The organism is Fodinibius salicampi (assembly GCF_039545095.1).
GTDB lineage: Bacteria > Bacteroidota > Rhodothermia > Balneolales > Balneolaceae > Fodinibius > Fodinibius salicampi.
The window spans coordinates 1-57,671 of the sequence record NZ_BAABRS010000005.1; the positions used below are offsets into that span (position 1 = coordinate 1).

At 44.5% G+C, this 57,671-nt stretch carries 55 protein-coding genes, 1 tRNA gene and 1 riboswitch (1 of these 57 running past the window's edge); of the genes, 18 read left to right on the forward strand and 38 right to left on the reverse strand.

Annotation, left to right across the window (positions count from 1 at the left end; genetic code table 11):
- The coding region (locus ABEB05_RS15320) for a hypothetical protein (protein ID WP_265791750.1) at nt 1–457 on the forward strand (457 nt) is incomplete at its 5' end.
- A 39-nt stretch (nt 458–496) separates the two neighbouring features.
- On the opposite strand, the gene tsaE is transcribed toward ABEB05_RS15320, so the two are convergent.
- The 3 genes from tsaE to ABEB05_RS15335 are packed head-to-tail and all read right to left on the reverse strand — an operon-like array spanning nt 497 to nt 3,089.
- Complete coding sequence (gene tsaE / locus ABEB05_RS15325) at nt 497–925, reverse strand: tRNA (adenosine(37)-N6)-threonylcarbamoyltransferase complex ATPase subunit type 1 TsaE (protein ID WP_265791748.1); 429 nt, start codon at nt 923–925, stop codon at nt 497–499.
- Nucleotides 926–976: 51 nt separating this feature from the next.
- A complete protein-coding gene (porX, locus tag ABEB05_RS15330; protein WP_265791746.1) occupies nt 977–2,536 on the reverse strand; it encodes a T9SS response regulator signal transducer PorX in 1,560 nt (519 codons plus the stop codon).
- A gap of 19 nt (nt 2,537–2,555) precedes the next feature.
- Nucleotides 2,556–3,089, reverse strand: a complete 534-nt coding sequence (locus ABEB05_RS15335; protein WP_265791744.1) for a ComEA family DNA-binding protein — start codon at nt 3,087–3,089, stop codon at nt 2,556–2,558.
- 123 nt (nt 3,090–3,212) lie between these two features.
- On the opposite strand from ABEB05_RS15335, the gene ABEB05_RS15340 reads away from it, so the two are divergent.
- Nucleotides 3,213–4,004 carry an alpha/beta fold hydrolase gene (locus ABEB05_RS15340; RefSeq protein WP_265791743.1) on the forward strand — a complete coding sequence of 264 codons (792 nt, stop codon included), beginning with the start codon at nt 3,213–3,215 and terminating at the stop codon, nt 4,002–4,004.
- A 109-nt stretch (nt 4,005–4,113) separates the two neighbouring features.
- On the opposite strand, the gene trhO is transcribed toward ABEB05_RS15340, so the two are convergent.
- Nucleotides 4,114–5,079 (reverse strand): oxygen-dependent tRNA uridine(34) hydroxylase TrhO, encoded by a 966-nt coding sequence (gene trhO / locus ABEB05_RS15345; protein WP_265791741.1) that lies wholly within the window; start codon nt 5,077–5,079, stop codon nt 4,114–4,116.
- Nucleotides 5,080–5,223: 144 nt separating this feature from the next.
- On the opposite strand from trhO, the gene ABEB05_RS15350 reads away from it, so the two are divergent.
- Nucleotides 5,224–6,951 (forward strand): T9SS type A sorting domain-containing protein, encoded by a 1,728-nt coding sequence (locus ABEB05_RS15350; RefSeq protein ID WP_265791739.1) that lies wholly within the window; start codon nt 5,224–5,226, stop codon nt 6,949–6,951.
- 26 nt (nt 6,952–6,977) lie between these two features.
- Here ABEB05_RS15350 and hemW read toward each other — a convergent pair whose 3' ends face one another.
- The 16 genes from hemW to ABEB05_RS15430 form a co-directional block, all read right to left on the reverse strand.
- Nucleotides 6,978–8,105 (reverse strand): radical SAM family heme chaperone HemW, encoded by a 1,128-nt coding sequence (gene hemW / locus ABEB05_RS15355; RefSeq protein WP_265791737.1) that lies wholly within the window; start codon nt 8,103–8,105, stop codon nt 6,978–6,980.
- Between the two features lie 70 nt (nt 8,106–8,175).
- On the reverse strand, nt 8,176–8,724 hold the full coding sequence (locus tag ABEB05_RS15360) for a gamma carbonic anhydrase family protein (protein WP_265791734.1): 549 nt from the start codon (nt 8,722–8,724) through the stop codon (nt 8,176–8,178).
- Between the two features lie 62 nt (nt 8,725–8,786).
- Nucleotides 8,787–9,413, reverse strand: coding sequence for a thiamine phosphate synthase (thiE, locus tag ABEB05_RS15365; protein WP_265791733.1), 627 nt, complete (start codon nt 9,411–9,413; stop codon nt 8,787–8,789).
- A gap of 73 nt (nt 9,414–9,486) precedes the next feature.
- Nucleotides 9,487–10,116 carry a thiamine phosphate synthase gene (gene thiE, locus ABEB05_RS15370; RefSeq protein ID WP_265791731.1) on the reverse strand — a complete coding sequence of 210 codons (630 nt, stop codon included), beginning with the start codon at nt 10,114–10,116 and terminating at the stop codon, nt 9,487–9,489.
- The gene (gene thiG / locus ABEB05_RS15375; RefSeq protein WP_265791729.1) at nt 10,106–10,894 is read right to left on the reverse strand and encodes a thiazole synthase; all 789 of its coding nucleotides are present in this window, start codon (nt 10,892–10,894) and stop codon (nt 10,106–10,108) included. The genes thiE (ABEB05_RS15370) and thiG overlap by 11 nt, the downstream gene beginning before the upstream one ends.
- 30 nt (nt 10,895–10,924) lie before the next feature.
- Entirely contained in the window at nt 10,925–11,128 is a 204-nt protein-coding gene (gene thiS, locus ABEB05_RS15380; protein WP_265791727.1) for a sulfur carrier protein ThiS, read from the reverse strand.
- A gap of 27 nt (nt 11,129–11,155) precedes the next feature.
- On the reverse strand, nt 11,156–12,277 hold the full coding sequence (gene thiO / locus ABEB05_RS15385; protein ID WP_265791725.1) for a glycine oxidase ThiO: 1,122 nt from the start codon (nt 12,275–12,277) through the stop codon (nt 11,156–11,158).
- A 21-nt stretch (nt 12,278–12,298) separates the two neighbouring features.
- A complete protein-coding gene (locus tag ABEB05_RS15390; protein ID WP_265791724.1) occupies nt 12,299–13,093 on the reverse strand; it encodes an energy-coupling factor transporter transmembrane component T family protein in 795 nt (264 codons plus the stop codon).
- Nucleotides 13,083–14,597, reverse strand: coding sequence for an ABC transporter ATP-binding protein (locus ABEB05_RS15395; RefSeq protein WP_265791722.1), 1,515 nt, complete (start codon nt 14,595–14,597; stop codon nt 13,083–13,085). The genes ABEB05_RS15390 and ABEB05_RS15395 overlap by 11 nt, the downstream gene beginning before the upstream one ends.
- Before the next feature lie 10 nt (nt 14,598–14,607).
- Nucleotides 14,608–15,180: an ECF transporter S component gene (locus ABEB05_RS15400; protein WP_265791721.1), complete on the reverse strand. Its 573-nt coding sequence runs from the start codon at nt 15,178–15,180 to the stop codon at nt 14,608–14,610.
- Nucleotides 15,181–15,198: 18 nt separating this feature from the next.
- Complete coding sequence (gene tenA / locus ABEB05_RS15405; RefSeq protein WP_265791719.1) at nt 15,199–15,873, reverse strand: thiaminase II; 675 nt, start codon at nt 15,871–15,873, stop codon at nt 15,199–15,201.
- Between the two features lie 27 nt (nt 15,874–15,900).
- On the reverse strand, nt 15,901–16,740 hold the full coding sequence (gene thiD, locus ABEB05_RS15410) for a bifunctional hydroxymethylpyrimidine kinase/phosphomethylpyrimidine kinase (protein ID WP_265791717.1): 840 nt from the start codon (nt 16,738–16,740) through the stop codon (nt 15,901–15,903).
- A gap of 10 nt (nt 16,741–16,750) precedes the next feature.
- On the reverse strand, nt 16,751–17,782 hold the full coding sequence (gene thiL, locus ABEB05_RS15415; RefSeq protein WP_265791715.1) for a thiamine-phosphate kinase: 1,032 nt from the start codon (nt 17,780–17,782) through the stop codon (nt 16,751–16,753).
- A 47-nt stretch (nt 17,783–17,829) separates the two neighbouring features.
- Nucleotides 17,830–17,925, reverse strand: a riboswitch (TPP riboswitch).
- 91 nt (nt 17,926–18,016) lie between these two features.
- Entirely contained in the window at nt 18,017–18,601 is a 585-nt protein-coding gene (locus tag ABEB05_RS15420) for a DsbA family protein (RefSeq protein ID WP_265791713.1), read from the reverse strand.
- A 200-nt stretch (nt 18,602–18,801) separates the two neighbouring features.
- Nucleotides 18,802–20,457, reverse strand: a complete 1,656-nt coding sequence (locus ABEB05_RS15425) for a M20/M25/M40 family metallo-hydrolase (protein ID WP_265791711.1) — start codon at nt 20,455–20,457, stop codon at nt 18,802–18,804.
- A gap of 79 nt (nt 20,458–20,536) precedes the next feature.
- Nucleotides 20,537–22,222 carry a DUF2339 domain-containing protein gene (locus tag ABEB05_RS15430; RefSeq protein WP_265791709.1) on the reverse strand — a complete coding sequence of 562 codons (1,686 nt, stop codon included), beginning with the start codon at nt 22,220–22,222 and terminating at the stop codon, nt 20,537–20,539.
- A 175-nt stretch (nt 22,223–22,397) separates the two neighbouring features.
- Here ABEB05_RS15430 and ABEB05_RS15435 point away from each other — a divergent pair, with 175 nt between their 5' ends.
- From ABEB05_RS15435 to ABEB05_RS15445, 3 genes are read left to right on the forward strand one after another with little or no spacing between them, the layout of a single operon-like run.
- The gene (locus ABEB05_RS15435) at nt 22,398–23,216 is read left to right on the forward strand and encodes an SDR family NAD(P)-dependent oxidoreductase (RefSeq protein WP_265791707.1); all 819 of its coding nucleotides are present in this window, start codon (nt 22,398–22,400) and stop codon (nt 23,214–23,216) included.
- 2 nt (nt 23,217–23,218) lie between these two features.
- A complete protein-coding gene (locus tag ABEB05_RS15440) occupies nt 23,219–24,586 on the forward strand; it encodes an aldehyde dehydrogenase (protein ID WP_265791705.1) in 1,368 nt (455 codons plus the stop codon).
- A complete protein-coding gene (locus ABEB05_RS15445) occupies nt 24,583–25,581 on the forward strand; it encodes a YhdH/YhfP family quinone oxidoreductase (protein WP_265791704.1) in 999 nt (332 codons plus the stop codon). Before ABEB05_RS15440 ends, ABEB05_RS15445 begins: the two co-directional genes overlap by 4 nt.
- 37 nt (nt 25,582–25,618) lie before the next feature.
- Here the strand turns inward: ABEB05_RS15445 and ABEB05_RS15450 are convergent, their stop codons facing one another.
- Together ABEB05_RS15450 and ABEB05_RS15455 are read right to left on the reverse strand one after the other, a co-directional pair.
- On the reverse strand, nt 25,619–26,026 hold the full coding sequence (locus ABEB05_RS15450; RefSeq protein ID WP_265791702.1) for a response regulator: 408 nt from the start codon (nt 26,024–26,026) through the stop codon (nt 25,619–25,621).
- Nucleotides 26,027–26,241: 215 nt separating this feature from the next.
- Nucleotides 26,242–27,258, reverse strand: a complete 1,017-nt coding sequence (locus tag ABEB05_RS15455; RefSeq protein WP_265791700.1) for a DUF2235 domain-containing protein — start codon at nt 27,256–27,258, stop codon at nt 26,242–26,244.
- A gap of 841 nt (nt 27,259–28,099) precedes the next feature.
- Here ABEB05_RS15455 and ABEB05_RS15460 point away from each other — a divergent pair.
- The 3 genes from ABEB05_RS15460 to ABEB05_RS15470 all read left to right on the forward strand — a co-directional run bounded on the left by ABEB05_RS15460 (nt 28,100) and on the right by ABEB05_RS15470 (nt 30,620).
- On the forward strand, nt 28,100–28,507 hold the full coding sequence (locus ABEB05_RS15460) for a hypothetical protein (RefSeq protein WP_265791698.1): 408 nt from the start codon (nt 28,100–28,102) through the stop codon (nt 28,505–28,507).
- On the forward strand, nt 28,507–28,995 hold the full coding sequence (locus ABEB05_RS15465; RefSeq protein WP_265791696.1) for a hypothetical protein: 489 nt from the start codon (nt 28,507–28,509) through the stop codon (nt 28,993–28,995). The genes ABEB05_RS15460 and ABEB05_RS15465 overlap by 1 nt, the downstream gene beginning before the upstream one ends.
- 146 nt (nt 28,996–29,141) lie before the next feature.
- Entirely contained in the window at nt 29,142–30,620 is a 1,479-nt protein-coding gene (locus tag ABEB05_RS15470; RefSeq protein ID WP_265791695.1) for an NUMOD1 domain-containing DNA-binding protein, read from the forward strand.
- A gap of 334 nt (nt 30,621–30,954) precedes the next feature.
- On the opposite strand, the gene ABEB05_RS15475 is transcribed toward ABEB05_RS15470, so the two are convergent.
- Nucleotides 30,955–31,479: a ferritin gene (locus ABEB05_RS15475; protein ID WP_265791693.1), complete on the reverse strand. Its 525-nt coding sequence runs from the start codon at nt 31,477–31,479 to the stop codon at nt 30,955–30,957.
- A gap of 514 nt (nt 31,480–31,993) precedes the next feature.
- Here ABEB05_RS15475 and ABEB05_RS15480 point away from each other — a divergent pair.
- Both ABEB05_RS15480 and ABEB05_RS15485 read left to right on the forward strand, forming a co-directional pair.
- On the forward strand, nt 31,994–33,520 hold the full coding sequence (locus ABEB05_RS15480) for a serine hydrolase domain-containing protein (protein WP_265791691.1): 1,527 nt from the start codon (nt 31,994–31,996) through the stop codon (nt 33,518–33,520).
- Between the two features lie 376 nt (nt 33,521–33,896).
- Nucleotides 33,897–34,484: a hypothetical protein gene (locus ABEB05_RS15485; RefSeq protein WP_265791689.1), complete on the forward strand. Its 588-nt coding sequence runs from the start codon at nt 33,897–33,899 to the stop codon at nt 34,482–34,484.
- Nucleotides 34,485–35,012: 528 nt separating this feature from the next.
- Here the strand turns inward: ABEB05_RS15485 and ABEB05_RS15490 are convergent.
- Nucleotides 35,013–35,085 (reverse strand) — tRNA-Phe (locus tag ABEB05_RS15490).
- 71 nt (nt 35,086–35,156) lie between these two features.
- Nucleotides 35,157–36,881: a single-stranded-DNA-specific exonuclease RecJ gene (gene recJ / locus ABEB05_RS15495; RefSeq protein ID WP_265791688.1), complete on the reverse strand. Its 1,725-nt coding sequence runs from the start codon at nt 36,879–36,881 to the stop codon at nt 35,157–35,159.
- Between the two features lie 390 nt (nt 36,882–37,271).
- Here recJ and ABEB05_RS15500 point away from each other — a divergent pair, with 390 nt between their 5' ends.
- From ABEB05_RS15500 to ABEB05_RS15520, 5 genes are all read left to right on the forward strand, one after another.
- Nucleotides 37,272–38,441, forward strand: coding sequence for a Glu/Leu/Phe/Val dehydrogenase dimerization domain-containing protein (locus ABEB05_RS15500; RefSeq protein WP_265791687.1), 1,170 nt, complete (start codon nt 37,272–37,274; stop codon nt 38,439–38,441).
- A 103-nt stretch (nt 38,442–38,544) separates the two neighbouring features.
- Nucleotides 38,545–39,450, forward strand: a complete 906-nt coding sequence (gene hslO, locus ABEB05_RS15505) for an Hsp33 family molecular chaperone HslO (RefSeq protein WP_265791686.1) — start codon at nt 38,545–38,547, stop codon at nt 39,448–39,450.
- 6 nt (nt 39,451–39,456) lie between these two features.
- The gene (locus ABEB05_RS15510) at nt 39,457–40,710 is read left to right on the forward strand and encodes an NAD(P)/FAD-dependent oxidoreductase (RefSeq protein ID WP_265791685.1); all 1,254 of its coding nucleotides are present in this window, start codon (nt 39,457–39,459) and stop codon (nt 40,708–40,710) included.
- A gap of 105 nt (nt 40,711–40,815) precedes the next feature.
- Nucleotides 40,816–41,640 (forward strand): hypothetical protein, encoded by an 825-nt coding sequence (locus ABEB05_RS15515; protein WP_265791683.1) that lies wholly within the window; start codon nt 40,816–40,818, stop codon nt 41,638–41,640.
- A 142-nt stretch (nt 41,641–41,782) separates the two neighbouring features.
- Nucleotides 41,783–42,922 carry a DmpA family aminopeptidase gene (locus tag ABEB05_RS15520; protein ID WP_265791681.1) on the forward strand — a complete coding sequence of 380 codons (1,140 nt, stop codon included), beginning with the start codon at nt 41,783–41,785 and terminating at the stop codon, nt 42,920–42,922.
- A gap of 14 nt (nt 42,923–42,936) precedes the next feature.
- Here the strand turns inward: ABEB05_RS15520 and ABEB05_RS15525 are convergent, their stop codons facing one another.
- From ABEB05_RS15525 to lpdA, 7 genes are all read right to left on the reverse strand, one after another.
- Nucleotides 42,937–43,395 (reverse strand): HesB/IscA family protein, encoded by a 459-nt coding sequence (locus ABEB05_RS15525; protein ID WP_265791679.1) that lies wholly within the window; start codon nt 43,393–43,395, stop codon nt 42,937–42,939.
- 14 nt (nt 43,396–43,409) lie between these two features.
- Nucleotides 43,410–44,099: an AlbA family DNA-binding domain-containing protein gene (locus tag ABEB05_RS15530; protein ID WP_265791678.1), complete on the reverse strand. Its 690-nt coding sequence runs from the start codon at nt 44,097–44,099 to the stop codon at nt 43,410–43,412.
- 97 nt (nt 44,100–44,196) lie between these two features.
- Nucleotides 44,197–45,207, reverse strand: a complete 1,011-nt coding sequence (locus tag ABEB05_RS15535; protein WP_265791676.1) for an NAD(P)H-dependent glycerol-3-phosphate dehydrogenase — start codon at nt 45,205–45,207, stop codon at nt 44,197–44,199.
- Between the two features lie 13 nt (nt 45,208–45,220).
- The gene (gene plsY / locus ABEB05_RS15540; protein ID WP_265791674.1) at nt 45,221–45,916 is read right to left on the reverse strand and encodes a glycerol-3-phosphate 1-O-acyltransferase PlsY; all 696 of its coding nucleotides are present in this window, start codon (nt 45,914–45,916) and stop codon (nt 45,221–45,223) included.
- Between the two features lie 95 nt (nt 45,917–46,011).
- Complete coding sequence (lipA, locus tag ABEB05_RS15545; protein ID WP_265791672.1) at nt 46,012–46,890, reverse strand: lipoyl synthase; 879 nt, start codon at nt 46,888–46,890, stop codon at nt 46,012–46,014.
- A gap of 17 nt (nt 46,891–46,907) precedes the next feature.
- Entirely contained in the window at nt 46,908–47,672 is a 765-nt protein-coding gene (lipB, locus tag ABEB05_RS15550; RefSeq protein ID WP_265791670.1) for a lipoyl(octanoyl) transferase LipB, read from the reverse strand.
- 149 nt (nt 47,673–47,821) lie between these two features.
- A complete protein-coding gene (lpdA, locus tag ABEB05_RS15555; protein WP_265791668.1) occupies nt 47,822–49,228 on the reverse strand; it encodes a dihydrolipoyl dehydrogenase in 1,407 nt (468 codons plus the stop codon).
- Between the two features lie 315 nt (nt 49,229–49,543).
- Here lpdA and ABEB05_RS15560 point away from each other — a divergent pair, with 315 nt between their 5' ends.
- Nucleotides 49,544–50,335, forward strand: coding sequence for a zinc metalloprotease (locus ABEB05_RS15560; RefSeq protein WP_265791666.1), 792 nt, complete (start codon nt 49,544–49,546; stop codon nt 50,333–50,335).
- Nucleotides 50,336–50,448: 113 nt separating this feature from the next.
- On the opposite strand, the gene ABEB05_RS15565 is transcribed toward ABEB05_RS15560, so the two are convergent.
- The 6 genes from ABEB05_RS15565 to ABEB05_RS15590 form a co-directional block, all read right to left on the reverse strand.
- Complete coding sequence (locus ABEB05_RS15565; RefSeq protein WP_265791665.1) at nt 50,449–50,922, reverse strand: YdeI/OmpD-associated family protein; 474 nt, start codon at nt 50,920–50,922, stop codon at nt 50,449–50,451.
- Nucleotides 50,923–51,169: 247 nt separating this feature from the next.
- The gene (locus tag ABEB05_RS15570; protein WP_265791663.1) at nt 51,170–52,786 is read right to left on the reverse strand and encodes a peptide chain release factor 3; all 1,617 of its coding nucleotides are present in this window, start codon (nt 52,784–52,786) and stop codon (nt 51,170–51,172) included.
- Nucleotides 52,787–52,945: 159 nt separating this feature from the next.
- On the reverse strand, nt 52,946–53,812 hold the full coding sequence (locus ABEB05_RS15575) for a DUF72 domain-containing protein (protein ID WP_265791662.1): 867 nt from the start codon (nt 53,810–53,812) through the stop codon (nt 52,946–52,948).
- An 89-nt stretch (nt 53,813–53,901) separates the two neighbouring features.
- Nucleotides 53,902–55,719: a M61 family metallopeptidase gene (locus tag ABEB05_RS15580; protein WP_265791661.1), complete on the reverse strand. Its 1,818-nt coding sequence runs from the start codon at nt 55,717–55,719 to the stop codon at nt 53,902–53,904.
- Between the two features lie 93 nt (nt 55,720–55,812).
- Nucleotides 55,813–56,223: a hypothetical protein gene (locus ABEB05_RS15585; RefSeq protein ID WP_265791660.1), complete on the reverse strand. Its 411-nt coding sequence runs from the start codon at nt 56,221–56,223 to the stop codon at nt 55,813–55,815.
- Nucleotides 56,224–56,312: 89 nt separating this feature from the next.
- Nucleotides 56,313–57,332, reverse strand: coding sequence for a serine hydrolase domain-containing protein (locus tag ABEB05_RS15590; RefSeq protein ID WP_265791659.1), 1,020 nt, complete (start codon nt 57,330–57,332; stop codon nt 56,313–56,315).
- A gap of 172 nt (nt 57,333–57,504) precedes the next feature.
- Between ABEB05_RS15590 and ABEB05_RS15595 the strand changes: the two genes are divergently transcribed.
- Nucleotides 57,505–57,671, forward strand: partial view of a glycosyltransferase gene (locus ABEB05_RS15595; RefSeq protein ID WP_265791658.1) — the beginning only. 2,146 nt of this gene lie beyond the right edge of the window; 167 of the gene's 2,313 nt are visible here — the first part of the coding sequence; its start codon is at nt 57,505–57,507; its stop codon lies beyond the right edge, outside the window.

The window sequence follows — 57,671 nt, forward strand, 5'->3', positions numbered from 1 at the left end:
CTATTTTGTTACCTATTCTCTTGATTCCAATCCCATCCCGATGGGTGGCTTGGCAGGCACTTTTTCGTACCCCTTTCATATAACAAGAGTCATTTCAACCGTTTTTGTTACAAAAAAGTTGGGGAAATCTGCCGAAAAGGGAAACAAATTATTGGAAACTCAAAAAAGGAAGGAAACCCAACTACAACTTATAGACTTACGTACTTTTGAGAATATGTCCCAGATTCAGTTTGTGGATGGGGATGAGATACTTCATGGCCAGGGCATCCTTTTCAATATCCAGCATGCCGGTGCCCCTAAAATTAACGATGCAGTGCCCGTCCAAGCAGCGCACTACCTCTCCTATCCCATAGTACTCCGGGCTGGGTCCGTAGTACACCAGGTCCCCGAGCTGGATATTATTATCCGCCCGTCGATTAAAGGGATAGATAACCGGAAGCCGGTCGAGTCGATATGAAAGTTTTTTCTTCGTTGCCATGACCCCTAATATACGGGATTACAAACTGTTTTTTCCAATGACAAATTTTCGTGTCTCCCGGTCCGCTATCTCGATGGTAATCCAAAGAGCCTCAGGCGGGATGAGCGATGTAATACGCTCCGGCCATTCGATCACGCAAATTCCTGCTCCATAAAAATACTCCTCCACCCCGATTTCCAGCGCTTCCCGCGGGGACTCCATCCGGTAGCAATCAAAATGGTACAGGGGTAGCGTTCCCTCATATTCATGGATGAGGGTATAGGTGGGCGAAAGCACTTCATCTGGATTGATATTTAGTGCTTCGGCAATACCTTTTACAAAATGAGTTTTTCCGGCGCCAAGGTCGCCTTTCAAACAGAGAATATCTCCAGCTTTTAACTTCTTTCCTATCTTTTTGCCCACTGATATGGTTTCAGCGGGCGACTTGCTGATAAATTCCGATTCCATTCAACGCCTGCTTCTAAAAATAGATTGAATTATTATTCACATTTATCCGGCTCACTGGTCAAACATTGTTTTGGGACGCATGGTTGCAATGGGTAAAATCATTTCTTCCATACTGGCTCCACCGTGCAGGAAGGTATCGCGATAGCGATTCTGATAACGATGGTAATTGGTCGGATAGACAAAATAGTAATCCTCTTTTGCAAGGATATAATTGTTCGAATGACGTGGGCTTGGCAGCTGAAATTCCGCCGGATCTTTGACCAGCAGTGTGGTATCCTCATTGACGGTCAGGTTCCGTCCGTATTTATAACGGAGGCTGGTGGAAGTATCTTTATCGCCATAAACCTTGGTATCGCGCAGCGCCCGCACCGCCCCGTGATCGCTGGTTACCACAATCGTCACCTCTTTGTCGGCCAGCGCCCGAAATATCTCCAGCAGCGAAGAATGTTGGAACCACGTCTGCGTCAAACCGCGAAAAGCAGGTACATCCGGGGCTATCTCTTTGAGCACATCCGAATCGGAGCGGGAATGAACCAACGTATCCACAAAGTTATACACAAAGGTACTCAGGGGCACCTGCAGGTAATTGTGGATATTATCCATCACCTTCCGGCCGTCTTCTTGGTTCAGCACTTTTTCGTACTTCACTGTTTTATCGATTCCCTTTCGGCTGAGCTGCTTCATCAAAAGCTCTTCCTCAAATTGATTGAGCGACCGCTCATCTTCGCCCTGGTGCCACAAGTCAGGATAGATATCCTCAATTTCCAACGGAAATAGTCCTGAAAATATGGCATTCCTCGAGTATGGGGTAGCCGTGGGCAGGATGGAGTAATAAAAATCGGTGTCGATGCTATAATCATCACTCAGCATCTCCTCAAAAAGCAGCCATTGATCGTAACGCATACAATCAATCACCAGGAAAAGCGTATGCTGATCGTTTTTCAAATGAGGCAGCACATATTCATTGACGATATCAGTAGATAGCGCCGGCCGCTCCGGAGTGGATTGGCGCAACCATGACTGATAATTTCTTTCAATAAACCGGCCAAACATTTTGTTTGCCTCCCGGTACTGATCAGCCAATACTTGCCGCAAAGATTCCTCACCTGATTGCAGATCAATATCCCATCGGGTAAGCTGACGGTAAATTTTTATCCATTCACTCCAGTCTGCATCTTCTCGAATACGATCAGAAAGCTTGTTAAAGCTGCGAAGATAGGACTGGGCAAATTTTTCATTACGTATACGGTTCCGCTCCAGGATACGCTTAACCGTCAATAAAATTTGATTGGGATTGACCGGCTTGATGAGATAGTCCGATATCTTGCCCCCGATGGCATCCTCCATGATCGACTCTTCCTCACTCTTGGTAATCATTACGACCGGGAGCCCCGCCTGTATTCGCTTTATTTTATTTAGCGTAGCCAGTCCGTCCATGCCCGGCATCTGCTCATCGAGAAAGATAATGTCAAACGGACGCTCTTTTATGAGACTTACCGCATCTCCCCCGTTCGTGACCGGGGTAACCTCAAAGCCTTTATTTTCTAAAAAAATGATGTGGGGCTTTAGCTGATCGATCTCATCATCCGCCCATAAAATTCGCGTTGTCATACAGGATCCATGTTAATTTCTATGAATCCTTAAGTTTGACAAATGGTTTCAATTTTTCCAGTCGCTTTTCACCAATTCCTTTAATCTCTTTCAACTCTTCAATACGCTTAAAACCCCCGTTCTCTTCCCGGTATATAATGATCCGCTCGGAGTAAGCCGGACCGATACCCGGCAAGGTCTGGAGCGTCTCCTGATCGGCCGTATTAACGTTAATTCGCTCGATTGATCCTTCTCCGATCGCCTGAGTGTCCGACTCTTTATCCTCTTCCTTCGTAGTGATGGTATCAGAAATAACTGCCATAGGAGGAGACTTTTCAGTGGGTGGAAGATAGCGATCCATCCTTTTTTTCTTTTCTGCTTCCAGCTGTGCTGTGCGTTCCCGGAACTGTGCTTCCAATTCGTGGTAGTATTCTCCATCAAAAGGGGTGGAGGGAGATAGTGCTATATTGCTAACCGCCAGCACAACCAGAATAATCATCAACCCCACTATTGACTTCCGTTCGGCCGGCGTTATTTTCAACTTTTCCAGCCAGAAAAATAATCGTCTCTTCATCGTTTTATTACATTTCTTGATGTTGTTTTTTAACCTTCTCTCATAAGTAAGTACTATTTGAGGCCCAATCCTTACAACTTTATTTGTATTACATTCAAAATTATTGGATGTTTGCCTCCTGAAATGCAAGATACACAGACATATCGCTATAAAGAGCTCCCGGTTTCATACAAGACCATAGGGGAAGGGAAACCGCTTATTCTCCTTCACGGATGGGGAAGCAGCGGACAGGTTATGCTGCCCCTGGCCAAACAGCTGGCTTCGCTGCGAAGCTGTTTTGTGCTGGACCTTCCCGGATTTGGTAACACCCCCGAGCCCGACCGTCCCTGGTCGGTAGATGACTATTCCGATCTGATACAGCACTTCATTACAGACCTGCAGCTCGGCAGTGTAGACCTGCTGGTACATTCATTCGGGGGACGTATCGCCCTGAAGCTTTGCGCCAGAACAGAAGGACAGCAACTTATTGACAAGGTCCTCATTACCGGGGGCGCTGGCATGAAGCCCAAGCGAAGTCTGACCTACTACCTGAAAAAATATACCGCTAAAATTCTAAAAGCGCCTTTTGTCCTCCTCCCCTCGGATGCAAGAGAAAAAGCGTTGAATAAACTGCGGGAGACCTCGCTCTGGAAAGCGATGGGCTCCAGTGACTATAGCAAGCTAAGCGGAGTCATGCGGGAGACCTTCGTCAAAACCGTAACCGAGCATCTCGAATCTTCTTTGGAAGACATTCCTCACGAAGTATTATTACTGTGGGGACGCAATGACGAGGCCGCTCCCCTGTACCAGGCTAAACGGATGGAAAAAGGGATTGGAGGGGCTGCCCTTGTAGTTATCGATCGCGCCGGACATTACGCCTTCCTGGATCAACCCGCGCGTTTTGGTTCCATTGCCAAAGCCTTTTTTGAAGAATAAAAAAATCCATTGTACCTAATATGTTGTTTCAAGCGTGGACGCTCAAAACAGCTGGTAAAGGAATAAAAAACTCTAAAGGTCGAGAGAATAGAAATTTTACGGACCTGTACTACTTCTCTTTACCCTCTACTTCCCGCTCCTTGAAATCCTCATTAAAATAATTGTACCACTTGCGGAAGGGACGAAAGGCATTTTCGGGATCAAAGGGACGCTTGTATTCACTTTGACGGCACTCCTCGCTACAGCAGCCTTCCATCTTCCGGGCTCCCTCTTCGGAACACACAAACAGCTTGTTGCACTCCATATTTGCGCAATTGATATAGGTATCAGCCGGTTTGCCCGTAATTTCGCAGCGGGCGATGGGCTCCATATCATCCTCATTAACGGGCACTACCAGGCGATCATCAAAAACAAAACATTTGCCCTTATAGTGTTTTCCACCCTCTTCATTGGCATACCGCAGGATGCCCCCGTGCAGCTGATTCACATCATCCCAGCCTTTCTCCTTCATCAATACCGAAAATTTCTCGCAGCGGATACCACCCGTGCAGTACATCAGTACTTTTTTATCCTTATCGACTTTGCGCTCAAAATCTTCCAGCCATTTCGGAAATTCATAAAAGTTTTCGACCTCCGGCGTAACGGCCCCTTCAAAATGGCCAATTTTTGATTCGTAATCGTTGCGCACATCGATGAGCACATAATCATCTTCAGATTCCATTACTTGCTTCCACTCATGCGGCTCCAGGTACTTTCCTCCTTCGGCCGGATCAACCCCATCTTTATGAATGGCCACCAGTTCATCCCTTGTTTTGCACTTCAGCTTTGCAAAAGGCACATAGTCACTGGTATCGGTCTTAAAGTCGATCCCATCAAAGCCAGGGATACTCGTCAAGTGTTCCTTATACCTGGCAACCTGTTCGGGCGTACCACCGAGCGTGCCATTAATCCCTTCTTCTCCAATATAAATACGGCCCTTCACTCCTAACTCTTTGCAAAAATGCTTGTGTTCCTCACAAAACGTTTCGGGATCTTCAATGCGATTAAATTTATAATACAGTATTACTTCGTACATTGTATCTTTAAGTTTCTATACCATTGACGCACAAAACGTAACTGAATTTCTTGTACCTTTGCGCGTGGATGATTGCTATTAATTTGCAGGGGTCAAAATTAAGGCTATTTTTGGAAGAAATGAACCGCAATAATCTTTTTTTGGATGCGTCAACATATTTACCAGCTATTCATCATTAGTCTGATAGCGTTTCTGAATCCAATTGTACTTCAGGCACAACACGCACAGATTGAAAGAGATTATCAAAAAGGGCAGCTTTCCCTTGATAAAAAAGTCTTATACCAATTTTATGCAATCCGACAACCGGATCAGCTGCCTAAAAATTATGAGAAGGAGAGCTCAGAACCGATTAAGTGTGGAACTCCCGCCCACATGGACCTCCATAAAAACCGCTCACAACTGTCGGCTGGCACCATCGCCCGGATTGAATCAATGACCAGCCAGCCAAGTCAACACAGCACAAAAACCTACACTTCGGCATCGGGACGTTTCCAAATAAACTACACCACCACCGGCGAAAATGCCGTACCAAGTGAGGATGCAAATAATAACGGCACGCCCGACTATGTGGAGTGGACGGCCCAGGCCGCTGATTCCTCCTATCGTCACGAGGTCCAAACCCTTGGCTATTCGGACCCCATCCCTGACACGAACAACCCCTATCAAATTTATTTTGAAAATATCGGGTTTTACGGATATACCGAGATAAGCAATGGGAGCACCTATATTGTTTTGCACAACAATTTCAATGGATTTCCTGAAAATGACGATCCCCACAGCAATCAGCGGGGATCTGTTCGGGTAACTGTGGCCCATGAACTCAAACACGCTATCCAATATGCCGCTACCCAGTGGAACGGAGAGACCGACAAATGGTCCGAGATGGATGCTACGCTGATGGAGGAGGTCGTCTATGACGAAGTAAATGATTACTACCACTATTTACGTGATTCAGAGTCCATTTTCAGTAATCCGGAAAGTTCTTTTTATCCCGGATCCTATTATCACGTCAGCTGGGCGCTCTTTTTTGAGGAGAAATACGGTCCCCAGTTCTGGCCATCGGTATGGCAGATTATTCGAAATAACCCGCAGATTACCATGGTAGATGCCCTTAGTCAACAATTAGGAGGAAAAGAAGCCTTTCGAAAGGCTTATATCGAATCCCAGCTTTGGCATTATGCGTCCGGCAGCAACGCTCTCAACGGCTTTGGATTTGAGGAACGGAATCATTATCCCGATCCGCCCGCAATGTCAGGGAATCAATATTTGTCTGAAGATATCAACATTCCCAAGGCAGGAACATCTCATAAACTCAACAACTTTAGCGGTACCTATTATGCTATTATAGACCGACCATCAAATGGCGGCGGTAATGTAGCTATTGAAGCTAAATTAATCGACCAAAATACAGGCATTGGCCTCTTGGGGCATTTCACAGACGGATCGTCGGATTCCAAAACTGTGACTTCATCTAGCAAGGAAAGGGCTATTATTAATACCGATTGGTCATGGGATAATATCGCATCCGTTTCCCTTATTTTGACGAATTCCGATACCAATAGTTCTTCTGATGCTACGATTGTACAGGTAGGCAGCAGCAATTTCGATCAACTAACCCTTCACCAAAATTATCCGAATCCTTTCCAACGGTCTACAAACATTCGTTTCACACTTGCAGAACCCTCCCAGATAAAACTGGAAATCTATGACAGTATAGGACGCAGAGTACGCACTATCTATGATGACCAAGAGCTCGACGCCGGACTTTATGTAGAAAATTTTGAAACCGGCAGTCTTGCTTCCGGCGTTTATATTTACCGGCTTACAACCGACCAGCAGGTAACGACCAAAAAAATGACGCTGATTAAATAGTCATGGATTAACTATAAGGCATACAATCAGTGCAGCGTTACCAAATCGAGAATAATAGCATCCGCAATCTTTATTCCTTTATCGGTGAGCCGGATATGTTCGTCAAAATGAAGTTTTTGTTCGTTTTCCCGCTCCTTTACATATACCATTTGCTTCTCACTCAGCTGGTAATGGTACCGCTCTTTTAACTCCTTAACAGAAACCCCTCGTCGTGTTCGAAGGCCCATCATCAGCCGCTCTTCAGCCAATTGTTTTGTGGTCAGTTCTTCTGGCTTACTGCTGATATCCTCTCCCCTCAGATAACCACACAAGTTTCTCTCCTCTTCCCAGCGCACGGCCTTTTGATCCCACCAAAACGAATGGGCTGCAGGACCAAGGCCAAGATAATTTTCATGCTCCCAGTAGTTGCTGTTGTGGACTGCCTCGCGGCCCGGCTTGCTGTAGTTGCTTACCTCGTATCGCCGTATCCCCTTTGCCTGTAAACGTTCATTAACCAAATCAAAATGATCGGCAACCTTGTCGTCTTCCGGCGGGGCAATGCGTCCCAATTTAACCTGTTTTCCCAGCCGTGTCCCGGGCTCTATCGTCAATGAGTAGGCTGAAACATGCGGGGGATCAAACCCGAGCAGCAAATCCAAATCCTTGTCAAGGTCTTGAAGATCCTGCTCGGGATTGCCATAAATTAAATCAACGGTATATGATTCAAACTCTGATTGTGACAGCAATTCGAGGCATCGAAGCGCTTCTTCCCGTGAATGGGCGCGATGCATGAATTCCAATAAATCAGGCTGAAAGCTCTGTACTCCCATACTAAGACGCGTTACTCCCAGCTCTTTAAGGGCACGTAAAAACTCGGGAGTGACATCATCCGGATTGACCTCAAAAGTAAGCTCCCGTATATCGAGCTTAAAAGTGCGATCCAATTCATCCAAAATGCGCTCAACCTGTACGGGCTCGAGCAGCGAGGGAGTTCCTCCCCCAAAATAGATGGTATCCACGGTTTCGTCGGCATATTTGCTATCCCGGTAGTTAGTGATTTCCCGGATGAGTCGCCTGATAAATGATTCCCGTTCCGATGTACGCGTTACGAAATAGAAATCACAGTAGGAGCACGCTTGCTTGCAAAAAGGTATGTGGATATAAATTCCGGACATAAGTTGGGTTGAACGTTACAGGTTAAATGTTGAAGGTTTTGCTAAACCCGCAACCTTTAGCCATCAACCTTTAACTCTTAGCATTATAAAACGGATTTTCATCGTAGGTGTCTCTCTGCATGTAGGCACGTGCATATTTCACATAGTTATCGGCATGCTCTTTAATGGATGCGATCTCTTCCGAGGTAAGCTTACGTTTCTTTTGGACGGGAGATCCCATATACATATATCCTGATTCCAGTCGTTTGCCGGGCGGTACCAGGCTTCCGGCCGCTACGATAACATCGGATTCAATGATAACTTCATCCAGGATAGTTGCATGTATGCCAATGAGTACGCGATCACGAATCGTACATCCATGCACCATCGCATTATGTCCGATGGTAACTTCGCTCCCGATTTTAGTAGGTCCGGTTTGATTCATCACGTGAATACAGGTATTATCCTGTATATTGGTTCGATTCCCAATTTCAATCCAATTTACGTCGCCCCGAATCGTGGTATTAAACCAGACGCTGCTTTCGTCGCCCAATGTTACGTCTCCGATGATATCTGCACTTGGAGCAACAAAAACAGATTCGGGATAATCGGGTGTACGGTCAAGAAATTCATAGATCATAGATCAAGGTTTTTTGGTCAGACAGTCTTCGCTATTAAGATAGGCAAAAGGTACGTCCCTTGCTATTCAAACAGGGCTGCCAACGTGCGGGCCGCGAACTGCGGATCATCAGCGGTACAAATAGCCGAGCTTACTGCCAGTATATCAGCACCGGCAACTATAACTTCCGGTGCATTTTGCAAGGTAATCCCGCCAATGGCTACTAATGGACCGGATATCTCCGCTCGCACTTGTCGCAAGGTATCCAGTCCCCGGGGTTCATAATCTTTCTGCTTGGTGGTGGTTTTGAAGATATGGCCGAGTGCCACATAATCAGCATCTGTATTTGACACCTGGCATGCTTCATCCAAATTTGATGCTGTTCCGCCAATCACTGTCTCAGTCCCCAGTACTTTGCGAGTCGCAGAAAGGGGGATATCATCTTGTCCCAGATGAACGCCATCCGCTCCGCCGGCCTTTGCAAGGTCGGGGCGGTCATTCACAATCAAAAGATGCTCTTTTTTACTCTCCAGCTCGGTAATTGCCCTAATCTGCTTCAACGCTTTTGAGTCGGGTGTATTCTTAGCACGATATTGCACCATCTTAACACCGGCCTTGTAAGCCGCATCGGCCAGTGCCACATGAGAATAGCGATCCTGCATCTGGGTATCCGTAATCAGGTAGATACCCTGGTAATCCTGGATATTCATAAACTATATCTTAAAATTTTATATATGTGTGTGCTTTAAACCGTTGTTCGCAGGATGTCTTTTTTTGAAATCATCAAGCAAACTGGCTATTAAAAGCCTCAACCTTCCGGCCTATATCATCGGCCTCCATCAGCGCAGAGATCCCGGCCACCCCATAAGCTCCGGCCTGCAGGCATTCCGCCACCTTTGCAGGCGTTACTCCTCCCACCGCAAATACCGGTACAGAAGTACCCTCACAAACCTTTTCCAAGCTATCGGTTCCCTGGGGCTTTCCGTATTCTTCCTTGGAGGGCGTAAAGAAAACAGGTCCGAATAACAGGAAATCAGCTCCTTCTTTCTCAGCTTTTTTTGCAGCTTCCAGGGAATGTACGCTGGCCCCGATAGAAAACTGAGGCCAATATTGACGAACCGCTGAGGGTGGAAATCCTTCTTCCGGACAGTGCACCCCATCGGCCGCAACCACTTGGGCCACATCGGGGCGACTATTAATAAAAAGCCGGACATCAAATCGCGCCGTAACCTCACGAATCTGATGTGCCAGTTCACAAAGGTCCTTTCCGGACAGATCCTTCTCCCGCAGCTGCACCGCCTGTATACCCGCTTTGCAGGCTTCCTGCACCACCTCCCTAAGCGGACGTGGAGCACATGCCTTTCGACTGGTAATCAGATAGTAGCGAAAGTCCGGTTGCGGCTTATTCATCATTTTCGGACACCTCTAACAGTCCCTCTTCCGGGCTCGATGCCTTAGCATATAGCCTTTTGGGCATACGTCCAGCTTCCAGAGCCATACGGCCCGCTTCAATGCTTTTTTTCATTGCCCCGGCCATCTTTACAGGATGCTTGGCCTGGGAGATAGCTGAATTCATCAGTACTCCATCCATGCCCAACTCCATAGCAATAGCGGCATCCGAGGCGGTTCCAACTCCCGCATCAACAATAACGGGCACATCCATCTGTTCTTTGATAATACGCAAATTATAAGGATTGCGGATTCCCATACCAGAACCAATGGGGGCCCCCAGCGGCATGACCGCCGCGCACCCCATATCCGCCAGCTTTCGGCACGTTATGGGATCGTCATTCACATATGGCAAGACGACAAAATCATCCAAAATTAGCTGCTCTGCGGCTTTGAGTAGCTCCGGTACATCGGGAAACAGCGTTTCGTCATCGCCAATCACCTCCAGTTTTACCCAATTGGTACCCAAAGCTTCACGTCCCAGCTTAGCGGTTGTAATGGCTTCTTTGGCGGTATAGCAACCAGCCGTATTGGGCAATAAGAAATAGCCGTCTTCCTCAAGATATTCTAAAATATTTTCTCCCTGGCCTTTATTTAAATTGGCACGACGCAAAGCTACCGTTACCATTTCAGTACCGCTGGCCTGCAATGCTTCCCTCATGGTTTCGGGATCAGGGAACCGGGCACTTCCTACGATTAATCGGGAATCAAATTTCCGGTCGGCAATGACTAATGAACTCATAATATTATGTGTTTATATATACTTTTATAATTATCCGCCCTGGGTAGCCCGGATTATTTCAATATGGTCGTCTTCCTCCAGCTGGTAATCTTCCCACTGATCCTTCGGAACCACTGAATCATTAACGGCTATTGCTACTCCTTTTTCACCATGTTCAATATCAAATGACTGAAGCAGCTTCTTCACCGTCTTTGCGTCTGTATTCTTTTCTTCTCCATTTACGGTCAACTTCATAATATCAAAAATATAATCTTTCTGTTTCTAGCTAAATCTCTGTGGCCGAAAAGGCTTCATCCACGGGGGCACTGTCCCGTCTAGTATCTCGTCAACCAATGTATAAACGGTCACCGGTGTCAGTAAAATTCCATGGCGGTAATGACCCGTTGCATAAAAAAGTCCCGGGATATTTGTTTCTCCTATGATAGGAGCATGATCTCTGCTGGCCGGACGTAATCCTGCAATGGTTTCAACCAGCGGCAAGTCAAAGATAGAAGGAACAATCTCCCATCCATCTTCCAGCAGCTCTTTTTGTCCCCCTGCTGTCGGCCTTTTGTCAAAGCCTTTCTCTTCGGAGGTGGCCCCCAGCCGGATCGTCCCGTCCTCTTTGGGCACCATGTACATCCGCGGTGACCGTACGGTCCCTTTAAGCGGACAATCATCCGTCTTTTCCAGCGTAACAACCTGTCCCTTTACCGGCCGGATGGGGGGACGAAAACGCTCAGGGATACCGGCTAGCTGCTGTGACCAACAACCGGCGGCTACCACTACTTTATCAAAGGCATATTCAGAGTTTCCGGTGACGATTCCCTCTACCGAGGAATTTCTTGTCTTTATTTTCTCAACCTTTGTCTTTTCCCTGAGCTTCCCCCCTGCTTGTTCAAGGGCTTTTCGTAACGCCTGTACGAGCTTACGATTATCGATCTGGGAATCTTCCGGCAACCAGATCCCTGAAACAACATTTGGAGAAAGCAGGGGTTCTCGTGCCCGGGCCTCCGTACCGGTAATTAATTCCACACTGAGCTCCAGCTCTTCCCTGAAATCATACAGTCGCTTAAGGCGTTCCGTGTCATCGCGATCAATGCCGGTCATCAGCGTACCGCACCGGTCAAATACCGGGACCGATGAGACCTCTTCCGAGAGTTCATCCAGCAGCTGTGGATACAGTTGCAGACTTCGCTGCCCCAGCTTCATAAGATCAATCTCTTCGAATCCTACCTCGGCATAGGGAGCTAGCATCCCTGCTGCTACCCAACTGGCCTCACCTCCGGCACGTCCCTTTTCAAATACCGTAACTTCTACGCCACGGCGAGCCAATTGCCAGCCTATTCCCAGGCCTATAATACCCCCGCCAATAATTGCTATATGTTGAGACTTATTCTGCATCTTTTAATCTTTCCTCAAACTTCAAAACCGTACATCAGTAATAGTGAACATCGGCCACCAGGAACCAATCAACCATGCACCGGTGAAAATGCTAATCCAGCATACCACCATCAAGCCATCTGCGTAGGAAAAGCCCGAGCGATAGTAGTACGTCCTATTCTTACTATTATTAAACCGACGGGCTTCCATCGCAACCGCAATACGCTGGGCGCGGCGAATACTTTGGGCCAGCAGAGGAATCGCATACAGCCGAATTCCCTCCATCAGGCCACTCCAGCTTTTCATCAATAGAATACCCCGAACTTGATACGCCTGTTTAAGCGTTTTGAACTCTTCCAGCATTAATGGCAACATACGCAGCGAGGCCATAAAACTATAAGCATAGCGAGGAGGTAACTTCAGTTGCTGCATCATCGAATAGAACAGCAATACCGGTCGCGTTGTAAGCGCAAACAGGAGTCCGATCAATCCAAAACTAAAAGCCCGGAATCCTACATGCATTCCCCTGAAAAAACTTTCCCTGCTAATAATCACCGGACCCCATTGCCACCAGAGGGTTTCTCCTTTGCCGAACATTATCATAGAGGCACCGGTCGAGACAAAAACAAAAAGAAAGGGAATCAGGAACAGCAATACTCTTGAAATCGGTTGTCCCGACCCCAAAAAAAGCATGAGTATCAACGCTAAAACAAGCGGTATAATCACATTGATATTATGGATAAATAAAATAGCTACAATGCCTCCAATCATGAGTCCCAGTTTTAAGGACGGGTTAATCCCATGTAGCCATGAGGGATGTCGATCGCTATATAACATGATTCACCTTTTTATCTGTCGATTCATGCATTCTGTAGCCAGGGTAATCCGACTGTAACTGTCCGTCCCGGACTTCCCAAACCCTCGTGGCGTATCGCTGAACGATTTCCGGATCGTGCGTGACCATTAGTATAGAAGTCCCGTCATTCCTCAGCTGCTCCAGCTCTTCCAAGATAGCAAAAGTATTACCGGCATCCTGTCCAAAAGTGGGCTCATCCAGCAATAAAAGTTTACGCTCAACTATGGTTGTAGAAGCTATACTTAACCGGCGTTTCTGTCCCGTTGAAAGCTGATACGGGTTTTGCTCGCTCATTTCTTTCAAATCAAACTGTTTTAAGGCTTGCTCAACCTTTAGCTGCATATCGTCCGAGGAGGACTGCAGCTGGCGTATAGTAAAGGCTATCTCTTCGAAGACGCTTTGAGCCACAAACTGCAGCTCCGGATTTTGGAATACAAATCCAATATCTAATGCTACCTGTCCGGTACTTTTAATTCGTTTCCCCTCCAAATGGTATTTACCTTCCGTTTTAATAAGCTGCATAAGCGCCAACAAAAGCGTACTCTTCCCGGCCCCATTCGGACCGGTAATCGCAATCCATTCTCCTTCCTCAACCTGAAGTTCCGGAAGCTCCATACGAACCTCATCGCCGCGATAGCCTTTGAGTTTTTCAATCCGGAGCAGAGGTGGATTGTTATTTTCGCCAGAGGCGGGTTCCGAAAAAGGAATTATATTAGCTGTTTGATCATGGGTTGCCCAACTTTCAGCATGCCAAATGCCGTAGCGATCCAGCAACTGACGGTACCGATTTTGTATCACTTCCGGCGAGTCGTCTGCTATAAATTCTCCCTGCTTATCTAATACGATTACTCGGTCTACAAAATTGATCACCTCCTCGATCTTATGCTCCACAATAAGCAAGGTTTTATCGCGTCCAAGCTGACGAACATGTTCCCAAATAGCGGTAGTTCCGGACGGATCCAATAAGGCAGTAGGCTCATCCAGTACAAATGTATCCGGCTGCAACGCTAACGCTGATGCCAAGGCCAACCGTTGCTTTTGTCCCTGCGATAACGTTTCAATGGGCCGGTGTATATCTTCAAAATGTAAGCCGACCTGTTGTAAATAATGGTGAATATATCCGGTCATTTCACTCCGGGGAACCTCCAAATTCTCCAATACAAATGCGATCTCCTCATCCACATACGGCATACAGAATTGGGCATCAGGATCCTGAAATACATAACCCCAGGAATCGAAGCACTTGCGGTCGGCCCACTCAACAGGAAGCTCAACCGCTACCGGCACAAGCCCGGTCATCACTTTCAACAATGTAGATTTACCCGACCCGGAGGGCCCCAGCAGCAATACTTTTTCGCCCTGACGTATATCCAGCGACAAGCCATCAAACAACAGCGTTTGCTTAGCCGGAAACCGAAGCTTTAAATCCGCTACCCGGGCAGCGAGATGATCAGTATTGCTATTTCCGTTTGGATTCTCTTTCATCCTATTAGAATTAAACTTTAAGCGTATCCACGGGACGAACTAATTCTGCCACTCCGGTTTTTTCAAGTGCCGTTACCAATCGATGCCCCATCCATCCGGCAATTACGATAGCTCCTGTCAGCCGAAAACCAACCAAAAGCGAAAGGTTCCATAGGGCCAAATCACCAATATATCCCTGTAGTGAATCCAATACCAGGGATCCCAGTGTGGCTGCTACTGCGGCTGCTATAGCTACACTGACCGTATATTTGCGATAGCCGACCCCGGCAAAAATAAGTTCTGCGGCCAACCCCTGAGCTACTCCGGAGAGCAATACGGCTAGTCCCCATTCAGATCCCATAAAAAATTCTCCCGAGGCCGCCGCTACCTCGGCTAGCAATCCCACGCCCGGCTTTCTGATAAGCAAATAAGCGACTATTGCTGCAATAAACCACATTCCATAGATCAGTTGTTCCAGGTGCATCCCCAATGGCCTGATAGCATAGTATAGCGGTCCCCAGAGTTTGTAGATAACTCCAAATACCAGCGCAATAACTGTGGTTACCAGTATGTCGGTTAGCTTAAGCCGATATTGCTTATTCATTCTGATTGTTTATGTAAATTAAGCCGGAATAGCATTCTTCGGTTGATGTTTCCATTGCTCCATTTTGTAGGCGCTATCCCAAAATTTCCACTCAAGCTGGGAAGAGCGAACAAAAGCATGGGTCATCTGATCGCGCCGACTTTCCGGTTCCTCTTCAGCCACCCGGTCAGTGATAGTAATCGCTTTTTCAACGCCCTCGTTAAATTCCTCTCCTGCATAGGTATCAATCCAATCCTGGTAGGGATTATCCGGGGCTGCGTTTTCGTAAATATGAAGTCCTACCTCCCGATAGATCCAGAAACAAGGCAACAGCGCTGCGATAGCCACCGCATTATCTTTCATCGTTGTCGTGGCCAACAAAAAATTCGTATATGAAAAACAAGAAGGAGATTTATGCAATTGAGTCCCTGCATCGAGCTGTTCGTAAAATTCGCCGTGCAATTTTCGCTCTACATCAATGGCATTAGTGGCAAAATTCAAGAATTGCCGGGCCTGCTCATTACTATCGGAACGAATACCGGCCAGCGAAAGCGCCCGTGAATAATCGGCGAGATAGAGCGTATCTTGTTTCAGGTAAAATAGAAATATCTCCTCGGAGAGGGTGCCCGCCGTAAGCTCCCTGATAAAAGGAAGCTCAAGGATAGCATCGTATATAGGTTCAATTTCATTCCATAGGTTATCCGTGAATTTCATTATTCAGCTTTTGTTTTTAGGTATTAATTAGCTCCAAAAATTATGAAAATGGTGTAGTGGTCCGCCCCCGCTTCCTATGCTATAGCGGCTGCCTGCCTTGATTGCCCCGGTGATATAAACCTTGGCCTTATCCACGGCTTCGGGCAGCGTGTCTCCCTTAGCCAAGCCGGAAGCAATGGCCGAGGACAGGGTACACCCTGTTCCATGGGTATTATCCGTCTGTATGCGCTCGGCCTCAAACCAGAACACATCCTTTCCTGTCTTTTCGTCCGTTTTATCGAGTACCAGGCAATCTGTACTTTGGTCCTCCCGGAAATGTCCCCCTTTAAGCAGTACTGCTTTCGGACCCATTTCCAAAAGATCACGCGCGGCCTCTTCCACTTGCTGCTGGCTTTCAACTGAATACTCCAACAATCGTTCGGCCTCCGGGAGATTGGGAGTAATGACATCAGATAGAGGAAACAGCTGTTCTCGCAGTGTTTCCACCGCCTCATCCTTTATAAGCTTTGCCCCACTCTGCGATACCATAACCGGGTCCAGAACGATATTTTGCAAGTTATGCCGGGCTATACTTTCGGCAACAGCTTCCATCAATTCGCCGTTAAACAGCATTCCTATCTTGACCGCATCCACTCCTATATCCTCAACCACAACGTCGATCTGATCTTTCAAAAACTCAGGCGGCACTTCATGAATAGCACGAACCTCGCGGGTATTCTGGGCGGTAAGGGCTGCAAAAGCCGACATGCCATAACAACCCAACGCCGAAATGGTTTTCAGATCCGCTTGCACTCCCGCACCTCCGCCGCTATCTGAAGTAGCGATAGTCAACACGCGATCATATGACTGGTCGTTTTCGACTTGCATAAAATTACAATCAGCTAAAATGTTTAAATTTCTGTTCATTCACTTCCACTGGCGAGCCATCCCAAAGTGTAACGATTCTGGGCTCCCTTTTTGTAACCTTACCTATATCGTACAAAGGCTTGCCGAACTTCTCTCTGAACTGATCTTTTAAATCGGATATATGGCTTTCGGCTACGCTAAAAAGCAGTTGATAATCCTCTCCACCCACAGCTGCCAATTCCCGGGCCTGTTTATCTGTCCCTTCAATACTGCAAAATGCCTCAAAGGCCGGCGTAAGCGGGAGTCGATCCAGGGCTATTTCAATTTTACAATCACTTTGCTCAGCTATATGACGGACGTCACTCAATAGTCCGTCGGAAATATCAATCATGGCGTGAACTTCATCCTGCTGCCCAAGCCATTTCCCCTCATACACCGCGGGGTCGGGCTTGCAGTGCCTTTGAATCAACTTTTTGCGGTGGTTATCGGAGAGGGATTGGTACTTATGGGGATGGGATAATATTTTAAGTCCTGCAACGGAATCGCCCAGGGGACCGGTAACACATATTCGATCTCCCGGCTCTGCCATACTGCGCAGTTTCAAGCTATCAGGATTGACAATCCCCATAATGGTGACCGATATCATGATATGAGATTCTGAACGGGTCGTATCTCCCCCCAGCAACGGGATGTCATATTTTTGAGCGAGGTCAGTCAGCCCATTTCGGAATCTTTGGAGCCAATTTATCGATACCATTCCGGGAAGGGCCAGCGAAAGAAAATATCCATCGGACGTTCCCCCCATGGCTGCGATATCAGAGATATTAACTGCCAGGGCTTTATGCCCCAAGTCCTCCGCATTTATGGAATCTAATCGGAAGTGCACATCCTCGACCAACAGATCGGTACTGATAAGCCGTTCCAATCCACCGGGTCCCTCGCTTGCGGCACAGTCATCTCCTATTCCCATCGCTCCCCTGGGGATAGATGAACCTGAAAACAAGCGAATAATTTCCTCTTCGCTCAGATCGCTAATTTTTTGTGATGAGGGCGAATCAGCCATAAAACTATTTTTTATGCTGCTCGCCGCCGGGAGGCAGGAAAAATCATTCGTTCGATCTGTCGTTTCCCTCCGCTGGTTTTATCCAGATCAGGTAGTCAGGATATTATCTCAGCCACTTTCCTGCAGCACTCCTAACGACAAGCAATAGGATTTCAATAAAGAAGAAAGCTATCCTTTTATAAGGTCTAATGCAACCTGACAGATTTATGTCTGGGGCTTGTACCTAAAACCGGATCACTCACTTTGTTGTTCTTCCAGTTCTGCCCTAACCAGTTCAGCAAACTCCTCATAAGTTCTTGGCAGCGGATCAACTTCCTCTCCCTCAATATAGAAGGTTGGTGTAGAATTAACGCCCCGGTCAACTCCTTCCTCTTTTTGCTCCATTACCGCTCGTTGTGTTTCACCAGAATTCAAATCATCCGTAAACTGATTCATATCCAGTCCGATTTTACGGGCATAGTTAATAATGGCTGTGGTTGCATTACCCGATTGAGACCACTGCTGCTGGTTTTCAAAAAGCAGGGAATGCATTTCATAGAACTTGCCCTGATTCTTGGCTGCCTCCGCAGCCCGTGCAGCCAGCGCCGCATACTGGTGGCTGTTTAATGGGAAATAGCGCAGCTGTACTTCTACCGAGTCTCCAAAATTTTGCTTCAGCTGATCAACCATGGGATGGAAATAAGCACAGGCCGGACACTGATAGTCGCTATATTCTACTATGGTTACTTTATCAGCTGAATTCGAATTCTGCGATTGTGCTTCTGTATCTGAATTTTGACATCCTACCAGCAAAAAGGCGGCTAAGAGCCCAACTATCATATTTTTGTTCAACAAAGTCATCTTTTCTAAAATCTTATTTAAATTAATTGCTAATGCTCTATCCGTTCAAAACATTATTATTTCAAGCTCAAAAGCTATTATCTATTTTGATCTTGTTTACACAAAATAGGGGCAGCTCCGATTTCAGCTTAATATAGCTGATTGTTCCCTAAGGTTAAATCGTTTTTCTTTAAAAAATATTATTGGTTTTCAGCTTCCTGAATCATTTCCAGGCGCTTCTGTTTAAACTCGTCTCCCTCATCCCAGCTTTGCAACTCATTGCGATTCAGAATGCGGTAACCAGCATCAAAAAACAGCCGGACGTCACGAACCATTCCACTTAAGTCCCAATACTTGTTGATTTCATCGTCAACTGTATGATAGTTGGCATCCTGTAGGCTGTCCACCTTTGCTTTATAGCCCTCGGGCTTATCAACAAATTCCGTTCCCGTATTGGGGAAAATTGCCGGAATGCCCTGCTTTGCCAGCGGGAAATGATCCGACCGATAAAAATAGCCTCGATCCGGATGCGGGTCGGGCTTCACCTCCACTCCACGCTCCCCGGCAACCTCTTCTATTACATCGCTAACACTATTTCGGCCGTATCCTACCAGTACAATATCCTTAGTTTTACCATATACATTCATTCCATCCAGGTTTATATTGGCCGTCACTTTCCCCGGATGCACCGTTGGATTTACGGCCCAGTACTTTGAGCCCAGCAATCCCACCTCTTCTGCACCTACAAACAGAAATAATAAACTTCGCTTCAGCTGCGGCTGAAGTTCTTTATACCCACGCGCCATATTCAGTACGGCACTAACTCCGGCAGCATTATCCAGTGCTCCGTTATTGATGGAATCACCCTTAACCGGCTGTGTGACACCCAAATGATCGTAATGAGCGGTAAAAACGGCATACTCACCTTTAAGATCATTGTTTGTTCCCTCGATAACTCCCAGCACATTCTTTGAATTCTGTTCTCGATAGGTTGCCTTCAGCTCAATATTCAGCGATAGTCCTTCCAGCGGAACAGGCTCAAAATCGGGGTTTTCTGCAGCCTTTAGCTGTTGCTCGAGGTCGAGGTCCACACTTTCAAAAAGAGCACTACTGGCATCTTTGGTTAGCCAGCCATTAAAAACGGTTGGCGAGTCACGGGCACTTTCATCAGAACGCAGGTAAAATCGCTCGCGGCTCCAGCTGTTTGAAACCACATTCCAGCCGTAACCAGCTGTGGGAGTTGTATGAATGATGAGCACCCCCGCCGCTCCCAATTCCCGTGCTTTTTCATATTTATAATCGTATCGACCGTAATAGAGTCGTGTCTCCCCTTTAAAAAGATCCGGATCACTATTGGGATCGTTATTTTTAACAACCAATATCTTCCCTTCCACATCCGTATCCTTAAAATCATCCCAATCCTCTTCCGGGGCCTGGATGCCATAGCCTACATAAACAAGATCTGCTTCTTCAATAGAAACCTCTTCTTCCATATTGGCCGGCCACGCCATAAAATCGGTATAATAGTCCAGCGTTAATATCGCCTCATCTCCTTTAGTGATCGTCAGCTGGGCATTCTCATCCGTTTTCTGTCCAATTAACGGAACCTCTTGCACATAACTTCCATCGGGCATTCCACCTTTTATATCATTCTCCTTAAGCTGACTAATCAGGTAATCGACCGTTTTTTTCTCCCCCTCCGTACCGGTACCGCGCCCCATAAAATCATCCGAAGAAAGGACTTCGATATGTTCCATCAGGCTCTCTTCGGTTATCGTATCGGCTATTTCAGTAATTGGAGAACGCATACATCCGGCTACTGCTGCCACGACCACAAAAAGAAACAGTTTCTTCATAATATTATTTAAAAAAATCTTCCGGTTAAGATTATTATATCAGCTTAATAAAGTACGGGCCTTTTCAACTTTTGCCAAGTTATATTTCCGATTCGGCTTTGTGCAGTGTTGACTGAAGATAATACCCCAAAAGCATCAGTACACCACCGAAGCCAATAAACAAAAGAATGCGCCAAAGAGCCTGCAGCTGTGCCAGATCAACCCAAAAAAGCTTTGCCACGACTAAAAAAAGTGTGGCCATGCCCGTCAAACGGACATCTCTTCCGAACTTTATAAACCCAGCGGCAATAAGAACAATGGCATATAGCCCCCAAGTAATGGTAACCCAAGCCTGACCGTTTGACAACATGGAAAACATCTGGTAGATCCAAAAAAGAAGCAGTAAATGACTAGTAATACGATATAATTTTTGAGGAACCTCCTGGGGCAGCCAAGCGGACAGATAGGTCCCACTAACAATTATAAATATCAGTTGGGAAAAGGCGTCAATACTTAAAAGTGAAGCCTCCTCCGAATAGCTGATTTCGCTGAGGGCATTGAACGTCCATAGCAAGACCACCAGGAATAGAAAGTGAGAGCCGATGCTTAATCGCGATACACCGGTCTGCATGGCAATATAACGCAGCGCAACCGTCTCGGCCACGAGGATGATATACAGCGGCGTTCCTTCAAAGAATAGAATAACGCCGATAGTTCCCATTATTAGTCCCATCAATCCATGAGATAACGCCAAAGTTGAAGCCTTTCTGTGTTGAAAGGTATAATAGCCGGCGGCACCAATGGCTGCCAGTCCGAATGCCACCATAGCCAGACTTTCTTCGTTAAGCTCCCAGTTAATAACCACCAGGGGTAGAATCCACAGCGGCACGGCAAAAACCGACAGGTGAACAGCAGCACTTGCTTCCCTTACAGGTTCCCCTATGTTACGGGCAACGGCAATACCCCAACTGCACAATGCCCATACTACTACTCCAAACTGCAGCATCCAGCGATCCATCTCGGTAGCCGGCTCGCTATAAAAAGAAGTGGTAACTACGCCCACTCCCACTACGGTAAGACCGCCGGTTAATATACTCCAGAGCAGCGACTGCCATCCCTTTTTATAATAAATAACAGCAGCGGCAACCAGTATGAGAACGGTGTAAGCCATTAACATTACCACACTTCCGGAACCGCTGTAGAGCATAAAGGGTGTTCCCAAAGCTCCCAGGATACCCGTTACCGAAAGAATGGGCTCATTTTGCTGCAGGGAAAGTGAAAGAGCCAGTAACGTCACCACAATCATAAAAAGCCAGATGATCGTTACCGGCAAAAACGTATATAGCTGGTAGGTTGCAAAGCCAGTGATATAAAATACCCCGATTCCTCCTCCCAGCATGATTTGCCTGAATGGGTTCATCGATTCATCCATCCGCAATCCGGACCCAAAGAGGAACATCCCAATACCAAGCCCTATCATACTGCGAACCGGCGGAATAAGCCATCCCTGATCTACAGAATATTTAAACAGAAAAGCTACTCCAATTAACAGGAGCCCAATGCCGATGCGATTAAGCCACTGTTCATCGAATTGAATTTCATCGGGAATAAATCTGCTGCCAGTTTCCTCACTGCGTTTTTGGGCAAATGACTGATCTTCCGGAGAGGGCTTCGGCGTTACCAGATCTCTTTCTTTCTCTTCCCGCAACTGCTTTTCCAGCTGCTCTACTCTCCTCTCCAAATGACGCATTCGCTCATGGAGTTCTTTATCATTTTTATCTGACATATCCCGAATATTTAATACGATAAGCGTTTAAAAAGGCCGTGCTATCTTCCGCTGTATATAATTGTTATACTTTTTTAAAATAACAAAATAGAGTCAGGCACGCCCAGCTAAAAGCAATCTTTGTTTATAAATTTTTGAGGAGTCTTAGCTACTAGAATATTGTTATTGGTATATAATGAGTTCATTCAAAGATAAAAACGTACTTATTACCGGGGGCGCCGGCGGCATAGGTTTGCTGATGGCTATCCAGATTTTAAAAGATGAGCCCAATGCTATTATAATTTGGGATAATAATCCGGAGAATATTGAATCCGCTGAGCATAAACTCTGGGGAAGCTCGGCAGAAGTAGCAACCAATATAGTAGATATTGCCGATCCCGATCAGATTTACGAGGCTGCGGAACGGTTGCTCAATCAACTAAACAATATAGATATCATTATAAACAACGCCGGAATTATCATTGGAGGCTTATTTTCAGAGCGTTCAACCGAGGAGATACAGCAGACCATCAATATCAATCTGCTGGGAGCTATGCACGTTAGCCGTGCTTTTTTACCAAGCATGCAGAAACAAGGGAGCGGACACATTGTCAATATAGCTTCCGCGGCCGGCCTGATGGGAAATCCCCGGATGACGGTGTATGCAGCCAGCAAATGGGGCCTAATCGGCTGGTCGGAATCACTCCGCATCGAACTGGAGCAGCAAAAATCCGGCATCAAAGTCACAACAGTAGAACCCAGTTATATTGATACTGGTATGTTTGCAGGTGTTACGCCCCCATTTTTAACGCCATTGCTGGACCCTGAAGACTTTTCGGAATCAGTTATTGAAGCCATAAAAAAGAATAAAATTCACCTCCGCGCTCCCTTCATGGTTAAACTACTGCCGTTTTTGCGTGGGATACTTCCTGCCAGAATTTTTGATTATGTTGCAGGTAAGTTGTTTGGCGTTTACCATTCAATGGATACCTTCAAAGGAAGAGATCAATCATAGCTATGGAAGAAATTGTCGACCGCCAGCACCAGTTCTTTGAGCAGGGAAAAAGCCGGGATCCGAAATTCCGTATAAATAAACTCCTTCGTCTTAAATCACTTTTACAGGAGCATGAAGAAGAAATTTTTGCGGCACTTCAAAAAGATTTCTGCAAGCCACCACTTGAGACATATGGCACCGAACTGCTAATACTCTACAAAGAGATCGATCACCTTGTAAAAAACCTATATTCCTGGAGCAAACCGAAAAAAGTGAGGAGCTCCCTCCTCAACTTTCCGTCAAAGAGCTATATCTATCCACAGCCTTTTGGCGTTTCGCTGGTTATCGGGGCCTGGAACTACCCGATACAGCTTTCGCTAAATCCTGTACTGGGATCAATGGTCGCTGGTAACTGCACGATTATCAAACCCTCGGAACTGGCTCCTAATACTTCCGCATTGTTGGAAGAAATAATCAACACACACTTCGACTCCGGTTATCTGCATGTTGTTCAGGGAGATGCAGATACTACACAGGCACTGCTCGATGAACCCCTTGACTATATCTTCTTTACCGGCAGCACCCGTGTTGGGAAGATCATTATGAAAGCGGCGGCCGAACAGCTTACGCCTGTCACCCTGGAACTAGGTGGAAAATCACCCGCCATTGTCGACTATGCCGCTGATCTTGAACTCGCTGCCAAGCGTATCAGCTGGGGTAAATTCATCAACGCCGGACAAACCTGCGTGAGTCCAGACTACGTTTATGTTCATGAATCACAGCTGGATACGTTCTGCTCTCTGATTAAACAGAATATCACTGAATTTTACGGTAGTGATCCCGCTGAAAGTCCTGATTTTGCCCGCATCATAAACCGCGATCATTTTCAGCGGCTTAAACAGATGATCGATCCCAATAAAGTAGTCTCAGGCGGATCAACCGATGCAGATAACTTGTATATCTCTCCTACCGTAATGACCCAAATAAGCTGGGATGATCCGGTAATGCAGGAAGAGATATTTGGGCCCATCCTGCCAGTGCTCACCTACCAGGATCTTGACCAGGCCATTTCGAAAATAAAAGAACAACCCAAGCCTCTATCCCTCTACCTGTTTTCCCCGGATAAGTCCACCCAGCAACAAATCATAGATAACATTCCCTTTGGCGGCGGATGCATAAATGACACTCTGGTCCATTTAAGCAATCCCGATCTGCCTTTTGGTGGAATCGGGCATAGCGGTTTCGGAAACTATCACGGCAAATCCAGCTTTGATCTTTTTACACACCAAAAAAGTATAATGAAAAGAAGCTCCTGGATTAAAAATCCTTTTCGCTATCCGCCCTACGAAGGCAATCTCAAATGGCTCAAAAAACTAACCAAATATCTATGAATCAGTCGTTTAAAGCACTTGTTGTCGAAGAAACTGAAGATGGCCAATTCAAACGCAGCATACGTGAATGGAATATTGACAAGCTGCCCAAACATGAGGTTTTAGTTCAGGTTCATTTTTCCTCTCTTAACTATAAAGATGCACTCTCTGCTACCGGCAACAAAGGCGTCACCAAACAATATCCCCACATTCCCGGTATTGACGCGGCCGGCATTGTTGAAGAAAGCAGTGATGACCGGTTTGAAAAAGGGGACAAAGTAATTGTAACCAGCTATGACCTGGGGCAAAATACTCCCGGCGGCTTTGGCCAGTATATCCGGGTGCCCGGCGACTGGGTTGTTCCTTTGCCGGTTGGTCTTTCCCTGTTCGAAAGCATGGCGCTGGGTACTGCGGGATTAACCGCTGCCATCGGTGTCCACCACTTAAAACATAATAATGTTGAACCAGATGACGGTCCGGTGCTTGTGACCGGTGCAACCGGCGGTGTAGGCACCATGGCCATAAGCATTTTGGCAAAGTTAGGGTACCAGGTAACGGCAGCCACAGGAAAAACGGAACGGGAATCCTTTCTCAAATCCCTGGGGGCCTCTTCGGTTATTCACCGGGATAAAGTGCAGGATCAATCGGGGCAACCGCTGCTTTCCGCACGCTGGGCCGGGGGAATAGATACGGTAGGCGGACTCATGCTTGATACGGTCCTGCGGCAGACCAAACAGGGAGGGACGGTGGCCTGTTGTGGAAACGTACTGGGCCACGAACTGCATACCAGCGTATATCCGTTTATCCTGAGGGGCGTTAATTTAGCCGGAATCGACAGTGGATATAGCCCTATGGAGCTGCGAAAAAAGCTATGGAAACGGCTTGCTTCATCCTGGAAGCCGGCACACCTAAAAAAGATAAGCCAATCTTGCTCGCTCGAAGAGCTCAATCAAAAAATCGACAATATATTAGAGGGGAAACAGGTAGGAAGGACGGTCGTAGATCTGAATGTATAAATACCGATAAAGATAAGTTTATGATTCCGATAATAGCTTATTCATCATCTGAATCAACATTTACCCCTATTGATTCCATAGCCTCCTCCAGCGGACCTCGTAAGTCTCCGCTTGTAATGGGCTTCGTCAAATAGCCTGAATAATTGGTTTCACCGGCACGCTCTATATGGGTTTCATCGGAACTTCCGGAAAGATAAATAACGGCTACATCCGAACTTTTGCGAATTTCATTCATGGCGTCTATACCATCCATCTTACCCTTCAGTGAAATATCCATCACAATCACATCGGGCTTAAGCTCTTTCTCTTTTTTAATCGCTTCCTCTCCGGATGAAACTTTTCCAACAACCTCGTAACCTAAATTATTGATCAATCGCTCCTCTACCATACTCAAAAGAAGATCATCCTCTACGATTAAGACCCTGCCTTTTTGAGTTTCTGCCATACGTACCGATTCTTTAGCCTTTGTTTCCAACAAAAAACTCCTTGAACATTAAAATTATTTAATAATGTACCCAAAAAAAGCTATAGACTCAAAGAGTTTATTAAAAATAGTTAATAATATGGATTTTATATTGAAGGGGGAGGGAAATGATACTCAGCCACCCAACGTCACAGGTAGGCAATCGGCTTATTCCCAATCATTTATGGAGCTAATACTTAAGATATGTTCGCCTCAGGCTCCACTTCATATTCCGTATCTAAGATCCAGGGACTATACTCTATTTTTTCTGCCCGATCCAATACACTTTGATGAATAACAGGCTTATCAGGGCGATTCTTTGGCCAGCTGCGCACTTCCCGCCGATAAAACTTATTGATCCCGCCACTTCGTGAATCGTGCATCACTCCGTCTGCCTTCGGAGAAAGATGAATCCGCTCCTTCTCATAGATTTTCATTCCGCAGGAAACGGCTTTGTTACACAGCCAGATAAATGGGATGTCGGAAAGCTCATGCTCCGGATATCCACCACCCACATCAGTATGCATGCCGGGAAACCAAACCTGGCTGAGCGTCTGGTACTCTTTGATCTCGTGATTCCAGAGCGCCGGATGAAATGTTTTTCGTTCGTCGTCAACAGCCAGGGCTTGATAAGCGTGCTCTACACTTTCGCTGAGCGTTAAGTTGTGAAACTGATGCCGGAAAAGCGGAAACCGGTCCAGAATAGCACTGAGACTTTTAAACGGAGCACCGAGAGCGGCAACCGTATCAAAGCAGCCCAAAAACTTGATGCGGGTCCACATAGTGTGGTGCTTTTCAATAAACTGGCCTGCCTTTTCTTTTCGTCTTTTCTCATCCTTGATTTTATATATGCCGTAGGCCTGATCGATAAGCTTTGGACGTGATTCGGGCAAGATGCCAAAGTAATGAATAAAGCTGGAAAGGCTGCGAACCGTCGTTGCCCCGCGGCTAAAGCCAATTAAAAAGATTTGATCACCGGACTGGTAATTCTCAAACAAAAACCGGTAGCAGTCTTTGATATTTTTGGAAATACCAAAACCCGACAGCATGCCCAGCCGCCCGGTATCGTGCGTCCCAAGCCCCGGGTCGTAATAGACAACCTGGTCTTTGGTCCGCGACTCCAGAACGTTGAACAGCTTATAGATATTGGTATTGTGACCTACCCCTCCCTCCTGACCCGTCCCATCCGAAAGTATGACAATATTTTTAGGCATAATTTTTCCCCGTTAGTTTTTAAACGGCTATTGGCCGTTCTCAAAATATCCCTCAGGTTTTTTGTACTTCTTAAAATGAATGTAAGAAATACAGCATAAATAACATATAAAGTAATCCATTGGAGATAACCAGTAGCAGTTTTGAGAACTAAAATGCAGCAAGTGCCGTGCAACACTAATGCATGATCCTTGTCATATATATGGGAAACAGTCTCCCATAGTAAGGGGAGACATCTTCCCCTTATAAGGGTAAACACCTTGTCCTAGTAAGGGTAATTTCTTTCCCATAGTAAATAGTAAGGGGAAACACCCTGCCCTAGTAAAAAAATCTCCTTCCCCTTACCAGGATAATGGATTTTCTCTATTTGGGAGCCGGAACGATTGCCTCCCTTTTAACCAATAGATTACCCCTTCTGAGTAACTTTTCTACTGTTTTTAGCCGAATCCGTATTATTTAAATCTTTTTTGTAAGGATTGCCCTCTGAAAGGTACTTACCTATGTAAGCCGTTGTAGTTTGCTTTGATAAATCAAGCCCTGCATTGTGAAAGGTGCGGGGCTTTTTAAATAAATCTGGTAAAAAAATCAGTAAAAAAGTACTTGCTATAAAAGGATTGTACTGCTCAAAATCAATTAGTCCCAGGCGGAGAATATGAATATTATATCAACCTGTTATACGGATAAGAAAAGACCCCATGCATGATAACATCCAAATACAATACGTTTCTTGTGTTTGAACGGTATTTTTAGCAAACTAAGTCTTTGCGTGATAATATCATTATGCCGTTGGCTTGTTTGTATAATTATAGGTTAGGTTGCATCCAAAGTTCATAATAAGACTTCATGTCAATTCAAGAGTTTTTACAAGATCTAAATATGGAAATAGTTGTAAATGTTATTTTGTTCTTGGCAGGTCTTATTCTTGGTAACTGGCTTGCAATAGGGAGAGATAAAAGAAAAGAGTTTAATGAAGCAGCCGACGAAGTACACTTTGAACTCAAGAAACAAAAAGAACAAATAAAAAGCGGTAGAGCTCTAAAAAGAGGACCTGAAGATAAGCAGCTTGAAAAGCTTAAAAGAAGAGTTCCTTTTTATAGGCAAAAAAGTTTTAATGAATCATTAGAAAAATATTTCAATGCTACATCCAGTGATAATTGGAAACAAGATGGTTATGGAGATACCTCTTATGAAGACACAGAAAAAGTAATAGATTCCATAAATAATCTAATCCAATTTACAGAAAGAAAATAATGCAAACTTTCTTAGAGATTGTCAGGGAGTCATTGGCTTCGATAAATAATCCACATTTCTATAATGAAGAACGAGGATTCCAGGGAGAATTGGTCGCAGAAATACGTAAAAGACTACCAGAAATAGAAACTGAAGGAGTTATAGTACAACAGGAGTATCAAAAAAGAATGAAAGATCATGGTTTTAAAATAAGACCTGATCTTATTGTTCACATTCCATTTGAACAAGCAGATTTTGTTAATAGACAAGAAGGAAATTTCTTTGTTATTGAGCTCAAGCATAATGCTACAAAGAAAGAGGCTTTAGCTGATTTTTTAAAGCTATCCCGTATGTGTGCTTTACTAAATTATCCATTAGGAATATTCATCAATATAGATTCCAGTAGTACATACTTAAATGAGTTTAAAGAAAAAGAGAAACATAAATTACATGCATTCGCAGTAAAAAATGAGGATGGGATTGTGGAAATAATTGAAAATGCAACCTAACCCGTGCATTAAGCGGACACGCCTCGCCAGGGCTTGCCACCTTCTGGCTTTTTCCCTCTTCGTTCATTATTTAACAAATCAACATTTCATTGCGTGCAGCTTATGCGCAATGTCGTTAGGGGTACCAATCAAATTTAAAGATCTATATGCAGATAGATAAAGATAAAATCTATTCTGAATCTGAACTTCGAGATAAGAATATCTACGGGGTAATTTATAAGGTAGAGAATATAAAGACTGGAAAAATCTATGTTGGCAGAACTACAGATTTAAAGAAAAGGATTGAGAGCAGAAGAAATGCAGTACATTCTGAAAGAAATGTCTCAAAAAATGGAATTGTCCATGCAATGAGAACTGAAGGAATGAATTGTTTCGAGTATGAAATTATAGATTGCCTAAAAATAAATCCAGACTTCAAATTTTCACATAGAGACATATACGAAGAAAAATTAAATGAAAAGGAGATTCGATGGATTAAAAAATTAGGTGCGTACAAGGATGGCTACAATCAAACAACAGGAGGTGAAGCAACCTATGATGTTTATACCAAAGTTTTGCAATATGATTTAGAAGGTAAATTTATCAGAGAGTGGAATTCTATTAAAGAGGCAAATCTACATTTAAATGTCAGTGATAATTCTGTTTCAGGAATTCCAAGAGTTTGTCTAGGTATTTCAAATGTTGCTTTTGGTTATCAATGGAGATATAAGGAGTCTGAAGATTTTCCCCAACATATTGGCCCGGTGCCAAGTGATTATTGGGTATTACAATATGATAAGGAAGGTAACTTTTTGCAGAGGTTTAGAACACCATCTATTGCTGCCAAAAAGTTGGATATTGAAAATGGAGGAAATAAAATTGCAGAATGTGCTAAAAATGATAATTACATAACTGCTTATGGTTTTCAATGGCGTTATCAAGAAACAGATGATTTCCCAAAAAAGATTAATACTGCGGAAGAACAGAATGATTTATTAAAACATTATGAGGAAAAAGCTAAGCCAGTTATTCAATATGATTTAGAAGGAAATTATATTAACACATTTCGAACCACTGATGAGGCAGCTGAACAAACAGGTGTGTTTAGAAATGTTATTAAAAGAGTAGCAGAAGGTGATTATTATCGGGCCGGAGAATACCAGTGGCGATACAAAAAAGGAGAAAAAATCCCCAAAAAAATTGACTCCTATGAAAAACCAAATACTAAAAAAGTATATCAATATAATCCTGAAAGTTATGAACTTGTAAATACTTGGATTTCAGCTAGAGAGGCTTGTCGCCAAAATCCTGATTGGAATTACAAACAAATTTCAGGTGCAGTAATTGGGAAATATCAGAAAACTTATCTAGGCTATGTTTGGTCTTATCAAGAGTTGACAAAAAATGAAATTGATGAAAAACTCAGTAGTAAAGTCAAAAAGAGGTCAAAGTCTAAAAAAGATAGGAGTCCTGGAAAAACTGTATATCAGTATTCAAAAAATAAAACCAAGTTTATAAAAAAGTATGAATCTGCTGCTGAAGCTGCCCGTCAAATGGGTTATAAAAATGGAAGTGGAATTAGTAGAGTAGCCAGAGGGGAAAGAAATCATTACAAAGGTCATTTTTATTCCTATACCAAATTATGAAGGTACCCCTAACCCGCGCATTAAGGGGACGCACCTCGCCAGGGCTTGCCACCTTCTGGCTTTTTCCCTCTTCGTTCATTATTTAACAAATCAACATTCATTGCGTGCAGCTTATGCGCAATGTCGTTATGTGGTTTTGTCAAATCTTACGTTTCAGGATAGCGAAACTGCTAAAAATTCTTATTTCAATTAGTACGGATGTCGCTCATATATCTTAGTATATCCCCCTCGGCGTATCAACAAGTAATTCAACTTTTAGGACTGAATTATAAAAATCATCCCCTAATACGGGGATGATTTTATTTACAACCAACAAATAATATTTATGCTATTATTAGTCTTCACTTTGTTCTGCTTCTTTTCCATTTTGGCCTTGTCTTTCGCCCATCTCGCGATCCAGCAGGTACAGACCAGAGCCGTCTTCTCCGACTAATTGTAGTTTATCAATAACATCTTGCACCATCTCCTCTTCCTCTACCTGTTCATCAATAAACCAAAGCAACAAATTTTTGAGCGGATAATCGTTTTCCTTCTGGGCAAGAGTATACATCTTGTTAATACGTTTCGTGATATGCTGCTCCTGGGCAAGAGCAAATTCAAACGCTTTCCGCGGAGAATCAAATTGCACTTTTGGTTTTTCAATATCTTGCAATATTGGTCGGCCGTCTCTTTGAATCAGGTGATTGTAGAACTTCATACCATGTTCTATTTCCTCTTGCCACTGGGCTTTCAGCCAGCTTGCAAAGCCACCAAGGTTTTTCTCTTCAAACCACGCCGACATCGCCAAATAAGCATATGCCGACTGAAATTCTTCTTGAATCTGATTGTTTATTTCTTCTTCTATATTTTGCTTAATCATAGTATCAAATATTCAATTAAAAATATTGGTTGATATCTTTTCTATCTCCAAAATACTAACTTGCTACTATATTATCCTATATATACTTATTATTAAATATATAAGGGGAATTAATGAACGGCCGCGTATAATTTCAGGCATTAAATATTTCTACTTCCAAAAGTCCAACAACCTAACCCCTTCAAAAAGGAAAGTATCAATCCGCCGGCTGGTGGACTCACCCAGATGTTCGTTTAAGTCCTTTCAATAAATCCTTGGTTCAAACCTTTAGCTGGCAACCGATGTTCTAATCCTGCGCATTGACTCGGAGGGCATGGCGCCTATTCTAGCTTTTTAGCTTTTCGTTCATTATTTATCAACTCAACATTCATTCGCGCGCAGCTTATGTGCAATGTCGTTATACTGCCATCTCAAATAGCGAAAACCCGTAACTATTTTCTCTAAAAGGAGTATATCATTATGATGATCTTTTAACTTTCTAAACCAATATCATAAGTCTTATAATTTCTCCTCCATGAGAAAAGTAATTTTTATTCCACTATTATTTCTTTCCATTCATTTTTCAGTATCAGGTCAAGAGACGTCAACATTTTATTGTCCGCCATGTGATTGCCAAGCTCATGAAACGAACCAAGAGTTCGATGAAAGCGGTACGTGCCCCTATTGTGGGATGAGGTTAATACAGGCTCAAAATATAGTTACCCCATCTATATCCTATCAACAGCTACTGGAATACGAAGGCAAATATGAATACGTCTCGGGCTCAACATTAAAAATTATGGCTTCATCAATGGATACCACGCTTTATGCAGTTATTAACAAGGCTAAATATCCGCTATCCCATGTTGAAGAAGATACCTTTTCCAATGTTGAAGATATTCCTGTGGTCTTTCAGAGAGATGATCAGGGTAATGTTAACGGCTATATAGTTAATGAACAATCTTTTGAATTGATTACAACTGATATTGAAAAATTGGTGATGTATCCTCGCAAAAAAATGTTTGATCATCCTGAGGATTATACCTATCAAACTCCCGAAAAAACAAATGATATCCTTGAACCCGGGAATATTAACGATGCCTTTGAACAGACAGAACTTATTAATAAAATGGTTAAAGAAACCATTAAAGGCGAATATCCCGATGTTCATAGTATTTTAATTTTCAAAGACAACAAGCTGGTGTTTGAAGAATATTTTTATGGATATGATAGAAATACGAGACATCAACTTCGGTCAGCAACAAAAGCGTTCATCGGTTCACTTGTAGGACTAGCAATAGAAACAGGCGCAATCGGTAGCGAGCACGATCCACTCTTGCCTTATTTTAAGGATGAATACAAGAGCTTTGAGCATATGAGCAAGCAAAAAAGAAGTATCACCATTCAAGACTTTTTAACCTATCGTCATGGCCTGGATTGTGAAAACAACAATCCGGAAAGTGCGGGGAATGAACAGCAAATGATGGAAAGTGCCGACTGGGTAAAATACACGCTCGATCTTCCAGTAGTTCATCAGCCTGGAGAATTATCATCTTATTGCACGGGAGCAGCAATAACCCTAGGACGACTTGTTGAGCTTGCAACTAACAAACCCGTGGAAGAGTTTGCTGAAGAACATCTTTTTAAGCCTATGGGTATCACCAATTACCATTGGCGGTTTGCCCCTGATTCCACAAGCCGACAAACGTTTAGCCAAATGTACCTTCAACCCCGAGATCTTGTTAAACTAGCAACAATGTATATGAATGGGGGTAAATGGCAGGGGAAACAAATTCTCCCTGAAAACTGGGTACGGAAAACATTTAAAGAATATACTTCCGAATTTGGCTACTTTTGGGAACACAAGTATTTTGTCATAGATGGTAAAAAATATAACTCCTACATGGCATCGGGTAATGGAGGTCAAAAAATAAATATTTGGCCCGATTACAATATGATCACCGTTTTTACTGGTGGAAGTTATAATTCCTATGAACTGTATGGAAAAAGCACTCCTCCAAATCAAATGATTCCGAAATATATATTACCCTCACTCGATTAAACTGGCAGTATATCCAAAAAGGAAAATATCAAGCAGATAATCCTCACCCAGCTATTCGTTTATTTATTTTTATAAATCCACGTTTCACACCTTTAGCTGGCAACCGGTTTTGGTGATCACGGGTCAGATTACCATACTTGCGTTAAAGGCCTACTACGCCAAAGTAGCAAAGCTACGTAGGCTGTAATGCTTTTCCGGACTTTTCTGAATCCTTCAGTCCATCTAATCGCTCGTTAACACGGTCCACAGCTCTTTCAACGGTATCCAGAAGTGCCGCTAGGTTAGATATCCTCCTAAAGATGCTTTTTTGCCATTATGGAACATAAAAGAGTCAAATACCTCTAAGTACATGAATTCGAATTAAATATCGGCAGTTATGAAGAAACAGTTACTAATTATTCCTTTTTTACTAATCATTTTTTCTAGCGTTAATATTAATAATGCAGAAGCTCAGGACGGCTTTTTCTCAAATGCCCAAACATTGCAAAAGGGAACATTTGCTATAGGCTTACAGCCGGTTATGCTAACGGCGCAGGACGATTTCATGTTTATCGGCCGAGCGTCATATGGAATTGCTCACGGTCTCACTGGCCACATAATGGCAGGTATTCAGGATGAAGAAACCTACGTAGATGCTCACTTTGAGAAAAATATAGCCTCTGAACCTGAAAGTAATTTATCAGTTGCACTGCTCGGCGGTGTATATTCTTATGGTGATGTAGGGCTGAAAACCGGTTTGAACATCAGTAAAAATTTTCACCCGGTCAGTATCTATACAGGGCTCAACTATCAACCGCTGTTCGCTTCCAGCCGAACAATCAACGCCTTACTTGTCCCCGTTGGTCTCGACTTTCACGTCAAAGAGGGAACGCTGGATTTAATGGTTGAAGGCGATATTCCTGTTAATGATGATGCCGAGTATCTTGAAGCAGTAACCTTTGGAGCTCGCATTTACCTGAACTAATTAACTAATACAGAAATCATATCGGCTTTATCCTGATATCTTCGGGAAAGGGATCTGTAGCCTTGATGGTATTGCGAGATACCCATCAAGGCTTACCCCTGTCCCGATACTCAGGATTTTTAAGCGGGGGCAATAAATACGATCTAGTTAAAGAGTTAAAAGCTCGTGGATACGTTGAATATCATATTGACGCCAACTCGTTGATGGAATAATTGTACCGCTAACCTCTTCAAAAATGAAAATATTAAGCAGGTAGTACTCACCACTTTCCAATTTAACCCATTTCCTTAAATTCTCGTTTCAAGCTTAAAGCCCCACTTTACGAAACTTGATGGCCACTGCCATCAAGATATCACCCTTAGATTACCTTCCCGTCCTTTTCTTTCTCCGAGATAGATAAATCTTCTTATGCTAACATACTCTCGTATCATAGAGAGTATACTCTCATTAGAATACTTGCCCACTCATTTACTCATTTCATCCAAAAACAAAAAAGCCCTGCAACTCAGGGAGTTGCAGGGCTTTGCGTGGGACCGGGCGGAATCGAACCGCCGACACCGCGATTTTCAGTCGCGTGCTCTACCGACTGAGCTACAGTCCCATCTAAGTCTCAATAAGAGTTGCCAAATATAAAATCTTTTCGGCTTTAAACAAAGAATTCAGGCGGATTTTCTAGGGATTTCCTTCTTCCGATTTCAAATCCCGAAGCCTGACTTGGAGGCTCCGCCGGCCGTTCCAGTAGTTCTCCTCCAGCGAGTAGGCAATATTCAGTTTTTGATCCTGCCCGTTTCGCACCACGGGCAGGTACTCATGCATGTTAAAGCCGATCACATCAAATACGCCCGAGCCGTTCTGTTTTACTTTCATCTTCAGGTGCCCCTTTCCTACGATGGTCGGCACGCCCACTACCTCCACGTCGCGGCTGACAAATATCGGCCTCAGGTTTTCCGGGCCGAAAGGCTCGAACTGGCTGAGTAGTTTCCAGAACCGCATATCGACCTTACTCAAGTCTAGTTCACAGTCTATTTTCAGTTCCGGTTTAAAATCCTCATCCGTGAGATTTTCTGAGGCGATTTTATTAATACGCTGCCGAAATTCCTCCAGGTTCTTTTCATCGATCGTCAGGCCAGCCGCGTATTTGTGTCCCCCAAACTGCTCGAGCAGATCTTCGCATTCCTTAAACGCGTCGTAGATATTAAATCCCTCGATGCTTCGGGCCGAACCTTTTATTTTACCGTCGACAGTGCTAAGCATTATGGCAGGTCGCCCGTATGTATCCACCAGCCGAGAGGCCACAATACCGATCACGCCCAGGTGCCAGTCGGGCTGATGCAGTACCATCGACGATATTTTGTCGAGATTATAATACTCGTCCACCATCGCCTTGGCTTCTTCCATCGTTTCACCGTCCTTCTCGCGCCGGGCAATATTGATGCTTTCCAACTCATGTGCCCGGGCCTTTGCCTCTTCTTTCGTGTCGGCTACCAGCAGCCGTACCGCCTTGCTGGCATCCCCCATCCGACCCGCCGCATTAATGCGGGGACCTACGGAAAAGACGATATTAGAAGTGGAGATCGATCCGATATCCAAATTAATAAGATCAAAAAGTGCTTTTAATCCTATCCGGGGATTATGGTTGATTTTTTTGAGTCCCTCGCGCATGAGGATGCGATTTTCGTCAATCATGGGGACGATATCAGAAGCAATGGAAATAGCTACCAGATCCAGAAACTTAAAGGGATGATCTTTAGCCAATCCCAGCCGGTCTACGGTTCCCTGCACCAGCTTGAATCCCACACCGGCCCCTGAAAGGCCGTCAAAGGGATAGGAACAATCTTCCCGCTTCGGATCAAGAACGGCAAGGGCCTCGGGAATACGGCTGTCAGAAACATTATGATGATCACAGATGATCAGGTCAATACCTTCCCGGCGTGCTTTTTTAGCTTCCTCAAAGGCCGTGATGCCGCAATCTACAGATACAATCAGGTCGGCATCGATATCCATGGCATACTGAATCCCCTCCGGGTTGATGCCGTAGCCTTCCTTAAAGCGATGCGGAATGTAAAAGTCCACATTTACTCCGAATTCTTCTAGAAAAAGGTATAAAATGGAAGAGGCAGTGGTACCATCCACATCATAGTCTCCATAGACCAGTACCCGCTGGCGTTTCCGGATAGCGGTTGCCAGACGTTCGGTGGCCGGCTCCATATCCTTCATCAAGAAAGGATCGTGAAGAGCATCTAAATCTGCGCGAAAATATGTTTTAGCTTCTTCGTAAGAGTCGATCCCCCGCAATGCAAGCAAATGAGCTACCTTTTCGGGTATCTTCAATTGCTCCTGAAGTGCAGGCACGATCTCCTCTTCGTCGGTTTTGGCGTAAACCCATCGAAAGGACATAGTTTTTGTTATTTGTTTTTTTCTTTTTTTGCATAAATAGCCAGTCGGCGATCAAACCGTAATGCTATGCTGCCTGCATGCTTTTATTTTGGCGCAGGCGTTTCCAATTACCTTTACTTAAAATACAATTTCACAGGTAAAATTCATCATCCAAAGTCGTTTCTCTTTTACTATTATTTTAAGGGGTCTGTTTCCACTTACCGGTGCAGTACTACTAAAATTGTGCGTTTTTTTGTATTTTACCTCACTTGCATTTTTAAGCGTTGAAGCCGCTGCTAATGCATAAAATTTATCGAATATCAGCCAATAAAAAATAAGAGTTGTTTTAGCGCCCTTCCTTTAGAGCTAGGCAGCTCTTTCCCAACTTTTTTGAATTAAAATTATATTGTCATGCAATCTACCACTATTGATAGAAAGAAAGACGCCGGAATTGATAAAGCCTTTCCGCTATTTGACAAGCTTCAGTCGCATGAGCATGAACAGGTAGTGATCTGCTCCGAGCCCGATATTGGCCTGAAAGCCATCATAGCCATCCACGATACTACGCTCGGTCCGGCACTCGGCGGGGTGCGGATGTGGCCCTATAACAATGAACAGGAAGCTATCCGCGATGTATTGCGCCTTTCCCGGGGAATGACGTACAAAGCATCTATATCGGGACTTAACCTGGGCGGCGGCAAGGCGGTTATCATCGGGGATTCCCGGAAGGATAAAAGCGAGCCGCTTTTCCGGGCCTTCGGCCGCTATGTAGAGAGTCTTGGCGGACGTTATATTACTGCGGAAGATGTGGGCATTGACGTCCAGAATATGGAATGGGTGCGCTCGGAAACTAAATATGTATCCGGACTGCCCAAGGCCATTGGAGGGGGCGGAGACCCTTCGCCTGTGACGGCATTCGGCGTGTATATGGGCATGAAGGCCTGTGCAAAAAAAGCTTACGGCTCCGATTCACTGGAAGGAAAACGCATTGCGGTACAGGGAGCCGGACATGTAAGTTCACACTTGGTACGTTCACTCAGTGAGGAAGGGGCCGAGCTCTATATCTGCGACATTTACGAAGACAAGGTAAATGCATTGGCCCGGGAAGTAAGCGCAGAGGTAGTAGATCCCGACGATATATATGGTCTCGATGTGGATATTTTTAGTCCCTGTGCCCTGGGCGGCGTTGTGAATGACGATACCATCCCCCATATGAAATGTGATATTATTGCCGGTGCTGCCAATAACGTATTGGATGAAGAGGAGCGGCACGGACAAATGTTGCTGGACCATAACATTCTCTATGCGCCCGACTATGTTATTAATGCCGGGGGACTTATTAATGTTGCCAGCGAACTGGAAGGGTACAATGAACAGCGGGCTCACGACCAGGCCGCCAAAATTTATGATACGATCCTGGATATCCTCAATTACTCCGAAGATAATAACACCCCTACTTTCAGGGCCTCAAATATACTCGCGGAAGAACGTATTGAAAAAGTGGGGAAAATCCACCAGGTATATACTTCCGACAGCAGCTTCTCGGGACGTATTGGCGAACTTTACAGCAACAATATTTAATATTCGACGCTTAAATTTTGTTATTTAATGAATGAAAGAAGATCCAAATTTTTGGATCTTCTTTTTTGTTGTACCTGTTGACAAATATTAATAATGATTTACTATGATTTCTAAAGAAGATTTTATTCATAAAGACCGCATCATTAAAGGCATCAGTGATGACGGCAGTATTAAAATTTCAGTTGTTAAAACAACAGATGTAGTAAAGACCGCCCGTAAAAAACATGGGCTTTCGCTGCTCAATACCGTATTATTGGGACGAGCCATGACCGGAACCATGCTTATGGCCTCCGAACTAAAGGGCGAAGAGCGCATCCAGATGCGCTTGGAAGGCAATGGGCCTGTACAACTATTAGTTGCCGAGGCGAACCGGGTCGGAGAGATCCGCGGCTATGCGCAAAAACCTCAGGCTGAACTTAATTACGAAAATCCCGATACCGATTTAAGCGACGGACTGGGTGTTGGACTGCTTTCGGTACGCAAGACCTTATACAACGAGGCCGAACCCCGCACCAGCAGTATTGAGTTGGTCAATGGTAATATAACCGACGATCTGGCTTACTATATGGTACAATCCGAGCAGGTTCCTTCAGCTGTTCTTCTGGATGTAGGTATGAACAAGGAGGGGGAAGTAACTGAAGCGGGCGGACTGCTGATCCAGCGGATGCCCGATGCACCCGAAGGAGCTATTGAACGGCTGCAGGAAAAGTTGCTTGATTTTGACTCCATCAGCAGCCTTTTTTCTGAGGACTATTATATTGATGATATCATGGAAAAAGCGATGGAACCCACAAAAGTTAAGGAACTTGATCGCCAGCCAGTTGATTTCTTTTGCCGGTGCTCAAGAAAACGCTTTGTGAGTGCCCTGGCCATGCTCGGCCCCGATGACCTGAAGGAAATGAAGGAAGAAGGACAGGAATTAGTATGCCATTTTTGCAATGAACAGTATCATGTAAGCCGGGAAGAGATTGAAGAGCTCTTTCAACAAACCAAAGCAAAAATGAACTAATCGACTATGTCCGATCACAAGCATGTGGTAATTGTCGGCGGTGGCTTTGGTGGTATTTCTGCTGCTAAAAAGCTTAAGAAAGCAGATGTGGATATCACCCTCATCGACCGCCATAATCATCACCTTTTCCAGCCCCTGCTTTACCAGGTAGCCACCGCGGCACTCTCCCCCGGCGATATTGCTACGCCCATCCGAGCGCTTTTAGGGCGGCGTGAAGGTCTGCAGGTTTTATTGGGATCCGTTACCAATGTCGAAAAAGAACAGCAGGTTGTAGAATTGGATAACGGTCGAAAAATAGATTTCGATTACCTGGTGCTTGCTCCCGGAGCACAATATAATTATTTCGGAAATGATGATTGGGAAAAGCATGCACCGGGACTCAAATCCATTGGCGACGCACTGCAGGTAAGGGAGCGGATTCTAATGTCCCTTGAAAAGGCCGAACAGCTGGATGACCCCAAGCTGCGGGAACCGTATTTAACCTACGTTATTATTGGAGGCGGACCCACGGGTGTAGAGATGGCCGGGGCTATTGCTGAAATTGCCAAGCGCAATATGATGCGTGATTACTCCACCTTCAGCAAAAACGAAACCCGCATATTCCTGGTGGAGGCAGCTCCCCGTATTCTCAATGGCTACCCGGAGTCTCTTGCTGAAAAAGCACGCGAAACCCTTGAAGATATGGGCGTACGGGTACTGCTCGATACTCCCGTTACGGATATAGGGGCCGATAAAGTTTCCTTTTCAGAGGGCACCATCGAAACCCCGAACATCATCTGGGCAGCCGGCGTGGCCGCTTCTCCCATGCTTTCCTCCCTGGATACGGAACAGGACCGTACGGGACGCGTGGTTGTAGGAGATGATCTCTCTATCCCCGACTTCGACAATATTTTTGTTATCGGCGATGCCGCCCATAAAAAGGATGAGGACGGTAATCCCCTACCCGCACTCGCACCGGTAGCGATGCAGCAGGGCGATTTTATTGGCAAGCTAATCCGTAATGAGTTGAAAAACAAAGAACGCCCTTCGTTTCATTTTACCGACAAAGGGACGATGGCAACTATCGGGCGGGCTAAAGCCGTGGCGGATATCCGGGGTTTTAAGTTCAGCGGATTTTTTGCGTGGATTCTCTGGTCGGTGGTTCACATCTTCTTTTTAATCGGCTTCCGCAATCGCTTCCGTGTATTTGTAGAGTGGATGTGGCATTACTTTACATTCAAAAGAGGAGTCAGACTCATAACGGACCGGTTTACGGAATAACTATACGGAATCATTTCTCGTAGAATTTATTGTAACATGCTTTATTGCTTAATGTTTTTATCTTAACATTACCTTAATAGGGATTATTAATTAATTTAAGACGGGATGAGTAGATATGATGAGCATGATATTAAAAAGATTCTGAATCGAGCCGCGAAACTACAACAAAGGGTATCGGATTCCGGACTGCCGTCGGGACATCATACTAAATTAACGCTCGAAGAAATCGAGGAGATTGCCCGAGAAGCTGGCGTTTCTGCTGATTTTGTACGGGCGGCTGCACTTGAATATGAAGGCATACCTGTTGAAGAACCCCTGTTTCTGGATACCGGCACCAACCAAGAATTAAAACTGATTGGTTACGCACGGGGCACGCTTAACAAAAAAACGTGGGCAGAACTCCGTTCTATCATCGAATATCACTTCGACTGTCCCGGAAAAGTCACGCGTCGTCCCGATGGTATTCACTGGAAAGCTCAACCTAAAGGGATATTAAAATTTCTGAATTCCAGGAAATCTCCGGAGGTCAAGCTTAAAACAACTCAAAACCAAACAACAATCACAATTTCAAAGAGTACAAAAACGGTTAATAAGCTCTATCTTCCGGCCTTCGCCTCATACCTTGCAGGGATGTTTTTTCTTGTTTTAATGTTTACAGGACAAATGGGCAATGATGCTCCTTTGGGAATCATCATGGCAGCTGTTTTCGGTAGCATTGGCGAACTTTTCAGGCGATGGGTTAGACTGAAAAAAGACAAGGAGAGAAATTCACTGAAAGATGTGATGCAACAGCTTCAAACCATCGTGACTCGTCGGTTTAAAACGTCCACCCTTACTACCGAATCTCCCGGAACACTAAATATTGAGCAGGAGAATAAAGAGGATGAAAAAGCCGCTGAACAAAAAAACAGGCGGCGTTCAGAACATTAAATTGAGACCAAGGAGCCATTCCCCAATCGTTTCATAAGCGGAGGGAATATTAAGGGTAAACAGCCGCAGGTATCAAGTCCTTTTGGAAATACACGAATTACCGTATTTCTTTTTATTTCGCTGATAATTAAATCAACTGTATATGAAAATATTTAAAATAGCAGTCTTTTTAGTTTTTATTGTCGGAATTTTGACAGCTTCAGCTCAAAACAAGAATCTGCGGGAATATGGCATCGAAATTGGAGTTCTTGATACCGGTCCCATGAACAGTATTACGGATGTTCGGGGCGTACAAGTCGGCCATCAAACCCTTATAAAAGAAGACCCTATTCGTACTGGTGTTACTGCTATTCTGCCCCATCCCGGTAATCTTTTTCAACAAAAAGTGCCGGCGGCCGTTCATATAGGCAACGGTTTTGGGAAACTGGCCGGATCTACCCAGATACAGGAACTGGGCAATCTTGAAACGCCAATAATTTTGACCAACACCTTAAGTGTTCCCACAGCAGCAGACGCGCTTATCGACTATACTTTTACATTCGATGATAATAACAACGTGCGTTCGGTAAATCCGGTAGTTGGAGAAACAAATGATGGCTACCTAAATAACATCCGCGGCAGGCATGTGAGTAAAGAAGATGTGCTGAAAGCCATCCGGTCAGCTGATTCCGGCAGGGTTTCTCAGGGTAATGTTGGAGCGGGTACCGGCACTATTGTCTTTGGATTCAAAGGTGGAATTGGCAGCTCATCACGCATAATTCCGGAAAGCCGGGGAGGTTATACCGTGGGCGTTCTTACACAAACTAATTTTGGCGGTGTATTGCAGATTACAGGCGTTCCTGTTGGAAAAGAACTGGGTAAATACTATTTGAGTGATCAGCTTAACGAATCCCCGGACGGATCTTGCATGATTATCGTAGCTACCGACGCGCCTCTGAGCGCCCATAATTTAGAGCGGTTGGCCAAACGCGCTATGCTGGGACTGGCAAAAACAGGAGGCATTTCCTCCAATGGGAGCGGCGATTATGTCATCGCTTTTTCTAGCGCAGAATCTGTCCGCATCCCGTACCATTCAAAAAACAGCATACAGAACCAACCGGAGATTAGAAATGAAGGGATGTCCCCGCTTTTTATGGCTGCTATTGAAGCCACAGAAGAAGCGATTGCCAATTCCCTTTTTCATGCGGAAACCATGACCGGACGCGATGGACACACCATTAATGCCCTGCCGGTTAAGCGCGTGATGGAAATTATGAAAGAATATGGAAGAGGGGAAGAATAAAAAATCCAGCACTACTACGTCGCGAAAGAACTCCCGCATCCACAGGTTTCGGTGGCATTGGGATTGTCAAAAGTAAACCCCCGGGCATCCAGCCCGTCCGGATAGTCCACTGAAATCCCCTTCAGGTACATCATGTGCTTGGGATCAACAATAATCTCAATCCCCTGGCTTACGATTACTTCATCCTCATCGGATTTGTGGTCGAACCCCAGCTTATAACTCAGTCCCGAGCAGCCACCACCTTCTACAGCAACACGCAGACACAGTTCACCCTCCAGTGATTCATCTTCCCGTATCTTACGAATTTGCCGAGCCGCGCGTTCGGTTAGCTGAACCGGTGGACCGTCAAAGGTTACATCCTCCGGTGTTTCTATACCCGCTAACGGCGAAGGTTCAGAACCATTATCAGCGTCGTCCTCATCAATAAGATCTGAAATTACATCATCTAAATTTTCTTCAGTATCAGCAGGCATTTCTTTCGTTTATCTTAAAATTGGCTTTCCGACTTCTGCGAAAAGGTAAAGTAATCAATATTGTCTTTCCTAAACAGGTTTAATATATCAGCACTCACCAGATTTACAAGCGTATCTGACGCCTGGGTTTGGGATATATCTGTCAAATGCGCAAACTTTTCAACGGTTATTTCTCCATATTCATTCAGATAGCGAAACAGGGCTTGCTCTTTTTTTCCGTATTCGAAAGTCACTCCTTCTTCGGAATGTCTATTTTCAATAATTTTAATGAGCTCCCTGCTCGCTACTTTATTACGATCTTTTTCACGCAAAAATACGATTTCATCTTCTTTTCCCTGCACAAATACCGGTTTCTGTAACGATTCAGGTACTTTGATCACAAGCAGATCCCGTTCGCCAAAATGGACGATCTCAATAATTATATCCACTTTAGGCCGGCAGAGTTCGGTCGCGGCTTTTCTAAGCAGGAACTCCTCTTCTTGGTAACCGCTAACACCAATTAAAGACCGGTCATCATCTACTCCTATCAGCAGCGTTCCCCCTTTGGTATTGGCAAATGCCGCTATTTCCCGGGCGATCTTAAATGCCGAGGGTATTGTTCGCTTGAACTCCAGGTAGGTACCTTCTCCGGTCTGGGCCAGGTTTTGAACATCCAGATAGTCCATTTCCGAAAGTGAAGCAATGCTGTGGTTGTCAGAGTACATAGCCAAAGGCGATTCGTTTTATTCTGTAACGAAAGTAACAGCTTAATATTAAGTATAGATGAATTATCACCAAATCTATATCTATACTGTAAGCCTTCTAAATGACAATCTCCTCCTTGGGATTTCGGGTCATCAATTCATACAGCACATCCTTAGGATCTTCTTCCTCAAACAATACGCTATATACAGCCTCAGTAATGGGCATTTCCACATTCAATTCTCTGCTCCATTCCAGTACCGAGCGGGTGGTTTTAACGCCTTCCGCTACCATATTCATCTGCGAGGTAATTTCATGCAGTTTTTTACCCTGACCGATATGATATCCTACAAACCGGTTCCGACTGTGCTCGCTGGTACAAGTAACCACAAGATCTCCCATGCCCGATAGGCCGGAAAAAGTATCCTGCGAGGCACCTAGCGTCATTCCAAGTCGCTTCATTTCATGAAGTCCACGCGTAATGAGCGCGGCCTTGGCATTATCGCCCAATTCCGCGCCATCAACAATACCGGCTGCAATAGCCATAATATTTTTTACAGCTGCTCCTACCTCTACGCCAATAATATCATAGTTCAGATATACCCGAAACATGGGTGTCAAAAAAGTTTCCTGAATAATCTCTGTGGTTCGCTTGGAATAGGAACTGGCCACAACGGTGGTAGGACGGAATTTACTGACCTCTTCGGCGTGGCTGGGTCCGGATATCACCCCGATATGGTCATCAATAATTTTGCCTTCCAGTACTTCTGAAAGTACTTGCGACATCGTTTTAAAGGTTTTGTTTTCTATCCCCTTAGCTACGCTGACAATAATTTCATTTCCCCTAAAAAAGGGCTTTACCTTTTGAGCCAGCTCACGCATTACGTGCGAAGGGGTCGCAAAAACCACCATTTCCGGGTCATCGAGGCACTCCTCCAAATCTGTATGGCAGCTGACAGAATCGGGAAGTGTTACATCGGTAAGATAAGAGGGGTTGCGGTGCTGTTTATTGATGCCATAGGCCACTTCTGACTCCCGGGCCCAAAGCTGTACCTTATTTCCCGCCCGGGCCAGCACTACTGAAAGGGCGGTACCAAAACTGCCCGCTCCAATAATCGTTATTTTTTTCACGGCGTTATACTCTTTAATTGGATTTTTTATCCTTATTAAGCCATCCTACAGCCGGCTTAAAAGATCCTACCTTATTTTCTGTTCCGTTAAGCAGCCGCTTGATATTTCCCCGGTGCTTGATAATAATTCCAATTCCAACAATAGCACCAAAAATGAGGATACTGCCATCAATCGGCCAGCCAAAAACATATCGCAACGCCACCAGCATTAATGGATAAATAAAGGCTGCTACAAGAGAGGCCAGAGAAACATATCGACTGGTCACCATTACAATTAGGAAAACACCAGCCGTTATGGCTACCGATACGGGCTCTATACCACACAACATTCCTGCCGCTGTCGCCATGCCCTTTCCCCCGTCAAAGTTTGCGTACAGCGGAAACATATGTCCTACCACGGCAATTACTCCACATACAATTCGAAGGAAGGGATCTACATCCCAAAAGGAGAAAAGCGCAACTGGCCCGGATGCTATATAATAAGCAAGCTGACTAATCCAATAGGAACTCGCAAAGCCTTTAAAAAAATCAATGAGCAGTACAGCCGTACCGGGCTGCCATCCCAACAGGCGAAAGGTATTGGTCGCCCCGGCATTACCGCTTCCGTGATCTCTTATATCTACCCCCTTGACCACTTTTCCAACCCATATGGATGAAGGGATGGAACCGACCAGATAGCTCAACAATATGACAACACCAAGTGCAAGCATATGCGATTATTAATTAAAAGAGATGGATACTCCCTGAATATAAAAGTTCAAAGAGACTTAACGAATTTATATATGTATTATTTCAACTGAACGTGCTAAACGTGGCGCTCTGCATGATAAGAAGAACGCACCAGGGGACCGCTTTCTACATGTCCTATTCCAAGCTCTTCACCAATTTCTTTGTACTCGGCAAATTGGTCAGGATGTACCCACTCTTCTACTGGCTGGTGCATTTTCGTGGGTTGCATATACTGCCCAATAGTTAACACATCAACTTCATGATCTACGCAATCCTGCATAAGTTCAATAACTTCTTCACGCTTTTCTCCAAATCCAACCATAATACCGGTTTTGGTACGCAACCCCTGATCTTTACAGCGCTGGAGCAACTCTAAAGAACGCTCATACTTAGCCTGGGGACGGATAGTGCGATACAGACGGGGCACTGTTTCCAGGTTATGACTTAATACATCCGGCGGGGTATCAATAACAATTTGAAGGGCTTCCCAAACGCCGCGAAAATCGGGTATAAGCGACTCAATAGTCACTCCGTCAATTGCTTCCCGGAGCTGTTTGTGGGTCTCAGCAAAAATCGGAGCGCCCCCGTCTTTGCGCTCATCTCTGTTTACAGAAGTCAATACTACGTGCTTTAATCCCATTTTCTTCGCAGCATCAGTCACGCGGCTCGGCTCATCCCAATCCAATCCCTGTTCGGGACGGCCTGTTTTTACAGCACAGAATGAACACGATCGCGTACAGACATCGCCCAGGATCATAAAGGTTGCAGTTCCGTTCCCCCAGCATTCTCCCACATTCGGACAACGAGCTTCAGAGCAAACCGTATTGAGGGAATGTTCCCGGATGGTTTCCGATACTTCCTTAAACTTCTCTCCCGAAGGCAATTTAACCCGCAACCAGTCTGGTCGGCGTTTCGTCTTTGTTTTCTCTTCTACAACGTTAAGCTCTTTAATCATGAAACTAAAATCAGTAGTTATTGGGATGCTTCTTTTGCTGGCTCAGCACTTGTAAGATACGAAAATTGATTGTTCAGTTCAGGAAGGGAATCCACCTTTGTGATATCTATATCGAATACTTCCTCGAAATGGACAAGCAACCGTTCTTTAACGCGCGTCTCATTAACGCTGTTTCCCAACAAATCCTGCAAGCTGGTAACCTCTTTATCCGTTATACCACAGGGTACGATGTGATTAAAGTAACTGAGGTCGGTATTTACATTAAAAGCAAATCCGTGCATGGTTACCCATCGCGAACATCGTATTCCCATAGCGCATATTTTCTTATTGTCTACCCAAACGCCGGTAAGTCCTTCAATTCTTCCCGCCTTAATATCATAATCAGCACAAGTACGAATAATAATCTCCTCCAAAAACCGAAGGTACTTATGAACATCCGTAAAATGCCGATCCATATCAAATATGGGATAACCGACTATTTGTCCCGGTCCGTGATAGGTAATGTCGCCTCCCCGATCAATTTCTATGAAATCGGCCTCAATATCATTGAGTTCAGCTATGCCTTTCAGCAGATGTCCTTTATCCCCGCTTTTTCCAAGCGTATAAACGTGGGGATGTTCCACAAAGAGTAATACTTCGCGATCCTTTTCTTGAGGACTATTTGCCTCATTTTTCCGGTGCCTGAGCTTCTGATCTACCAGTCGCTGCTGGATGGCCGTCTGTAAATCCCATACCGGCCGGTAGGGAGCATGACCCAGATCATAAAATTCTACTGTATTCATAGGCGTAAAATTAGGAATGTGGAAATGGGAAATGAGGGCAAATAGTGCCTCTCATTCCTGATTCTTAATTTTAATTCCTAATTTATAATTTTCTGTTCATCAGCTTACAATGCTAACATAAATTTTCAAAAAAGCATTTGGGTTGTTTGTTAGCTACCCAGATGAACTCCTTCCCCATACGCTTCAGCAACCGCTTCCATAACCGCTTCAGACATCGTCGGATGGGGATGTACCGCGCTAATGATTTCATGTCCTGTAGTCTCAAGATCCCGGGCAACAACCGCTTCGGCAATTAATTCCGTGACATGCGAACCAATCATGTGACATCCCAGCCATTCGCCGTATTTCTCGTCAAAAACGACCTTAACGAAGCCTTCTTCATGACCAAGTCCCGTTGCTTTACCACTGGCTGAGAAGGGAAATTTACCGACCTTAATGTCATAGCCTTCTTCTTTGGCCTGCTCTTCGGTATAGCCGACGGAGGCAATTTGAGGCTCACAATAGGTACAGCCCGGGATGTTATTATAATCTATGGGTAATGGGTCTTCACCAGCCAGCTTCTCCACACAAACAATTCCTTCGTGTGATGCTTTATGGGCCAGCCATGGTCCGCCGGCCACATCACCGATAGCATATATATTTTCAACACTCGTCTGGTATGTTTCCTTATCTACCTGGATGGCGCCTTTTTCGTATTCAACGCCAATTTCATCGAGACCGATACCGTCAACATTACCGGCTACACCAACGGCAGAAAGCACTACGTCGACTTCAATAACTTCTTCTTCATCGCCGGTCTTAATAGTTACCTTTACTCCGTCTCCATTTTCTTCTACTTTTTCGACTGTGCTTCCGGTGCGTACGTCAATACCTTTTTTCTTATATATTTTGCCCAGTTCTTTACCGATATCCTTATCCTCAACCGGTACCAAGCTATCTTGCAACTCCACGAGTATTACTTCAGTTCCAATCGTATTGTAGAAGTAGGCAAATTCAACGCCAATGGCTCCGGCGCCTATAACCACCATTTTTTCGGGCTGATCTTCCAGCTGCATCGCCCGTTCAGAATCGATAACCATCTCACCATCAATCGGGATATTCGGTAATTCACGCGGATGGGCACCCGTAGCTATAATGAAGTTATCGGCCTTGATTTGCTCAACCGTTTCTTCATCTTCATTGATAACTTTAATCTGTTCCTTAGATTCAAAAACGCCCTTACCTTCAAAAACCTCAATTTTATTGGCTTTCATTAAGAACTGAACGCCTTTGCTCATCTTGTTTGCCACATTGCGGCTGCGCTCGATCATGCCTCCGAAGTCGGCTTCATAACTTTCTACCGTCACTCCGTAATCCCCGGCATGCTCTATACTTTCAAATACCTCTGCCGAACGGAGAAGAGCTTTGGTTGGAATACATCCGATATTAAGGCATACTCCGCCCAGATGCCGCTTTTCTACAATTGCAGTATCAAATCCAAGTTGTGATGCTCGAATAGCGGCTACATATCCACCGGGTCCGGAACCAATTACGCAAACGTCAAATTCTTTAGCCATGGTTTTTTATAATATTTGTTGATTGGTTGAATGATTGACTTGATAAATTCCCCGTCCATTCCTTTTTGTAGTCTTGGCTAACAACTTCTGGACAGGAAAAACCGGCAATTTATCAACTCAATCGTCCCATATTTTAAAAGTGCTCTAATTTAAGAATAATACGCGGAAGGGCGAAATAGATCTTCGAAATATTCCTCCTCTCAAACCTTTACTGCGTATATTTTTGCCCTTTCCCAGGTTATCAAAGGTGAAAAAAGAAACAATTACCAATGCTTTTGGTTTAATGGGTACAGAATTCCAACAAAAATTAAATTTATGGATACCATTAAACGATACAACCTGCTACTATTCTTTTCCGTAATACTAATCAGCTTAATCACTTACGGCTGTCTGGACTCATCAGGTCCCGGAGAAAACACTCCTCAGCCTTATCCACACCAGATTAATCCCGGGGTCTCTGCAAATGACTTTCTGGCTGACTCCAGTTTTACCGACCTGGTGATTGAAGTTGACTATATGGAAGGCTATGCACCGAATTCCGAAGCTTTGGACAGCCTGGAGGCATTTCTCGAACAGCGGCTCCATAAAACCTCTGTTACGATCAATGAACCTACGGTCATTCCAGCAGAGGGACAAAACAGCTATAGTGCTAATGAGGTACGGTCACTGGAAGAGCAACACCGCGATAACTATACCTCTTCAACCGAAAGCAATCAGTTAACAGCCTACATGATTATTGTAGATGGAGAATATAATGAGGCCAATGTACTCGGCATTGCCTACTTCAATACATCCAATGCCTTTTTTGGAGCAGCTTTTGACGAAGCTAGTGGAGGGATAGGACAGGCTTCCCGCTATCTTGTGGAGGCGACTTCGTACCGCCATGAATTCGGTCACCTTTTTGGATTGGTAAACATCGAAAATTCGGGTACGGAGATGCAGCAGGATCACCAGGATGAAGAAAACGGACATCATTGCGATAATGATCAATGCCTGATGTATTATGCTGTCGAAACCACCGATTTCTTCGGTCAATTGACGGGAGAAGAAATTCCATCCCTCGATGCGAACTGCATTGCGGATCTCCAGGCGAATGGTGGAAAATAAACTAAATTAACAATCAGGGTTGGGAGGCGCCAGCTCTTCCCTACCCTGATTTATTATTCACTTTTTATAAGATTTAGAGCGTTACCGATTCTATTACCCTATTCTTCATAGAATCATTTGTTTTTTATCACCTTATCTAGCATCTCTCTTATTCGCTTTATTCGGGTTTCCTCCTTTTGGGCCTCATAAATCCAATCCAAGTAAGCCTTTTTCTCGGTTTCCTTGAATTTTTTAAAATTCTCCCAGGCTTCCGGTGCTTCGGTTTTAAAACAGTCCATAATTTCATCCGGAATATCCACGGGGGATTTGTCCCGATACAGTATTATCTTTGCATAGTCGCCCGCTTCTTTACCTATTTCCTTTCTAATTACAGCCTTGACCGGCAAAAACAGGTTCCCATTCCCCATCGGCATTAGCTTATGATGGTCCAACACATATTCATCTATGTGTCCACTTACTGTCAACCATCCAAAAGGGGTATTGTCAGGCGGTGTGATTTCTGGCAATTCTGCATACGTCCACCCTCCCTTTCCCGAAAATTTCTGCAGCAAAATCTCTCTATTCACTAACAGCTTTTCATCTTCCATAGTCCTTATATATTGTATGGATCAATTTTATACGAAAAGGAGACAAATTGCATGGCCGACGTGACATGGTTATCCACTTTAATCATATCGTTAGCTTTGTAGTTGAAAATTTTAAGATATGATTAAAATAAAACCGGCTAATGACAACCCTATGTCAAAGGACTAATTTTTTGTGGAAGCTTCCTGAGGACAGGTGATTTTTGTTATGAATCCTGGGGTCATTAGGTTTATGATCCGCTACTCACAACTAACCTTGCTTAAATTTATAGAGATTTTCAGCTCCAACTTTCTCCTCGGCCTGATTCAGCGCATAGCCGCTGTCAAAGAGAACAATGGGGGTTCCTTCCATATCCTCAGTAACATGAGTCGAATAACTACTCTCAAGCTTTTCAATGATTTCCTGGTTCTGATCGAGCCAGCGGGCCGCATGGTAAGACACTGAACTTATGTGCAACTCGGTGTTATATTCGGTTTCCATCCGGTGCTCTACTACATCAAACTGAAGGGCACCTACGGTTCCCAGAAGGAGCTCGTTACCCACGCCATTAGGCATCTCAAAAACATGCACCACCCCTTCTTCGGCCAGCTGCTTCAGTCCTTCGCGCAGCTGTTTCCGTTTAAAGGGATCTTTCGTTGATACTTTTCTAAAATGTTCAGGGGTAAAGAGCGGAATAACATCAAATTTTACCGGATCATCACTGTAGATAGTGGTACCGATGCGAAAAGAACCCGGATTAAATAATGAAACCACATCTCCCGGATAGGCTTCTTCCAGTATATTACGTTCATCTCCCATAAGGGTATGAGGAGTAGACATTTTAACTTTTTTCCCAGTATTGCTTTCCGTCACTTCTATTCCTCGCTCAAACTTACCAGAAGTAATACGTATAAAGGCGGCACAATCGCGGTGATCGGGATTCATATTCGCCTGCATCTTAAAGACAAACCCTGAAAAACCCCGACCTATTTCCCGCTCGTTACCACTCTCATCCAAATAGGGCTGTGGAGGATGTGCAAGCTCGGCAAAATACTCCAGAAAAACATCCAGTCCGAAATTATTTAATGCAGAACCAAAGAATACGGGCGTGGCCTTTCCATTCTTAAACGCCTCTTCATCCATCATTTTCATCATATCTTCGGTAAGCATCACCTCTTCCCGAAACTTCTCCTTTTCGTGATCAGAGAGCTGAGCCTCTTTCAGTCCCTCTTCCAGATTATACTTTTCTGTATGCGCCTTTTTAGCCCCGTGCTCTTCCTTGTGCTGAAGGTGCAATTCCTTGCCGATTAAATCATAAATGCCCTGAAATTCTCTCCCGTAACCCAGCGGCCATGATGCGGGGATAGGCTCAATACCCAGCTGATTTTCAATATTACTGATCACTTCCAGGGGCTCCAGGCCCGGCCGATCGCACTTGTTAACAAATGTGATAATAGGAATTTCCCGCATCTTACACACTTCAAAAAGCTTCTCGGTCTGTTCCTCAACACCCTTTGCGACATCAATAACCATAAGTGCAGTATCGGCTGCTACGAGCGTACGAAGGGTATCCTCGGAAAAATCCTTGTGTCCCGGGGTGTCCAGCAGATTAAATTTAATATTATCCTTCTCGAACCGAAGCACTGAAGAAGTTACAGATATACCCCGATCTTTTTCGATGGCCATCCAGTCGGATGCGGCATACCGATTGGCTTTACGCTGACGGATAGAACCCGCTTCGTGTATGGCTCCTCCATAGAGCAATAATTTTTCTGTGAGGGTGGTCTTCCCGGCATCGGGGTGCGAAATGATCGCGAACGTCCGACGGCGCCGGGCTTCCTCAATAATTTCTTGCTGCTCTTTTGTGAGCGTATCTAACTCGGACATGAGTATTTATCAATTTCTGGATTCTGAAAAAGCCTCTAAAGATACGAATTTTTTATTGTTATATCACCTCCCTCTATATTTTTACAGACACGGAATATAGGTTTATTGAAGTGAATAGATCCAATTTAGCAGTTCTAACTATTATCAAAAATAAGATTTTTAAAACAGATTCAGCTGCTCGCTTTGCCGGTCAATAGGCCACGCTGGCATGGGATTAATTTCAATAAGGTCGGAAAGCAATTGATGGAATCTACGAGCAATAGTCGGCTGACTTACTTTATCCGGCGAGTGGGTAAAAATATATGGATGTAAGCCTTCCTTAATCCAGTCAGCAATAATAATCGCCCATTCTTTTAAGTAGGGTTCATTATTAATGACGTCATTAGCTCCCACAAATCGCACGAACGGGCGAGACCCTGTTGTTTTAAAACGAACCGGTACCTTAGGCTTCTTTTGCTGGGCCTGCCTGATCGTGGGATCATCCACTTTCATGTTATGGAGTTTGCGCGTATCAAAAATTACCCGGTTAATATTATAACTCTGCAATAGCCGGTTAAGCCGATTTTCTTTATTCCCATTGTCAAAAAAGCCGGGATGACGTACTTCTAACGCATAGCTATATACAGAGGGCAACAGCTCTACAAGATGTTCAATCCTCGAAAATTCCCCAGGTGAAAATTGCGGAGGGAGCTGGATGTGGAAAGGACCTAAACGATCCGCAATAGGCTCAAAAACATCCAAAAACTGCAGTACTTCTTCATCCACTTCGTTTAGCTGTCGCTGATGGGTAATTGAGCGGTGGAACTTAAAACAGAATTTAAATCCATCTGGGGTAGCTTTCCCCCACTTCTTTACGGTTTGCTCATTTGGAATATGATAAAAGGTTGTATTCCCCTCTACCGCATTAAAAACCGAAGCATATTGTGTAAGAAAGTCACTTTGTTTGGCATCATCGGTGAAGAAATTACCCACCCATTCTTTTAGGCTCCAACCGGTACAGCCGATATGATATTTAGTGATACCCATAACTTGTCATTAGCAATTTACCAGCTATATGTGGGTTTAAAGTCTCCCTGCTCAAATCTACGAATATTTTCCTACCTTGCAAGCACAAATCAATTCCCGGTTTTAGAACCGAGCCATTGGCGCCGAAATGTTTTCATTTGTTCCGTGAGTATCTCTCCGCTCTTTTGCTCATAGGGAACAACTTCCAAAGCAGGATTCTCTGCCAATCGTATTCGCCCCTTCTTTTCAACACCCAGCGAACGATATGTAATTGCTAACTCATCGCCGGCCCTATGTTCGATCAGCAACTGCTGGAGCTCCTTTGCATTGGCAAGCTTTTGACCATCCAGAGAAATAATTTCATCCCCGGTATCAAGTCCGGCCTCATACAGGGGACTCCCAATCTGTGTGCGATTGGCCACTATCATTTTTCCATCCTCAAAGCTAATTTTTGAAGTTCCAAAACTAAGAACCGGTTGCGTAGTATCAGCTTTCTGCAGGGAAAAACCCGCCCGGGCCAGTAAGGGTTTTAAATCGACATGATTTCCCTGGTAGATATATTGATTAAAAAACTGATCCGCAAACTCACTGCTATCGGTTACCTCTGCCAGCGTCTGTTGCAGATCGGATAGCTGATACGGCTCTTCCGACTTTCCGTATTCCTCCCAAAGCTGACGCATGAAATCGTCAAGGGTAACCTCTTCGAAGGTTGTCCGAAGAGAGAGATCTAGTCCCAAGCCAATCACAGCTCCCCAAGAATAGTAAGAAATAAAGGTATTGGATTTGTTTTGAGGGTCCACGGAAGTGGCTGCATCAACAAATGGAGCCTGTCTGCTCATTTCAACGGGACTATAATACTTATTTCCGGGCGAATTAAGCACGTAGTTTAGGGTGCCGGCCCAGTCAGCGGCATACTTCTCATTGGAAATAATTCCAGCTCTTCGTATAGTCAAATCATCATAATAACTCGTAAATCCCTCTGCAAACCAGAGTGCTCCCGATACATTGGTATTCATAAAATCAAATGGCTCCAGCGAAGCAGGTCGTATTCGCTCGACGTTCCAGCTGTGGAAGAATTCGTGAGATAAGGTATATAAGTTTTGCAGGGCACCATTTCCTTCGAGAGGGCGTCGACTCGTCAAAATTGTAGAATTCCGATGTTCCATCCCGTCCCCATGTACATAAGGGAGATAATCGGCTATGAACGTATAAGTATCATAGTCGAAATCCGCGGGTTCTCCGAAAATAGCCACCTGTTCGGCCACTACTTTTTTAGCCATCTCCGTATAGTTATCCACCTGTTCTTGGGTCCCATTATGATGAACCGCCAGGCGAATGGTTTGCCCGGTCGTATCGGATGGGGCCGGCCATTTGGTAATCATCTGGTCACTAAGTTCTACGGGGCTGTCCATAAAATAATAATAGTTCGGTGCTTTAAAGGTCATCGGCTCTGCCGTTGGCTGCAGCTGTGTTGTTGCCTGCCAGTTTGACCCTTCCGGTGGATAAAAAGTTGCGGTAATTTCGGTATTCGGCAGATTGGGTACTCTTACAAAAGATGCCGGTATATTCAGATGTGCGTGCTGCTCATTGACACCGGCGTAGGTTCCATCGGCATGATCGGCAAAGAGGGTATAATGAAAATTAATCGTTCCATCATGTCCCTCAACCTCCCAGCTATGCAAATCGGAACGTACAATATCTAAAGTATCTCCGCGACTGTTGGTAGCTGTAACGCCATACACGTTTTTAGCAAATTCATGGAGGGCATAGCGGCCCGGAGAGGTACGGCTCATGGAAACGGTAACCATACCCGGAAGGAGATTCTCCATCCGAAGGGTAATTTGCGCTTCATTATGTTCGGCATTGGGGAAACGCACTTCATAATGGAGCGAGGGCTCCTCCTCTTCTTCCTGTATACATCCAGGCATCGCAAATAAAGCTATCAGGAAAATAAATAGAATATTTCTCAAGTTAATATTCATCATGATCTCGTGTACCTAAATCTGCTGCCTATGTTAAGTTTATGATTCAATTAGTTCTTCCAGCTGTCGAAAAAGAATGCGTCTATAGTCTTCTTTTTCGTGACTTGGCACCGTAAAATGATATTCGGGGTTTTCCACCTCTACCCTGGTCTTTCCTTCAGCAATTTCTTCCACAATTACCCTACCGGCATGCTGCTGCATCTGGTTATTGCCTACGCGGCCTGACTTATTTATAAGAAAATTCGTTCTTTTTTGATCCTCAGATTCTGATACCTCTCTTATAATAATGTTGCTGTTCCGTATAGCCTCCTGAACCTTATTCCTCACGGTTTCATAATCAGTATCATAAGTCTTTACATTTGCCGATCCTCCTCCCATCTCTCCGGTTCCGGCACAGCTATAAGTCAAAGTGAATATTACTGCGACCAGTATCCATTGTATTCCTCTCATATTATCCTCATCTCTAATTAACTTTTTTATTTACTGATAGATACAATATCTAATTTTATCTACAAAAAACAGACGATATCATATATAAATTAACCCGGTAACCGCTGCTGTAAAAAAGGAAGAATTGATTCTCTCAATAACTCAAATACGGGTTCTTTATATGAGCGAGCCTGACTGGCTCCCTGCAGTTCTCCCGTCATAACAACTACAGCATCAAGGTCCGGAATCATAAAAATATATTGTCCCCCATAACCCCAGGCAAAAAACACCTTAAATTCGCCTACTGGCTTATTCCACCACATATAGCCATAGTCATAGGGATTATAATTACTCCGGGTGTAGGTTTGAAAGGAATCCTGCAACCAATCTTTTGCAATAATACGTTTACCTTCAAAAGTACCACCGTTTATGATCATCTGTCCAATTTTAAGCATACCAGCGGGACGCAGTGCCATATTATTTCCTCCCATATAATAGCCCTGCGGATCGCGATCCCAGCCTCCAACGGAAATACTCATGGGACCAAAAAGATATTGATTAGCGAAGGCTCGTGTATCCATATTTGTTGCCCTGCTTATAATCACGGATAATAAATGCGAGCTTCCTGTACTATATACCATATCTCCGCCGGGCGCAGCCTCCATGGGTTGATCCAGAGTAAAATGAATCCAATTGCTGCTTGTTACCCACCGGCCGTAGTTATGAAAACTTGTTGTTTCCAGCCCTGCCCGCATTGTCAACAAATCTTTAATGGTAATCCTTTCCTTCACTGAATCAGGATTTTCATCAAAATAATCGCTGAAATACGGTCTGATTGGTTGATCGACCCCTTCAATATGTCCCTCTTCAATTGCTATGCCCACTAAAAGTCCAAGAATACTTTTAGATGCTGATTTAATATTAGCATGGTCAGAGGCCGTCATGCCGTTAAAGTAACGCTCATTTAGCAACTCCTCGTCTTGTTGAATGATTAGACTCGTAAGAGATTCTATGGACGATGCCTCCTCATTAATTTGCTGCAAAGAGGGGGAATTTGTTTGCGCCTGAACTTCAACTGTAAACAAGCATAAGCCAAGTATTATCCCAGCAGGTATTTTTGAAAAATTCATATTAAATTCTTTAAATGCTATTTATTACTTCAATAATGACAAAAATTAGTACTTTTAAAAAGAAGTTTTAGTCACTTTCGCTACCTGATATCTTAAAATTCATTTTTTCGCCTTTAGGTTTTCAGCTCGTATATTTCGGAAGAACAAACGCACATTTTTGAAAATGTAGTCTATGTCAAATAAGCCGCTGCTTACGGTTGGAATCGTTGTTCAGGATCAAAAAGATGTTATAGAAACTACCCTGACTTCCCTTTATGAACTTGCTGAACTTCAGTTTGAGCTGTTTGTAATCGATGATGCTTCTCAAGATGAGAGTACTGAAATCATCCAATCGGTTCT

What these genes read in the sequence shown, in the direction of transcription:
- tsaE (WP_265791748.1), bottom strand. Translation starts at nt 925, where the DNA reads ATGGAATCGGAATTTATCAGCAAGTCGCCCGCTGAAACCATATCAGTG.
- porX (WP_265791746.1), bottom strand. Translation starts at nt 2,536, where the DNA reads ATGACAACGCGAATTTTATGGGCGGATGATGAGATCGATCAGCTAAAG.
- ABEB05_RS15335 (WP_265791744.1), bottom strand. Translation starts at nt 3,089, where the DNA reads ATGAAGAGACGATTATTTTTCTGGCTGGAAAAGTTGAAAATAACGCCG.
- ABEB05_RS15340 (WP_265791743.1), top strand. Translation starts at nt 3,213, where the DNA reads ATGCAAGATACACAGACATATCGCTATAAAGAGCTCCCGGTTTCATAC.
- trhO (WP_265791741.1), bottom strand. Translation starts at nt 5,079, where the DNA reads ATGTACGAAGTAATACTGTATTATAAATTTAATCGCATTGAAGATCCC.
- ABEB05_RS15350 (WP_265791739.1), top strand. Translation starts at nt 5,224, where the DNA reads ATGCGTCAACATATTTACCAGCTATTCATCATTAGTCTGATAGCGTTT.
- hemW (WP_265791737.1), bottom strand. Translation starts at nt 8,105, where the DNA reads ATGTCCGGAATTTATATCCACATACCTTTTTGCAAGCAAGCGTGCTCC.
- ABEB05_RS15360 (WP_265791734.1), bottom strand. Translation starts at nt 8,724, where the DNA reads ATGATCTATGAATTTCTTGACCGTACACCCGATTATCCCGAATCTGTT.
- thiE (WP_265791733.1), bottom strand. Translation starts at nt 9,413, where the DNA reads ATGAATATCCAGGATTACCAGGGTATCTACCTGATTACGGATACCCAG.
- thiE (WP_265791731.1), bottom strand. Translation starts at nt 10,116, where the DNA reads ATGATGAATAAGCCGCAACCGGACTTTCGCTACTATCTGATTACCAGT.
- thiG (WP_265791729.1), bottom strand. Translation starts at nt 10,894, where the DNA reads ATGAGTTCATTAGTCATTGCCGACCGGAAATTTGATTCCCGATTAATC.
- thiS (WP_265791727.1), bottom strand. Translation starts at nt 11,128, where the DNA reads ATGAAGTTGACCGTAAATGGAGAAGAAAAGAATACAGACGCAAAGACG.
- thiO (WP_265791725.1), bottom strand. Translation starts at nt 12,277, where the DNA reads ATGCAGAATAAGTCTCAACATATAGCAATTATTGGCGGGGGTATTATA.
- ABEB05_RS15390 (WP_265791724.1), bottom strand. Translation starts at nt 13,093, where the DNA reads ATGTTATATAGCGATCGACATCCCTCATGGCTACATGGGATTAACCCG.
- ABEB05_RS15395 (WP_265791722.1), bottom strand. Translation starts at nt 14,597, where the DNA reads ATGAAAGAGAATCCAAACGGAAATAGCAATACTGATCATCTCGCTGCC.
- ABEB05_RS15400 (WP_265791721.1), bottom strand. Translation starts at nt 15,180, where the DNA reads ATGAATAAGCAATATCGGCTTAAGCTAACCGACATACTGGTAACCACA.
- tenA (WP_265791719.1), bottom strand. Translation starts at nt 15,873, where the DNA reads ATGAAATTCACGGATAACCTATGGAATGAAATTGAACCTATATACGAT.
- thiD (WP_265791717.1), bottom strand. Translation starts at nt 16,740, where the DNA reads ATGCAAGTCGAAAACGACCAGTCATATGATCGCGTGTTGACTATCGCT.
- thiL (WP_265791715.1), bottom strand. Translation starts at nt 17,782, where the DNA reads ATGGCTGATTCGCCCTCATCACAAAAAATTAGCGATCTGAGCGAAGAG.
- ABEB05_RS15420 (WP_265791713.1), bottom strand. Translation starts at nt 18,601, where the DNA reads ATGATAGTTGGGCTCTTAGCCGCCTTTTTGCTGGTAGGATGTCAAAAT.
- ABEB05_RS15425 (WP_265791711.1), bottom strand. Translation starts at nt 20,457, where the DNA reads ATGAAGAAACTGTTTCTTTTTGTGGTCGTGGCAGCAGTAGCCGGATGT.
- ABEB05_RS15430 (WP_265791709.1), bottom strand. Translation starts at nt 22,222, where the DNA reads ATGTCAGATAAAAATGATAAAGAACTCCATGAGCGAATGCGTCATTTG.
- ABEB05_RS15435 (WP_265791707.1), top strand. Translation starts at nt 22,398, where the DNA reads ATGAGTTCATTCAAAGATAAAAACGTACTTATTACCGGGGGCGCCGGC.
- ABEB05_RS15440 (WP_265791705.1), top strand. Translation starts at nt 23,219, where the DNA reads ATGGAAGAAATTGTCGACCGCCAGCACCAGTTCTTTGAGCAGGGAAAA.
- ABEB05_RS15445 (WP_265791704.1), top strand. Translation starts at nt 24,583, where the DNA reads ATGAATCAGTCGTTTAAAGCACTTGTTGTCGAAGAAACTGAAGATGGC.
- ABEB05_RS15450 (WP_265791702.1), bottom strand. Translation starts at nt 26,026, where the DNA reads ATGGCAGAAACTCAAAAAGGCAGGGTCTTAATCGTAGAGGATGATCTT.
- ABEB05_RS15455 (WP_265791700.1), bottom strand. Translation starts at nt 27,258, where the DNA reads ATGCCTAAAAATATTGTCATACTTTCGGATGGGACGGGTCAGGAGGGA.
- ABEB05_RS15460 (WP_265791698.1), top strand. Translation starts at nt 28,100, where the DNA reads ATGTCAATTCAAGAGTTTTTACAAGATCTAAATATGGAAATAGTTGTA.
- ABEB05_RS15465 (WP_265791696.1), top strand. Translation starts at nt 28,507, where the DNA reads ATGCAAACTTTCTTAGAGATTGTCAGGGAGTCATTGGCTTCGATAAAT.
- ABEB05_RS15470 (WP_265791695.1), top strand. Translation starts at nt 29,142, where the DNA reads ATGCAGATAGATAAAGATAAAATCTATTCTGAATCTGAACTTCGAGAT.
- ABEB05_RS15475 (WP_265791693.1), bottom strand. Translation starts at nt 31,479, where the DNA reads ATGATTAAGCAAAATATAGAAGAAGAAATAAACAATCAGATTCAAGAA.
- ABEB05_RS15480 (WP_265791691.1), top strand. Translation starts at nt 31,994, where the DNA reads ATGAGAAAAGTAATTTTTATTCCACTATTATTTCTTTCCATTCATTTT.
- ABEB05_RS15485 (WP_265791689.1), top strand. Translation starts at nt 33,897, where the DNA reads ATGAAGAAACAGTTACTAATTATTCCTTTTTTACTAATCATTTTTTCT.
- recJ (WP_265791688.1), bottom strand. Translation starts at nt 36,881, where the DNA reads ATGTCCTTTCGATGGGTTTACGCCAAAACCGACGAAGAGGAGATCGTG.
- ABEB05_RS15500 (WP_265791687.1), top strand. Translation starts at nt 37,272, where the DNA reads ATGCAATCTACCACTATTGATAGAAAGAAAGACGCCGGAATTGATAAA.
- hslO (WP_265791686.1), top strand. Translation starts at nt 38,545, where the DNA reads ATGATTTCTAAAGAAGATTTTATTCATAAAGACCGCATCATTAAAGGC.
- ABEB05_RS15510 (WP_265791685.1), top strand. Translation starts at nt 39,457, where the DNA reads ATGTCCGATCACAAGCATGTGGTAATTGTCGGCGGTGGCTTTGGTGGT.
- ABEB05_RS15515 (WP_265791683.1), top strand. Translation starts at nt 40,816, where the DNA reads ATGAGTAGATATGATGAGCATGATATTAAAAAGATTCTGAATCGAGCC.
- ABEB05_RS15520 (WP_265791681.1), top strand. Translation starts at nt 41,783, where the DNA reads ATGAAAATATTTAAAATAGCAGTCTTTTTAGTTTTTATTGTCGGAATT.
- ABEB05_RS15525 (WP_265791679.1), bottom strand. Translation starts at nt 43,395, where the DNA reads ATGCCTGCTGATACTGAAGAAAATTTAGATGATGTAATTTCAGATCTT.
- ABEB05_RS15530 (WP_265791678.1), bottom strand. Translation starts at nt 44,099, where the DNA reads ATGTACTCTGACAACCACAGCATTGCTTCACTTTCGGAAATGGACTAT.
- plsY (WP_265791674.1), bottom strand. Translation starts at nt 45,916, where the DNA reads ATGCTTGCACTTGGTGTTGTCATATTGTTGAGCTATCTGGTCGGTTCC.
- lipA (WP_265791672.1), bottom strand. Translation starts at nt 46,890, where the DNA reads ATGATTAAAGAGCTTAACGTTGTAGAAGAGAAAACAAAGACGAAACGC.
- lipB (WP_265791670.1), bottom strand. Translation starts at nt 47,672, where the DNA reads ATGAATACAGTAGAATTTTATGATCTGGGTCATGCTCCCTACCGGCCG.
- lpdA (WP_265791668.1), bottom strand. Translation starts at nt 49,228, where the DNA reads ATGGCTAAAGAATTTGACGTTTGCGTAATTGGTTCCGGACCCGGTGGA.
- ABEB05_RS15560 (WP_265791666.1), top strand. Translation starts at nt 49,544, where the DNA reads ATGGATACCATTAAACGATACAACCTGCTACTATTCTTTTCCGTAATA.
- ABEB05_RS15565 (WP_265791665.1), bottom strand. Translation starts at nt 50,922, where the DNA reads ATGGAAGATGAAAAGCTGTTAGTGAATAGAGAGATTTTGCTGCAGAAA.
- ABEB05_RS15570 (WP_265791663.1), bottom strand. Translation starts at nt 52,786, where the DNA reads ATGTCCGAGTTAGATACGCTCACAAAAGAGCAGCAAGAAATTATTGAG.
- ABEB05_RS15575 (WP_265791662.1), bottom strand. Translation starts at nt 53,812, where the DNA reads ATGGGTATCACTAAATATCATATCGGCTGTACCGGTTGGAGCCTAAAA.
- ABEB05_RS15580 (WP_265791661.1), bottom strand. Translation starts at nt 55,719, where the DNA reads ATGCCTGGATGTATACAGGAAGAAGAGGAGGAGCCCTCGCTCCATTAT.
- ABEB05_RS15585 (WP_265791660.1), bottom strand. Translation starts at nt 56,223, where the DNA reads ATGAGAGGAATACAATGGATACTGGTCGCAGTAATATTCACTTTGACT.
- ABEB05_RS15590 (WP_265791659.1), bottom strand. Translation starts at nt 57,332, where the DNA reads ATGAATTTTTCAAAAATACCTGCTGGGATAATACTTGGCTTATGCTTG.